We start from the raw sequence: 46,385 nt of genomic DNA, 5'->3' as shown, positions 1-46,385 counted from the left end.
GCCCCTACTACAACAATGCTTTCAGGACGAAGCAACTGGGTTGTTATCATATCATACTCTTGTTTTCGTTTAACTTAGGTACAAATATATTCTTTCTTATGAGAAAAAAGAAAGAAAAAGAGGAGAAATCTATGAAGAAATATAGGATAAATGAGGAAAAGACTAAGAAGTCATGTGAATTATGCTGACTTATTGATTAATTAAAGAATTACCCTGATGCAAATTGATAATTAATCAACTTTAATCAGAATCATACAATCTCTTTGGCAAGTTGGGTAGTTGCCACGTTAGCCGTGTATATCACCCGGGGATGAAATAATTTCTTTTTGTTTTTGTCTTCCAGAACCGACTGGAAGGGTTTGTACAATACTGGCATAATTGTAATAGTTTTTTGTGTTGATAAATTAGTTTAGTTTTGTCCTCAAGCTTAATAACACTGCAAATATATGGACTTTATCCAAACCGACCCAATCATTTTTTCAAAGTGCGTTCATAAATTAATTAATCATTCCAGAAGGTATTGTAGCCCATTATTCGATAGTTACAGGTCGCAAGTTCTTCCTGCATCAAAGCTTTCCTTTTTCAAAATTCTCTCCTCCTTCATCCCCTCCTTGAGGAGGGTTAGGGAGGTGGTTTATTTTGTTTTTGTTTGTTTTACTTTGTTTTGTGTACTCAATGTTACAATTTTGAGCTATATTGTTACAGAATCGGCATTTCATGCAACAGCATACGCAGTTTTGTTAACAGTATTTCGTTTTTTGACTACCGAATCCAAAGTGCATCAACTTCCGTGTTCTTGTTATGAAAAATATGGAAACATCGCCGGCAAGTTGGATGTATAGATGTTGGAAACAGCCTATATAGTTGCTGAAGATTGGATATATAGATGCTGGGAATAGCCCATATAGTTGCTGGAAATAAGGCATATAGTTGCTGGAAGTAGGACATATAGATGCTGGAAACAGCCTATATAACTGCTACAAATCGGGCAATAACTTCTCATGGCTATCCAGCAAGTTTTTCTCGCATCCGGCTAGCATTTGAGAACGCACAGTAATGTAAACTTTCACTACAAAAAAGCATTAATTCACATTGATTTCTTTTTACCTGTTTTTTATTTCGAACGCTTCTATTTCATTCCGCGACCATTTCGTAATGAAATAATCTGTGTTAATCCGTGTAATCTGTGGTGAAAAATCAATATCTTTGCACATTGCAAAACTGAGAGCAACAAAATTTGCAAAGCTGAAAACAATAAAATCACACTATACAATGGAAAAGAAATTCAAAAGAACCACCGTCACATCGGCACTGCCGTATGCGAACGGGCCTGTCCACATCGGTCACCTGGCCGGTGTATATGTACCGGCAGATATCTATGTGCGTTATCTGCGCCTGAAGAAAGAAGATGTATTATTCATCGGCGGTTCCGACGAACACGGAGTGCCCATTACTATCCGTGCGAAAAAAGAGGGAATCACTCCGCAGGATGTAGTAGACCGCTACCATACGCTGATAAAGGAATCATTCAAGGAGTTCGGCATCTCATTCGACGTATATAGCCGCACCACTTCACCGACACATCACCAACTGGCTTCGGATTTCTTCAAGACATTATATGACAAGGGAGAATTTATCGAAAAGACTTCCGAGCAATATTACGACGAAGAAGCAAAAACATTCCTTGCCGACCGTTATATCACCGGCGAATGTCCGCACTGCCACTCTGAAGGTGCCTATGGCGACCAATGCGAGAAATGCGGAACTTCGCTCTCGCCGACAGACCTTATCAACCCGAAAAGCGCCATCAGCGGCAGCAAACCGGTGATGAAAGAAACCAAGCACTGGTATCTCCCTCTCGACAAACACGAAGGCTGGCTGCGCAAATGGATTCTCGAAGACCACAAGGAATGGCGCCCGAACGTGTACGGCCAATGCAAGAGCTGGCTCGACATGGGACTGCAACCGCGTGCCGTAAGCCGTGACCTCGACTGGGGTATCCCCGTTCCCGTAGAAGGAGCGGAAGGAAAGGTGCTTTACGTATGGTTCGACGCCCCCATCGGATACATCTCCAACACCAAAGAACTTCTTCCCGATAGCTGGGAAACATGGTGGAAAGATCCCGAAACCCGCTTGATACACTTTATCGGAAAAGACAATATCGTGTTCCATTGCATCGTGTTCCCCGCTATGCTGAAAGCGGAAGGCAGCTATATCCTGCCGGACAATGTACCGAGCAACGAATTCCTGAACCTGGAAGGAGACAAAATCTCCACCTCACGCAACTGGGCAGTATGGCTGCACGAATACCTGGTCGATTTCCCGGGCAAGCAAGACGTACTCCGCTACGTACTGACCGCCAACGCACCGGAAACAAAAGACAACGACTTCACCTGGAAAGACTTCCAGGCTCGCAACAATAACGAACTGGTGGCCGTATACGGTAACTTCGTGAACCGCGCAATGGTATTGACCCAAAAATACTTCGACGGAAAAGTTCCCGCACAGGGCGAGTTGACCGACTATGACAAAGAAACACTGAAAGAATTTGCCGACGTAAAAGCGGAAGTGGAAAAGCTGCTTGACGTATTCAAATTCCGTGACGCACAGAAAGAAGCAATGAACCTGGCACGCATCGGTAATAAATACCTTGCCGACACCGAACCGTGGAAGCTGGCAAAAACAGACATGGAACGTGTAGGGACTATCCTGAACATCTCCTTGCAACTGGTTGCCAATCTTGCCATTGCCTTCGACCCGTTCCTGCCGTTCAGTTCGGAGAGACTCCGCAAGATGCTGAACATGGATACCTTCGATTGGTCCGAACTGGGAAGAGACAACCTGCTTCCGGTAGGCCACCAGTTGAACAAGCCGGAACTGCTGTTCGAGAAAATCGAAGACGCCACCATCGAAGCGCAGGTACAAAAGCTGCTCGATACGAAGAAAGCGAACGAAGAAGCCAACTACAAAGCCAACCCGATTCGCCCGAACATCGAATTCGATGATTTCACGAAACTGGATATCCGCGTAGGTACTATCCTCGAATGTCAGAAAGTGCCGAAGGCAGACAAACTGCTGCAATTCAAGATTGATGACGGACTGGAAACACGTACCATCGTATCGGGCATTGCCAAGCATTACCAACCGGAAGAACTGGTAGGCAAACAGGTCTGCTTCATCGCCAACCTTGCTCCGCGCAAGCTGAAAGGCATCGTCAGCGAAGGCATGATTCTGAGTGCCGAGAATAACGACGGCAGCCTGGCAGTCATCATGCCGGGACGTGAAGTGAAGCCGGGCAGTGAAGTAAAATAACAGAGTGAAGTAAAATAATAGAATAATGTGTTCTGCAGAATTTGCAGAACCTTATTCTTTTTCCGATGACCGAACAAGTAACCGAACAAGCGGCTGAACAAGTGAACTAGTAACCGAACAAGTAACATCTTTAATAAAGTTAGTGTTTGGCAAAGAATATCATTTTAACAGTTAAAGGAAAGACTATGATATGAGTGAAAATCAGTCACTAAAAGAGAAAACAGCCAAAGGATTATTCTGGGGCGGATTCAGCAACGGTATACAGCAGTTGCTGAATCTGCTTTTCGGAATATTCCTCGCACGGTTACTCACCCCGGCAGATTATGGAATGGTGGGAATGCTGGCAATCTTCTCCCTCATAGCCAGTTCGATACAGGAAAGCGGTTTCACGGCAGCTCTTGTCAACAAAAAAGAGGTGACACACAATGACTATAATGCCGTATTCTGGTTTAATGCCGCAATCAGTTTGTCACTGTATCTGCTGTTATTTTTATGCGCACCGTTCATTGCCGATTTTTACAACACTCCCGAATTGACGCCACTGGCACGTTATTCTTTTATAGGATTTTTCATTGCCAGCCTGGGCATATCCCATAGCGCCTATCTCCTGCGCAACCTGATGGTCAAGCAGCGGGCTTTATCGTCGGTCATCGGACTTATCGTCTCAGGAATCACCGGGATCACGCTGGCTTACTTTGGCTTTTCTTACTGGGGCATTGCCACGCAAAGCATAGTTTACGTATCTGTCAATACCGCCTGTTACTGGCATTTCACCCGTTGGCGGCCGACGCTCCAGATCAATTTCGCGCCCATCAAAGAGATGTTCGGATTCAGTGGGAAGCTATTGATAACCAACGTATTCAATCACATCAACAACAACTTGTTTTCGGTGATATTGGGGAAGTTCTACACAGAACAGGAAGTGGGATACTATAACCAAGCCAATAAATGGTGCGGCATGGGACAACTCTTTATATCGGGCATGATAAACGGAGTGGCACAACCGGTACTCACTAAAGTTTCGGACGACCCTGAACGGCAAAAGCGGATATTCCGCAAAATGCTGCGTTTCACCGCCTTTGTAGCATTCCCTGCCATGCTGGGACTGGGGATTATCTCAGAAGAACTGATTATCATTACCATCACCGACAAATGGTATTCCAGTGTATCTATCATGCAAATTCTGTGTATCAGCGGAGCCTTTGCCCCCATCGCATACCTCTATCAGCAGCTTATTATCAGCAAAGGAAAATCCCGTGTCTACATGTGGAACACCATATCCCTCGGCATTCTTTTACTCTCAAGCGTTCTTCTGGTTCATTCCCATGGGATATATGCCATGCTTGCCGTTTACGTCTCCATCAATATCCTGTGGATACTGACATGGCACTACTTCGTACAGCAGACTATCGGACTGAAACTGCGCCACGCCTTGGCAGATATACTTCCTTATGCCATCATAGCAGCCGCCGTCATGGCAATCACCTACAATCTCACCTATTCCATCGAGAACATTTATATCCGCCTGGCAAGTAAGATAATACTGGCAGCAACGCTCTATGTAGCAGCCATGTGGGCGAGCCGTTCCGTCACCTTCAAGGAGAGTATAGCCTATTTCATCAAAAAGAAAAGCCATGAACACGAATGATCTTGCTACCCAATACCGTCTGCTGAACAGTTCTTTCAAGAAGACAATGATTTATCATATAGGCATAGATGCCGGATTCTTTACCGAATATACCTATATGATTCATGCCATGCTCTACTGCCTGCAACACAAAATTCAGTTCAAACTCTATTCCGACGACGCCAACTTCGGGTGGGAAAAAGGCTGGGAAGATTGTTTCGTCCCTTTCTGCGAACAGGTGCACGAATCGTTTCACCATACATACAACACCCATCGTCTTCCTTCGTGGAAAGCACTGATGAAAGACAAGAAACTGCCCAGGACAAAACTTCTGAAATGGAAACTAAAGGTTACTTTAAAGAACCTTATCGGAAAAATTCTTGCTTTTCTTGTATATAGCAAACCGGTATTGCTCAATTTCCAACTGAAATTCAATCCTGCCCAGCATTTCCATATCCCCGAACTGGGAATAGACGGTGACTACCTCCACGCATTCCAGAAGCTGACGGAAATCACCTGGAAGTTCAACACGGCAACCGCACAGGAATGTCGCCAATTGGCGGACAGCCTGCAACTCCCGCAAGCATACGCAGGATGCCAGATACGCGGCGGAGACAAAATAACCGAAACCAACCTGTTGCCGCCGGAACATTACATACAGCTTATCAAAGAAAAGACAACGGCACGCGATGTATTTGTGCTGACCGATGATTACCGGCTTTTTCAGCAAGTGCAGACTCTTGTTCCGGAAATACACTGGTACACCCTGTGCAGCCCCGACGAGCAAGGATACGTCAACAGTTCCTTCACACAGACCGCCAAAGAGCTGAAACAAAAGCAGATGACACGTTTCCTTTCTTCCATACAGATATTGATGAACGCTTCCGTCTTCATAGGAAGCATCACCGCCGGCCCGAGTCTGTTCCTGTTAAAGAAATTCTATCCGAGCATCAGTCCGGCAGACTGCTCGCTCAAGGATTTCCCATATGCATCCACCCTCCCCATTCCGGGACGCGGACAGGTGGCAACGGAGTATATCCGCCGGCATTAAACAAAATTTCAACAGAGTCTTACCTCTTAAAGCCAATTAATTACTACTTTTGCATCATATCATAATAGTAGCCCATACAAAAAAATGAAAAGGAACATAGCTATCATACTAGCAGGCGGAGTAGGCAGCCGATTGGGTCTGTCGACACCTAAACAATTCTTCAAGGTGGCGGGGAAAATGGTAGTGGAACATACTATCGACGCATTCGAGAGCAATCCGCATATAGACGAAATAGCCATTGTCTCCAACCCTTTCTACATCTCCGACATCGAATCCATCATCATCAAGAACGGGTGGAAGAAAGTAAAGAAAATACTGAAGGGGGGAGAAGAAAGATACCACTCCAGCCTGTCGGCAATCAATGCTTACGAGGGAGAAGACGTCAACCTGATCTTCCACGATGCCGTACGCCCTTTGGTCAGCCAACGGATTATCAACGACGTGATTGAAGCATTGAAAACTTACAAAGCCATCGACGTGGCAATGCCTGCCACGGATACCATCATCGAGACAGAAGGAGACTTCATCCGGAGCATCCCCGACCGCAGCAAGCTGAAACGCGGCCAGACCCCACAAGCGTTTGATATAGAAAGCATCCGCCGCGCATACGAGATTGCCCTGAAAGACCCGCATTTCAGAGTGACCGACGACTGCGGAGTGGTAGTGAAATATATGCCCGAAGAACCCGTCTATGTCGTCATGGGAGAAGAAAGCAACATGAAGCTTACCTACAAGGAAGACACCTACCTGTTGGACAAGTTTTTCCAGCTACGCAAAAGCGAACTGAGCAATCTTCCCCGCGAAGAATCGCAGCTCAATAATAAAGTGGCGGTTATCTTTGGCGGAAGCTATGGCATCGGAGCTGATATTGCCCGTATCTTACAGGAAAAAGGGGCACAGGTATTCTGTTTCTCCCGCAATCTGAACGGAACGGATGTAGGATGCAAAGAGCAGGTAGCCGATGCGCTCAAAAGCGTATACCGGCAAGCGCAACGGATAGACTACATTATCAACACCGCCGGCATACTGAATAAAGAGCCGTTGGTCAGCAGTGACTATCAGACTATCAGCAATGCGGTGAACACCAATTATATGGGGACAATCAACGTAGCGCTCGAAGCCTATCCTTATCTGAAAGAAAGCAAGGGGAAACTGATATTCTTCACTTCCAGCTCTTATACACGGGGCAGGGCTTTCTACAGCATCTATTCGTCCACAAAAGCTGCGATTGTAAACTTCGTGCAAGCCATCGCGCAGGAGTGGGAATCGTTCGGTATCAGCGTCAACTGCATCAACCCCGAACGAACCAAAACCCCGATGCGCGTCCACAACTTCGGCATCGAACCGGAAGACAGCCTGCTCTCTTCCGAGACAGTGGCAATGGCTACCGTACAGTCGCTGCTCACAGAATTTACCGGTCAGGTGATTGATATTAAAAGAAACGAGTTATGAGCAATCCATATTTATCCGCCTACGTAGCGCAGAACCTGCGCACCTGCCAGTTGAAGCAGCTCTCTATCCTCGAAGAGGTGGACCGCATCTGCCGGAAGCACGGCATAGACTATTGGTTGGACGGCGGCACACTCCTCGGAGCTGTACGCCACGGCGGATTTATCCCCTGGGACGATGACATTGACCTGGGAATGCGCCTGCCCGACCTGCAGAGGTTCATCAAGGTAGCTCCCGCCGAGCTGTCCGAGTCTTTATTCCTGCAAACCCCGGAAAGCGACCCGCTGAACAAAGAGCCTATCATCAAGATACGCGACCTGAACTCGCTCTATATAGAAGCCGGAGATACATTCGACGTCAGTTACGAGAAAGGGCTTTTCCTCGATATTTTTCCGTTTATCCCTTATCCGAGCGTGCCCCGGCCCTGGGTGAAAAAACTGTGCAAAGGCATATCCACCAGTTATTCCATCCTGCATGCACGGCATTATTACAGCTTGCGCTCCTTTGCCGAATTTTTCTACTTTGGCGCCAAGAACATAATATACAGAAGCATCTGGGGCATCTTATGCTTATTCTACAAGAAAGATACCTACCTGTCCAACGTGCTGATAAACAATGGTTACGGCATTATGCACCGCAATGATTCCGTATTCCCCCTTTCGGAAATCACTTTCGAAGGGAAAACATTCATGGCTCCGGCCGATCCGGATGCCTATCTGAAAGATTTATATAAAAACTATATGGACATCCCGCCCAAGGAAAAGCAGATGGTCCATGCCATTTATATTCACCCGGAACTAATAAAGAAGTCATGAAACCCGCTCTCGTAGATGTCTCAGTACTGATTCTGTTCTTCAACCGCCCGCAACAGTTGTCGCAAGTGTTCGAGCAAGTAAAGAAAGCACGTCCGTCCCGGCTGTTTCTCTATCAGGACGGAGCGAGGAACGAACGCGACCTGCCGGGAATAGAGGCTTGCCGTGAAATCGTGTCGCAGATAGACTGGGAGTGCGAGGTGGAACGCCTTTATCAGGAAAAGAATTTCGGCTGTGACCCTTCGGAATACATCTCACAGAAATGGGCTTTCTCGAAAGTCGAGAAGTGTATTGTGCTTGAAGACGACGATGTGCCGTCCGTCTCCTTCTTCCGGTTCTGCAAGGAGATGCTGGACAAATACGAACACGACACCCGCATCAGCATGATTGCCGGATTCAACCCCGAAGAAATCACCAAGGATATGCCTTATGATTATTTCTTCGCCACTACTTTCTCTATCTGGGGATGGGCGAGTTGGAGACGCGTAGTCGACCAATGGGACGAGTTCTACAGTTTCCTGGACGACTCTTTCAACATGAGGCAGCTTGAGCAGCTTATCAAGGAACGTAAATTCCGAAGCGACTTCATCTATATGTGCCAGCGTCATCGTGAGCATCAAAAGGCTTATTATGAAACAATCTTCCATGCTTCCATTCTATTCGGTTCGGGACTGAGCATCGTGCCCGCCCGCAATATGATTAACAATCTGGGAGCAACGGCAGATTCCACCCACTTTGCGGGTTCGGTCCATACATTGCCTAAAGGCTACCGGCGTATCTTCACGATGAAACGTTACGAAGTGGATTTTCCACTGAAGTATCCCCGTTATGTCATTGAGAATGTAGCATACAAGGAAAGCGTCTACCGCATCATGGGGTGGGATCACCCGTGGATTAAGATAGGACGTTCGTTCGAGGAACTGTTCCTCAACCTGAGATACGGTAATTTTTCTATCATCACGAAAGCTGTAAAAAACCGAATAAACAAATGGCTGAAAAGAAACAAGCATCACTAAATAATCCGCTTACCATCTATTTTTACCATACCCGCCTCACACGCGAAAGCTACGAGGAATGGAAAGAATATAAGTTCCCCGGACACATCTTATACGGACTCCCTCTGTTGGAAAAGTACGGGATACGTTCCGTGATGCACAGATACAAATTCTTCCCAAGCCGTCTGAAGCTCATGCTTTACACTGCCGGAGAGATTCTGTTCTGTAAAGAAAAATACGATGTACTTTACGCCACTTCTTTCCGGGGGATAGAGCCCGTCATCTTTCTTCGTGCCCTGGGACTTTATCGCAAGCCTATCGTTATCTGGCATCATACGGCTGTTGTAGCCAATCCCAAACCTTGGCGCGAACAGATTTCGCGTCTCTTTTACAAAGGTATAGACAAGATGTTCCTGTTCAGTCGGAAGCTGATTCAGGATTCACTGAAAACCCGGAAAGCTCCGCCCCACAAGCTAAAGCTCATACATTGGGGACCGGATTTGCCTTTCTACGACCACCTGCTTGCAGAAATGCACGGCCGGCAGCGCGAAGGGTTTATCTCTACCGGCAAAGAGAACCGGGATGTGGACACGCTTCTACAAGCATTCTCTTCGACAAAAGAGGAACTGGATTTATACATTGCCGTCTCATGCGGAACTATCAATTACCAAAATATCATCAATCGGTATTCATTGCCCGATTCCATTCATGTCCATTATACGGACGGAGTAATTCCCTACGAACTGGGGAAACTCGTGGCACGCAAAAGCTGTATTGTGATTTGCTGTCTGGACTTTCCCTACACGGTAGGATTGACCACGCTTGTGGAAGCATTCGCCCTCGGTATTCCCGTGATTTGTTCGCGCAATCCCAACTTTGAGATAGACATCGATAAAGAAGGAATAGGAATCACCGTAGAATACAACGACGTACAAGGCTGGACAGATGCCATCCGCTATATTGCCGACCATCCCGAAGAAGCACGCCGCATGGGAGAGAAGGCCCGCAAACTGGCGGAAGAACGCTTTAACCTCGAAATCTTTTCACGCGAAATAGCAGAAAGCTTACAGGAAATATCAAACATTTCCTCTAAAAGACGTACATTTGCATAAACTTTTATGCTCATGAGAGTCCTGATTATAAATACATCCGAACGAATCGGCGGTGCAGCCATCGCGGCAAGCCGGCTGATGGAATCACTGAAAAACAACGGTATCAAGGCCAAAATGCTGGTTCGCGACAAGCAGACCGACCAGATCAGCGTTGTCAGCCTGAAACGTAACTGGTTGCAAGTGTGGAAATTCATGTGGGAGCGCATCGTTATCTGGAGTGCCAACCGCTTCCGGCGTTACCATTTGTTTGACGTGGATATTGCCAATACGGGAACGGACATCACATCGCTTCCTGAATTTCGGCAGGCCGACGTTATACACCTGCACTGGATCAATCAAGGAATGCTCTCACTGAACGACATACGGAAGATACTGGCATCCGGCAAACCTGTAGTCTGGACGATGCATGATATGTGGCCATGTACGGGTATCTGCCATTATGCACGGGAATGTACGAATTATCAGCAGGAATGCCACAACTGTCCCTATATCTATAAAGGCGGTGGGCGGAAAGACCTGTCCTATCGCACGTTCCGCAAGAAACAAAAGCTATACAGTCAGGCTCCCATCCACTTCGTCACTTGCAGCCGCTGGCTGAAAGAGCAGGCGAAGACCAGTGCCTTATTTGAAGGGAAAAGCGTCACGAATATTCCGAACGCCATCAATACCAACCTGTTCAAGCCGCAGGACAAACAGAAAGCACGGGCTAAGTTCATGCTACCGGAAGACAAGCAACTGATTCTGTTCGGCTCGCTGAAGATTACCGACAAACGCAAAGGGGTGGATTATCTTATCGAAGCCTGCAAACTGCTGGCAGAGAAGCACCCCGAATGGAAAGATTCGCTGGGAGTCGTCGTATTCGGCAACCAGTCGCAGCAGTTACAGGAGATGCTGCCTTTCCGTGTCTATCCGCTTCCTTATATCAAGAACGAGCACGAGGTGGTAGATATCTACAATGCCGTAGACCTCTTTGCCATCCCGTCTCTGGAAGAGAATCTCCCCAATATGATTATGGAAGCAATGGCTTGCGGAGTGCCCTGTGTAGGATTCAACGTAGGCGGTATTCCCGAAATGATAGACCATCTGCACAACGGTTACGTAGCACAATATAAATCTTCGGAAGATTTTGCCAACGGCATACACTGGATATTGACAGAACCGGAATATAAGGAACTCTCCGCACAAGCCTGCCGCAAGGTACTGGGAAATTACTCGGAAAGTATCATCGCCAAGAAATATACAGATGTCTACAACAAAATAACGGGAAAATATGCATAGCATCCACCCTACTCCCAAGTTCTCGATTATCACGGTGACATACAACGCTGAGAAGGTATTGGAAGACACCATCCAAAGTGTCATCTCGCAGACGTATCATCACGTGGAATATATCATCGTGGACGGAGCTTCCAAGGATGGAACTTTAGCTATCATCGACCGCTACCGCCCGCGGATACACACCGTAGTGAGCGAACCGGACAAAGGACTGTATGATGCCATGAACAAAGGAATCGCTCTTGCCAGCGGCGATTATCTCTGTTTCCTGAATGCAGGCGACTGTTTTCACGAAGATGACACCTTACAGCAAATGGCACATAGCATCAACGGTTACGAACTGCCCGACGTTCTTTACGGAGAAACAGCCATCGTAGACAAAGACAGGCACTTCCTGCGTATGCGCAGGCTTTCCGCCCCTGAAACGCTAACCTGGAAAAGTTTCAAAGAAGGAATGTTGGTCTGCCATCAGGCGTTCTTCGCCCGCCACACCCTGGTAGAGCCGTATGACCTGAAATACCGCTTTTCCGCCGATTTCGACTGGTGTATCCGTATCATGAAAAAAGCACGCACACTCCATAATACACATTTAACGATTATCGACTATCTGGACGAAGGAATGACCACCCGAAACCGGAAGGCATCCCTCAAAGAAAGATTTCGTATCATGGCGAGACACTACGGGCTGATTGGCACCATAGCGCGCCATGCATGGTTTGTCCTGCGGTTAGTGACGCGACACTGATTATGACCTATTAAGAAACTAGTGAATCTGAAAATCTTCCGGCATATAGAGCATCACCTGATCCAATACCACTCCTTCATCCAACGCCCTAATCACCAGACGGTGGGGATTCTTTCCGGAGACCGGAAACACCATTTTACGGATAGCCTGATTACGCAATACATTCTCCTTCCATTCCTCACTGCGTCCTTTCGTTTCGTAAGAAACCACTCTAGGTTCTGCACCGTCCAAAGATACCGAGAAGCGCAATTGCTCTCCGTGCACAGGGTGATTGGGTAACAAACGGACGTCTACTACTACCGAATCCGCTGCCCATTTGCCGAAATAAAAAGTCAGTGCATCACCCATGTTGATACCTGCCGCTCTGCCTTCATAACCCAAACCTTCATAAGTTACAGGGGTTGTTACCATCTTCCCGTTCTGTTTATTCTTGCCGTCCAGCCCGTTCCACTTATAGACAGCGGTACGCTCTTTCATCATCGGCAAAGTAGCAGTTTTCCTCTCCACCCGGTTAAATACAGGCAGCTTGCGGGGTTTGAAATCCATCATACGGTTCCATTTACCATCTTCCAAAGCATTATACTGTTGTGTCAATGCAGCAATGCTGTCATAAGCAAGGTCACTCTGCCCCCAATCCGCCTTTCCATGACGTGCCAACTGAGCGTACAATAGCTTCCGGTTCATCTGCACAGCAGCCTGTACCGGATATTTCACCAACTCGAAATAGGCGCTTTGCCTGTCGGCCGGAACCTTTGAAGCTGCCCGCTCCACCGTTTCCGACAAATCACCATAAGCCCGCAAACGCGCATTTATCTCTTTCTCACTCCAAGGCAAATCTTTAACAACACGATAGGCGGGATCTTTTTCCTCTTCTCTCGTATTTCCCATAAATTCCGGTTTGCGGATATGAGCCAAACGATAATGTTCCTGCATTACAGGCAATACAGCCTTTGCACATGAAGCTCCGAACTCCCGTTCCAGCCAATGTTTCAGATGAGAGGTCACTCCTTCTGAGGCTACCGCATCCAGATTCCAGGCCATATCCATAAACAGCTCTATCTGATATTCGGCAGGCTTGATATCCCCGACGTTCAATATCCACATCTTCTGTATGCCCTGATCATAGGCGAGTTTCATCTGCTGATAAATCAATGAAGGACTCATTGTACTCAACCAAAGATGGTCATGCGGACGTCCCCAATAGGATACATGATAGTAAACGCCATTCCCCCCTTTGCGCACACGTTCCTCGGCAGTAGGAAAATGGCGGATATAGCCGTAATTATCATCACACCACATCAATGTTACGTCATCGGGAACCTGCAATCCGGCATGATAAATATCGAGTACTTCTTTATAAGGGATAAAGACCTGTGGAACCTTAGTCATATCCTTATTGACGTATTTCCCAATCAATCCACGTTGGTCTACAAACACACGGTCTATCACCGCTTTCTGTTCTTCCACCGTCTTGGCTCCCTGCATCTTGCCATCATGTACTCCGCGCATTCCCAGCGTATAGAGTATCTCCTGATCTGCAACCTCCTTCACACGGTCTTCCCAGAATTTATAAACTGCGGCACTGTTGTTTACATAATCATATGCTCCCTCGCCTCTCCGCTTCCACTCACCGGCAGCATTACAGGCCATCGGTTCGCAATGCGAAGCACCTATGAATATTCCATATTTCTTTGCCGCTTCCCGATTACCTTTGGTCAAAAAGAACGGAAGTGTACATTCGTGCATAGCCGGCCAATAAGTATTGGCACGCAGGCGCAGCAGCAGTTCGAAAATACGCTCATTCGTCCGCGGCCCGATTTCGCCTTTCACATCTGAAGGTTCATAAGTCCGGTTGCTCCATGGCATCAAGCCCCAGTCTTCGTCATTGATAAAAATTCCGCGATACTCTACCGAAGGCGACTGGACACTTCGGAACTTCCGTGAAAGTTTGAAAAAGTCCTTCTTTTCCGGAGTTACGTCCGCCCACCATTCCCAAGGGGAGACACCTAGCAAACGGGAAATTTCGAGTATTCCGTAGGCTGTGCCATGTTTATCGCTACCGGCTACCACCAGTTTTCCTTCCGGAGACACAGTCAACAGAAAAGCCTGTTGTTTTCCTTTCAAGACAGAAACATCCACCCCTGTTTGTTGAAGAAGCTCGCTCCGCCCGATCGTCCCTACGACAATCATTCCGGTACTTTCGCTCGCTTGGGTAGTGGACGACAATACAGTCCGAATATCACAGGTCAGCATATCCAAGGCAGTATGGACTACTTGTTCTTCGGAATTACTACAAGCGACCGTAACCGTCTGCCTAGCGTTTAATACAAAGTCTTTTTGCTTGCTATGAGCAGATAAAGTGACAATCAGAAAACTAAATAAAGAAAACAGGAGTTTATGTCTCATAAGTCATATTTTTATAAAGTACAAAAATAGAGCTTTGGAAAGCAATCCCCTATAGAAAAGAGTACAATCTCATAGATTTTTGTGCAAGATACTTTTAAAAGGCTACCGGCAATGCAAGGAATTGGTACATTAATGTACGTGCCATACGTTCCTGTCCTTTCGTGTTAGGGTGCAGACGGTCATACCCCGCATCATAAAAGTAAATCAACTGTTCTTCCACCATCGGGTTCAATCCTGTCACCGCATTAAAGTCTATCACAGGCACTCCCCATACATTTCCAGCTTCCTTAACCGCTTGTACATAAGCATCCACATATTCACCACAACTATTCTGATAGTTTTCATCCGGCTGCACATTCGTTTCTCCAAAATCCGCCAACGAGCGATGCAACGGAGTCAACAGCACAATCTGCTTATCCGGGAAAAGCTGTTTCAACCGTTTCATTCCGATATTGATGCGTCCCTTATACGTATTTCCATCCATTACAGGGGTGCGTTTCTTGCGTGTTTCCATCTTCTTAGTCTCACCACGAGCCGCCATCACCTGTTCTTCCGTTTCCGTAAACCATTCTCCGATAGGGACACCCGCATTAAAATCATTCGTCCCCATGAAAACAATGATTGCATCCACTTCCCCACCATGTTCTTTCTTCAACTGTTCTGCCTGACGGGGCACGTCATTCCATTGCCTGCCGCTTATGCCATATACATAAGGAGTAATCCCCAACCATTCCTGCAGGAAATCCCAGTATTTCTTAATCTTGTTACCATAGCAATTCGGGTCTGTAATAGAATCCCCTATATACCCTACTCTTTTACCCTGCCACGGATGCTGGATACTTCTGTTATTATTTTCATTGGAGTTTACGACTTTAGAAGATTGATTCTGTCCGTACAGAAAACAAGAACAGAACAATAGGACTGTACATGTAAGTAATAATTTGCTTTTCATTGGTATTCTATATTAAATGAGACATTTGTATTCAATGTTCGGCAAATGTAGCTCAAAAAAAATATAGTTTCAAACAATTTTATTACATATCCTGCTCAAAGACGAGCAAATATCCATTTCATCATAGCTCGTACTAGAATAGAAAAACAAAATCATTTCTCATATTCTCATAGAGAGCTGCATTTACCTGATAACTAATGGAATAAACAATGAGAATAAAATTATTTACATGTATTTCTCATGGTTTTATCAAGAAAACGTGCTTAAAACAATGTATTTCTCATACTATTATCGACATTTCTCATACATTAAAAAATAGTATTCTCGTTGTCTAATCATCAACACTTAATGAATTGTAGCAAAACTACCGTTCATTTTCACCATAACTAACCGATAACCAAAGATTATACTACTGTAATCAATAGATTTTCAATAAGACATCCCTATCGTTGCACTCCAGTGAACAGATTCGTGCACTAAAGTGCACAAGTCTATCCACTCTAGTGCGCAGGTCTGTTCACTGGAGTGGAATAATACAGATGAAGGCAGGAAAACACAATAATGTCTGTTGTGAAAGATATGTTATCTACCGACTCAACATACAAACTACGGTCATATTGAGCTATACATATTAGTATCCTGAAACAAGGACAAGCATAATATACACCATGAGAAATGCGAAACAAAGTATGAGAAATACCTTCTTTAAAGGCATTTTAGAGCTATAAACTATGAGAAATGCATGTAAACATTTTAATTCTCATAGTCTATACCTCTAATTATCAACCAAATAGCGTTCTCCATGAGAATATGAGAAATGATTTTGTTTTTTTCGCATAGAGGACGGTGACTGTCATGTCATTATGATTTTTTATTTTATGATATTTACGTCGCGCCAACAGCATCTTTAAAAGCCTCCTCCTTGCCAAATCATAAAATATAAATAGTGTTTTTCACAGTATCTTCATTATTACAATTGTTTTGCCTGCATCATCAGACGGATATATCCTTTCTCCGCCTGCTCCTTCAGCGCAATCCCGATGCGGGTATAAGCCGGAGAATTCACTTCGATAGTTTCAGAAGTAAATGCGACTTTGCCGGACGCTTCGATATTGACAATCATCTGTTCGGTGCCGCTAGTGAGCAAAAGACGTGTATCGTCCAGAACTTTCCAGTCGGCTTGTGTCGTTATGGCTGTTTCGAACCGGATAGGCGCATTGGCTGTAAATTCATCACTGACGGTAAAACTGCCTTCACCTTGGCGGTCATAGACGAAAGTACGGATCAACTTATCCAGATTGGGGGTAGAATAAGCCGATGTATAGTCAATACTAAAAGAGTCTTTTTCCTTTGTATATTCTTTCCTGAGTATAATAGCTTTCGCTTTGGCACCGGCAGACTGTGTTTTCCCATCTACCACGGGAACCGGGTGTCCGAAAGACCCTTTAATTTTATATTTCGCAGGAGCTTCCGCACTGAAATAATCACCGGGATAAGAGAAAGGACCTCCCTGGTCGCCCGCCATCGTACTCCCTCTCAAAGCGACAGCATAAGAACCGATATCATTATGGTTATGATTTTCAGCATTATCACCACCCTTGACCGAGACAGCCATCGGACACGAACTACCCTCGGCAGGACGCGCCACCAAGATTCCTGCCTTCTCGTAATAAGCACGCAAAGAATCAGAACCTTCCTGCAACGCCTGACGGATGCCGTCCGTCATTTCCATTTTCCACACCTGATGGGGGAATAGTTCAATAAGATAAAGAGAGAAATTACTGCCTGAAGGAAGAATGTATTTCTCTTCCGGCGAGGTAATGCCAAGCGCACGGTCGCAATAATCAAGGATGAACTTATCAGGAGAAAGGCCAATACGGCAATCGGAATAAGCAGGACATACACCCTCGTTCATCTGTATTTTCCTGCCATACTGGGCAATACGCACAAATTTAGGCTCACGGAAGAAGTCTATCTTACCTTGTGTGGCACGGCATACTTCCTCACGCAACAAGATGTAAGCACGGAAACCATAATTATAGTAACCGACACCTTCACTGCAATAGCCGTCGTCGGCATATCCTTTCATACCATACACATTATATTTTTCGGCTGCGGCAACAAAATAAGCACGTTCTTCCTTATCTGCCAACAAAGTAAGGGCGGCACCCGTGACACCAGCCAGACAAACCGAGTTCCAGTTATTTGTAACCGTGAACCACCAGAAAGGTTTTGTCTCTTCCAGGCAACGATATACGGGACGAAAAACTTTTTCGCGGAAAGCGCACTGCACACGGGCCTTTACTTCCGGCGACAGACGGTCGTCGAGCATAGCGACACACTGCGCTATTCCGTTGCCGGCCGTAGCGACCACCAAATCGACATAATAATCTGTCCCATGATAATTATTCAGATTGCGGTCGTGAGCCGGAATCGACCAGGAGTTCTGGTTGCAGAGAGCAACCAGTGCCTTTTCGATAGCGGGAATGTAACGTCTTTTATTTTCAAGACATTCAGCCAATGTCAGCCGGAACAGATAATGATAGCGGGCATTCATCATATTTTCGCCCGGCAGGCGGACATTGGTTTTGTTCAGATGCAGATATAATGAGTCAACAAAAGGGGGCATACCCTTTTTCAATAATGCGGGGGCTTCCTCTGTCAACAGCTTTTCCGCTTTGCCACTCTCTTTTACTTTATTCCAGAAAGTACGGTCTTTATAAGAAACGCCCATTCCTTTCGGTTTATCGGGCAGCATAGCAGCAATTTCACGGATACGGCTTTGAGAGATATTCGTATTCCGTTTCGGGGCATCCTGTGCCATACGGTAGATTTCTGTCCCTGCCAGCAGGAAAGCTCCCGGCCCATAGACTTCTGTCATATCGGGAGTCACCTTCTTGGGGTCGGCACCGATAGGCTGCACATAACCCAGTTTCCCGTCTTCTCCCACAGCCGACACCAATGCTTGCCAGCCTTTCTCCACCACAGGCAGAAATTCTTCTTTTGGCAGGAGCCCTTCGTTTATTCCATAAGCCAGCGCATACACGAAGAAGCCGCTGCAACTCGTCTCGGGCGACGGATAAGAAGCCGGATCGAGCAGGCTTGCATGCCAAAAACCGTCCTTACCCTGCAAAGGAGCAATGCGACGGCATAACTTCAGGAACAAGTCCTGATAAAACGGACGATATTTGCTCTTGGCAGGAAGTTCGCGCAACATCTCTACAAGTCCTCCGAGTACCCAGCCATTGCCACGCCCCCAGAATACTTTCGCGCCATTGGCTTCCTTCATCGTAAAGTAGCGGTGGTCACGGTAGAAAAGATTATCTTCCTTATCGAACAGATAATTGTAAGTAGCCTTATATTCCTTATCCATGAAACGGATGAACTTCTTGTCGCCCGTGATATTGTAAAGTTTCATGTAAACGGGAGGTGCCATGAACAGTGCGTCACACCAAGTCCAGTGTTCCAGCGTGGTTGCATCGCCGTAGTTCAGTTCGAACGAACCGGAAGGAGGATTGGCAATCACCCATTCGGCACGTGCCTGCGTCGGGATGAGCATACTTTTCTTCTTATACTTTTCGTACATATACAGATACATCTGCGAGATACAGATATCGTCCGCATGATACATCCGTTGGTCTACCTGCCAGTAGTTACGGTTTCCCAGCCGCAACAACCATTTATAATACGAATCATCTTTGTCTGTTTGTTCGGCTATCGCAGCCCAGTGGACAAGTCCCAGGTGAAAAGTGGCATTCACCCAGTTGAGGTCACCGTAAATAGCCTTGTTGTAATGAGCAATCTGCCAGTCGGCCACCCGCCGCATCGACTGCTTCACTTCTGTTTTAACAAATGTCTGCGCAACTGTAGTACACAAATAGCCCATGCATAGGGCAAGGGTTAAAAGTAATTTCTTCATAATACTATAATTTTATTTAAGACAAAGATACCGGGCTTTATGGACTTAATAGAGTCATATTTTCCGTTTAAGCTGCTCTTATCTTCCATAAAGAAAGAAAAAAGCAGCTTTCTGAACAACTATACTAACTAACCCAATTACTGAACATTCGATTTATGAGTATTCAGTTTCTTATCCACCAACAAGCCGTCAATGACCTTCAAGTCGAATTTCACTTTACGTTTTGCCTTAAACTTCAAAAGGCATAAGTCAACGGTTCCTTCAAGAGTCTTCTTGTTTCCTACATTGACAAAGGTAGGATACAGGGCTTTTGAGCCATTGGTATGAAGACGGTCGTAAGTCAGATTCTCCATTGCATTCATGTTCTGCAATTCCACCCCGACAAACTCATAATCCTGTTGATTGTAAGGCAAAGCAAAGCTGAATGCATTGACTGCACGCAAGCCGGTACCTTTCACTTGAATTTCAATAATCTCATCTTTGTCATATACCTGTTTCGGGGTGCTGATTTCAAGTGCACCGTCCACTTTTTCCATTCCGCGGTTATCAACACCGCCTTCAAGCTGCGTGGCAACCACCGAAATATCATATGCGTCAATCAGTCCGTTCTTATTGATATCACCATTGCTGATGTATCCTTCGAAATCAGAGTCACCTTTTCTCAGTCCCGTATAGTTGATGTATGATGTCAAGTCATTGCCGTCAATCTTGCCGTCGAGATTGATGTCTCCTTGAAGATAACTTTCCGTTCCGGGCACTTTGAACACGTAGATTTCTTTGCCGGAGCCGTAGTTGCCGACTGCTTCCGTAACAGACAGTCTGATATAACGGGCGGTAGGATGACCGGTGAAATTGAATATCTTCACATCATCGTTGCGCTGCCATTCAAATGCATCGGCTTCCGTCCACTGCTCTTTATTCATGCTATAAGAAACAGTTCCTTTCAGTAACGTTCCGTTACCGGCGTTTGTACGTGGCAGGTAGTGGAATTTATCCAGTTGGTTAACAGAAACCAGGTCAATCACCAAGTCGAAAGGAACGGCTTTTTCCCCGTATTTAGTATGCCAGATGTCTCCAGACTCTACAAAATCGAACAGACGTTTCACACCTACTCTTCCTTGCGAAGCGGCAGTACATTCACCCTTGATACCACGGATAGCAAATTCCAGCGGATCGGATTTGGTTGTAGCACCGAACTCAGTCCAGTCGGAAACTCCGTCTTTATTGACAGCACGTATCTTAAACGAGTAGGACGTTTCGGGAGTCAGGTCTCTAAACAACAATTCCGTATCCTTTATCGTAGTATACAGCATATTCATAAAGTCAATCTCATAGAAATCGGCATTAGCCACTTTATCCCATGTCGGTTTCAGCGTATAGGCTTCCGTGTTGCCGGCAGTAATCCGGGCAATAGGGGCAGCCAAAGTTCCGGCAGTTATCCGGTGACGGTCTTCGGGAGCGAAGCGGAATCCTTCAATGCGCAATGTCGTCGCGTTTGCCGTAATATCGGTGGCAGCCAGCTTCACCAGAAGTTGCGGGCTCTTGGTGACAACTACCTTTTCAAACTCGCTTCCTTCAGTAGCAAACCGGTTCAGGTTGGGAGCCTCATCGTAGAAGAATACGTTTTCAGCTCTCTCAAATTCATCTTTCGAGGTGACCTTTGCCAGTTGCACTTTCTTCTTTCCCAGTTGTGCCGTTACTTTCTTCGGCAGGGCAGTGACATTGATTCTGAATTCAGTCGCCTTTTCTTTCACGAAACCAGTAAAATCACCCTTTGCCGGACAGATGGTAACAGTGACATTATTCTTACTGTCAACTACGGATTTGATATCTGTTGTTACTCCTTTACCTCGTTTATATTCTTCGGATACGCCGTCGTCATCATATTCGGTAAAAAGAGTCTCACCATATGGGTAAAGTTCATAGATACGGATTCCTTTATTGATTTCACTTACATTATTATTAGGATTTGTCAGTGGAATAATCGCTCCGTTCTTCACGAATACGGGAAGTTTCCAGAGAGGAGCTGCAAAGTTGTTGAGTATACAGTTTCCGGCATATTTCTCGCCTGTGAAATAATCAATCCATACGCCTTCGGGCAAGTATATGCCGTCACGGATATCATTTCCTTGCTCATCTGCTTTAGTCGCCTGATAGATAGGAGCAACCAGAAAATAGGGTCCGTAGAGATATTGATATTGTGTAGCCGTTCCTTGAGTATAAGCATTCGGATATTCCAAGAACATCGCCCTTATCATTGGCATGCCGTCTACAGCTTCTTTAGCGATACTGTAAGCATAAGGCATCAGTTCTGATTTCAACTTCAGATACCAGCGGTTAATGGATGTGGCCGGTTCTCCCAAGGCATGCGGATATTTTTCATTGGAACCCCAACCGTCCATGTTCAGTTCCATGGGAGTAAAGGTTTTCCACTGGAAATCACGGGTGTTCACTATCAGATTCTTGCCACCGAAAATACCGTCCATATCAGAAGTGATATTCGGTTGCCCGGACAGTCCCGAACCGATGTAGGTCGGAATGTGGAAACGGATATATTCCCATACGCCGCCAGTCTGGTCGCCCGACCAGATGCCGGCATAACGTTGCGTTCCCGCCCAACCGTCGAGAGAGATAATAAACGGCCGGGCATCATTACCATAATAAGGCATTATATGTCCCACGTCAGCCACTCCGTTCAGTCCGAAAGAATAGCCGGCACCTACCCAGGCTACGTCAGTTTTCAGCACACGCACTCCGGCATCCCTTACTTCTTTCACAATATCCCTTTGTAGCAAAGCGCTCACTCCTTCTTTCGGGTGCAGATCCGACTGTGTCCATAATCCTATCTCCACCCCGTTCTGACGAGCATAATCCCCCAGACTTTTCAGGTTTTGTATATTACCGTCCAAGGTTTCCGTCTGTCCGTATCCGGCTCCATAGCCGTCGTTCGGGAGCAGCCAGCCCAACGGCATGTCATGTTTCTTATAACGGTCGATTACCGCACGTGCGGAGAACTGGTAATTGTTCTTTTCTCCGTTCAGCGATTCTTTGATTCCGCCGTTGTCTTTCTGGCTTTCTTTATATCGCTTGCCGTCCTCAAACAGGATGCCTTTCTCGTTTTCTACCCAATAGTCACGATTGTAAGCGTTCAAATGTCCCTGATAGAAGCCGAATTTAGGCAATAAAACAGGGTTTCCCGTCAGTTGGTAGAAGTCATTCAACAAGGCTACCGCTCCGTCATTAATCATATAGAACACGTCTAAATAATCTGACTCGTGATATAACTTAACCTTTCCCTGTTCAGAGGCTCCGAAGTCATATTTTCCTTTTTTAAAGGTGTACCACATCACGCCATACCCATTCGTAGACCAGTAATAAGGAGTGGGTGATGCCACTCCCCCGTCTGTCCAGCTATTTTGGTTTTCGATGGAAATCACTCTGCCCTTGTGGGAGAAACGTCCGTTCTGGACACCTCCACCGTAGAAGTATTCTTGCGGATTCTCCTTCAAGGTCAAGGTTACTTTTCCCTTCTCAAAAAGAGGTGCTTCCAGCTCTTCCACTACAACGGTGTTAGTCAACAGATTAATTACCTTGAGTAAAGAGGTCTTCTTATCCAATTGGACTTTTATCTTTTCAGTAGTCAGAAAGACAAAATCGTTATTCTCTTCCAACTCCAGTTTAGAAAGCGCTTTTCGAGGATTGTCTACCAATATCTGCGCTTCCGGTTTTGCCTGCGGATCTCTGATTATTCTTCCTGAGTTGTCCTGAAATACACGGAAGATGTTTTCACCGTAGAAGTCGAAGGACATTCGCTGGTTATTGGGTAATAGAATTTCGACGGTGGTGGGATTTATTTTTCTTGCACTAGTAATGAACTGTCTGGAAGAAACCGCACATTCAAACGTACTCGCTTTCTCTTGCACCGGGAAAGCATACATCGGAGACAGATGAGATATTGCAAGCATCATACATCCAAGCACGCATCGCCGACTCATTTTTATCTGTTTTCTCATGGTTTATAAATTACACTAAGATTGAATATTAAAAATTTCAGGTAAAAATAGGAAGTGTTTCTATACGGAATAAAACCAAATATCCCTTTAAAAAGACATATACGATATCGTGGAAAATATAGGCATATATTATGGACAATTTGCACATACTATCAACACAAAAGACATATTTCCGCCCCAGAAACTTCCCTAACAAATATCCTGGCGGATATATTTGTCCATCCTGAAGTATATACCCGCACAAACGGAGTAAAAAGCAGAAATACATATACACATATCGTCCAAAAATCCTACATTTATTTTCCACAAAAACTCAAACTCCATTTTTACAACACAAAAAGTCACCTCACATTAATTTATTAGCCATAAGTTTGTGCCACTTCATTATATCAACTATTAATTAAAACTGAAAAAGATGAAAGGCACAAAAAGAATTATTACATTATTCGCACTAGTTACTGCCATCTCCTTTTTATCCTCCGCTCAGGAAATAAAAAAAGAGATACCTTTAAAATATGGAGCTACAAATGAAGGTAAACGACAAGATCAGGCCATGCAAAAATTCCGCGACAACCGTTTGGGAGCTTTTATTCATTGGGGATTATATGCTATTCCTGGTGGGGAATGGAACGGGAAAGTATATGGCGGAGCAGCTGAATGGTTGAAAAGCTGGGCAAAAGTACCTTCTGACGAATGGATGAAATTGATGGATCAATGGAACCCAACCAAGTTTGACGCAAAGAAGTGGGCGAAAATGGCTAAAGAAATGGGAGTCAAATATATAAAGATAACAACGAAACACCACGAAGGATTTTGTCTGTGGCCGAGCAAATATTCCAAATATACGGTAGCAAATACTCCCTATAAAAAAGATGTGTTGGGCGAAATGGTGAAAGCTTACAATGATGAAGGTATTGATGTGCACTTCTATTTTTCAGTAATGGACTGGAGTCATCCCGATTATCGTTACAGCATCAAATCAGTAGAAGATAGTATCGCATTCAGTCGCTTTTTGGAGTTTACAGATAATCAGTTGAAAGAACTGGCTACACGCTATCCAACGGTGAAAGATTTCTGGTTTGACGGTACATGGGATGCCAGTATCAAGAAGAATGGTTGGTGGACAGCTCATGCCGAACAAATGTTGAAAGAAATGCTCCCAGGGGTTACTATCAACAGTCGTTTGCGTGCTGACGATAAAGGCAAACGCCATTTCGATAGTAACGGTCGGCTAATGGGTGACTATGAATCCGGTTACGAACGCCGTCTGCCCGATCCAGTAAAAGACCTTAAAGTGACGCAATGGGATTGGGAGGCTTGTATGACTATTCCTGAAAATCAATGGGGGTACCACAAAGATTGGTCATTGAGTTATGTAAAGACTCCGATAGAGGTAATTGATCGTATTGTGCATGCAGTTTCTATGGGCGGAAATATGGTTGTGAATTTTGGTCCGCAGGCAGATGGGGACTTCCGTCCGGAAGAAAAAGAGTTGGCTAAGGCTATCGGTAAGTGGATGAGTCGTTACGGTGAAGCTGTCTATGCCTGTGACTATGCCGGATTTGACAAACAAGGTTGGGGATATTACACACGCGGTAAAAATGGCGAAGTGTATATGGTAGTATTTAACCAACCATATAGCGGACATCTGACAGTGAAGACTCCAAAAGACATCTCAGTAGAAAAAGCTTCTTTATTAGGTACTGGCGAAGAGATTCAAGTTGTTGAAACAGCTCGTAATGAATATAATGTATCTGTTCCTAAGAAGAACCCAGGTGAACCATATGTTATTCAACTTAAAGTTCGTGCAGCTAAGGGAACAAAAGGTATATACCGAGATGCTTTAACATAAATCAAAAGAGGATTATAATATGAAGTTCAAATTTACATTCATTTTATTTATGCTGATCGGGCAGTTCTTCTCTCTGACTGCCCGTGAAGTGACCTCCTTCAATGAAGGGTGGTTGTTCAAGCGTGGTCCTTTTTCAGAAAATCCGATGAAAGTATCCGCTCAATGGAATGGAAAATGGGATGCTGTAAACCTGCCTCATACATGGAATGCTAAGGATATGCAGGTTAAAGCAGCTTCTTTTTACGAAGGGGTAGGCTATTATAAGAAAAAACAGTTCTTTGGAGAGGAATTGAAAGGGAAACGTATATTTCTCCGGTTTGAAGGTGTGGGCGCAAACACCGAGGTGTATGTGAACGGTAAGCTTGTCGGAACCCATAAAGGAGGATACAGTGCTTTTGCCTTTGAAATCGGCACCGCTTTGAACTTTGGCGCTGAGAACGAAATTATGGTAAAGGCCGATAATACCTCACGACCGGACGTTATTCCGGTGAATCATAACCTTTTCGGAGTGTATGGTGGTATTTATCGTCCGGTATGGCTTATTGTTACCGGACAGAATAACATTACAGTTACTGACTGTGCTTCTCCAGGGGTTTATATTACTCAGAAGAATGTATCAAAACGCTCGGCTGATATTACTGTAAAAGTAAAATTGGATAATGGCGGTCTTACACCTGCTGACTTAGTACTTGAAAATTCTCTTTATACACAAGAAGGAAAGAAAGTTCTTTCGCACCGTCTTCCTTTGGAATTAACTCCTCAAGGAACACAGACTTATGCTTCCACTTTTAAATTGAGTAAACCTCACCTTTGGCAAGGACGTAAAGATCCTTATTTGTATAAAGTAGTTTCACGTCTGATATCAGATGGGAAAGTTATTGATGAAGTAATCCAACCATTAGGTGTCCGCAAATATGAGATTGTAGCCGGTAAAGGATTCTATCTGAACGGTGAGAAATATCCGATGTATGGTGTAACCCGTCATCAGGATTGGTGGGGATTGGGAAGTGCTCTTACTAATAAAGAACATGACTTTGATCTAGCTCAGATTATGGATGTGGGGGCAACAACTGTCCGCTTTGCCCATTATCAGCAGTCAGACTATTTATATTCCCGTTGTGATTCACTGGGATTGGTTATTTGGGCAGAAATTCCTTTTGTAAATCGTGTGACGGGATATGAAGCGGAAAATGCACAGTCTCAACTCCGTGAGTTGATTCGTCAGAGTTTTAATCACCCTTCTATTTATGTATGGGGATTACATAATGAGGTATATCAGCCTCATGAATATACGGCCGGGCTGACGCAGACACTTCATAATCTTGCCAAGACGGAGGATCCGGATCGCTATACAGTAGCTGTCAACGGATTCGGGCATACTGAGCACGCAGTGAACCAAAATGCGGATATTCAAGGGATGAACCGGTATTTCGGGTGGTATGAGAAGAAACTGCAAGATATTGAACCATGGGTGAAAGGGTTGGAAGAGAAATATCCGTGGCAGAAGCTAATGTTGACTGAATATGGAGCGGACGCTAATCTAGAACATCAAACTGAATATCTTGGTGATGCGTTGAACTGGGGAAAACCTTTTTATCCGGAAACGTTTCAAACTAAGACTCATGAATATCAATGGAGTATTATTTCGAAACATCCTTATATCATTGCCTCTTATCTTTGGAATATGTTTGACTTTGGTGTACCAATGTGGGAGCGTGGTGGTGTGCCTGCCCGTAATTTGAAAGGACTGATAACTTTTGACCGGAAAACCAAGAAGGACTCTTACTACTGGTATAAAGCCAACTGGAGCGAAGAGCCTGTATTATACCTGACTCAACGCCGGAATACGGATCGTGAACGGAAGCAAACTTCTGTGACTGTATATTCTAATATCGGAACTCCGGAAGTATACCTCAATGGACAGAGACTAACCAATATCCGCAATGGATATACCAACGTACATTATATTTTTGACAACGTCACATTACGACAAGGAGAAAACATAATCAAAGCCGTCACGACACACAATGGAAAAGAATATACCGATGAAATTAGATGGAACTACACTGGTGAAAAGAAACGAAACGCAGATTCACGCGAAAACAAGCATGAACATGCCGGATGGTAACCATGAAAGAAAAATAAATAACATATAATATTAACTCATAAAAATCAATGCCTATGAAGTAGAAACACACTAATTGAAATCTTTTATTTTTAACACTTAAAATTTAATACATCTAAATAATTTATGAAATTCAAAAAAATATTTTTATTCGCGTTTTTTACCCTCTTTGCCTTAGGAATAGCAGCGCAAAGCGGCACAGAAAAGATTAGTATTTCTTTTCAGAATATCGCATTAAAAGATGCAATGGAGCAAATTGAAAAAGCCTCCAAATACACCTTCTCATATGACGTGACAGAAACGGATATCAAACAACAAGTCAGCTTGGTTGCACAAAATGAAGAAATCCGTTTAGCATTACGCAAAATGTTTGAGCCAACCAATATTTCATTCCGCTTTCAGAAACAGCAGATTATTCTGTCACCCAAAGAAGTGGAAATCGTGAAAAAAGGAAAAAATAAGAATATCACCGGTATTGTCAAAGATGAAACGGGAGAACCGATAATCGGAGCCACCGTATTGGTAAAAGGAACGATTAATGGTGCACTGACTGACATGGACGGTAAATATTCTATTCAAGCAAAAGAAGGCGAAACACTTGAGTTCCGGTATATCGGTTACAAGAGCATAGACCAGAAAGTAAAAAAAGAAAATGTCATAAATGTTACACTGGCAGAGTCTAACATCAATCTGGACGATGTTGTAGTTGTCGGTTACGGACAACAGAAAAAAGAAAGTGTGGTAGCATCAGTCAATTCACTGAAACCCGCAGATATTGCCATACCAACCCGAAGTCTGGTAAATTCTATTTCAGGACAGATAGCAGGTGTTATTGCCATCCAACGCAGTGGAGAACCCGGCAATGATGACGCAGCATTCTGGATTCGCGGTCAAAGCTCATATGCCGGAGGAACAAACCCGTTAGTATTGGTCGACGGAGTGCCACGTGATATGAACGACATCGACGTAGATGAAATCGAATCTTTTTCTGTTCTGAAAGACGCTGCCGCTACTGCTGTATATGGGGCGGAAGGTGCCAACGGTGTTGTATTGATTACCTCCAAACGTGGTGTTGCCCAAAAAACCAAGGTAAGTTTCAACGCTCAATACAGTGTTGTTACTCCAACCCGTATGCCGGAGCTACTGGATGCATATAATTATCTATCCCTCTACAACGAAGGAGAATGGAACGAAGCAGGAAATCCCGGTCTTCTTAACGAATATAACGGTAGTTATTCGCAAGATATTCTTGAGAAATACCGCACTGGAGCAGACCGCGACCTGTATCCCAATGTAGACTGGACAGACTTATTGGCAAAACATACGCACAACCAACGGTATACTATCAATTTTAGAGGTGGTTCGGAAAAAACCAGATTCTTTGTTTCGGGAGCATACTATTCAGAAGATGGTATATTCAAATCAAATACAGTCGAAGAATATGATGCAAATATCGGACTGCAAAGATACAACCTACGCTCTAACGTAGATATGGACATCACCCCTACAACCAAGTTGTCTGTAGATATGAGCGGACAGTATAAAAAGAAAAACAACCCGAACTATAGTTCCGACGGTATCTTCAGCGCTATCACACTATTCCCGACACACCTGGTTCCGATGCACTATTCCGACGGCTCGCTTGCCGACCCGCAAGGAGCTGCCGCCAACCGTTACAATCCGTACAATCTGTTGAACCACACTGGATACTCCAAAAGATGGGATGCATCTTTCCAAAGCAAAGTAACCTTGGAGCAGAAACTCGATTTCATTACCAACGGGTTGTCTATAAAAGGAAGTGTCAGTTTTGATGCTGATTTTTATTCTGTATCATTACGTTCAAAAACAGCCCGTACAGTCTTTGCAACCGGACGTAACGAAGACAACTCGCTGAAATTTGTAACTGTCAATGAAGGTAGTAAACTTGGTGATATGTCAGTAACCGGAACTGGCGGAAAGAAAAAAATCTATATTGAGGGGTCATTAAACTATAAACGTACATTTGCTCAAAAACACGACCTTACCGGTATGATTCTTTATAACCAAAAAGAAACTCAATATATGGGTACCGCGTTGCCTTACAGGAAACAGAACGTGGTAGGTCGTGCATCTTATGGCTACGACAGTCGTTATATGCTGGAAGCCAGTTTCGGTGCATCCGGTAGTGAAAACTTCTCAGCAGGACATCGTTGGGGTATTTTCCCCGCCATCGGTGGTGCTTGGTATATCAGCCATGAGAAATTTATGCAGAAGAACAATATCGAGAACATCATCAGTAAGCTAAAACTGAGAGCTTCATACGGTGTCACGGGTAATGATGCAATTAGTGGTGACCGTTTCGCTTATCGCGAACAACTGAGCACAGGCGATTTAGGCTATGACTACGGCATGACGTTAGGAACAAGTGGAGGTAAAGACGGTCCTTCCAAGAACGGTATCGTTGAAGATTTATTTGCCGCTCCTTCATTGACTTGGGAAAAAGAGTACAAGTCGAACTATGGTATCGACTTAGGACTTTTCCGTGGTCGTGTAGATATCTCCGTGGACTATTTCTCCAACACCCGCGAACAAATCCTGTTACAACGCAAGACTATCCCTACCGTATTGGGTTATCGTGAGAATCCTTACCAAAATTACGGTAAGACGTCCAACAAAGGATTTGACGGTAGCGTCATTCTGAAACAAAGTATCGGTAAACTGAATCTGTCCGCCAGAGGTAACTTCACATACGCCAAAAACAAAATCACAGAGTATGATGAAATCGAACAGGTAGAAGACTATATGTACTATACAGGCAATCCAATCGGTCAACCGAAAGTATACGTCGCTGAAAGATTGTATACGCCCAATGATTTCTATATCACTTCAAACGGACAAGGCGGATATACCTACACACTGAAGGAAGGACTTCCCAAACCTGCCGCCAACGTGGCTCCCGGTGATATCAAATACAAGGATATGAACAATGACGGTTCAATCGATGCCAACGATATGAGTTACAGAAACGGGTTATACCCTAACAACCCTCAGATTGTTTACGGTTTCGGTCTGAATATCGACTACAAAGGTTTCTTTGCCGGCATCTTCTTCCAGGGAGTGGCAAAAGCGTCTACCAACCTGCTGGCAAAGACATCCAACTTCATTCCGTTCTATAATGGAGTCGACAGTTCTTCTGCACGTGCGGAGGCCATGAACCGATGGACAGCAGCCGATCCCTTCAACCAAAATGTCATGTATCCACGTACACACGCCAACCGTTTTACTCACAACAACGAAGCAAGCACATGGTGGTATCGCGACGCCAGCTTCTTGCGTCTGAAGAACGTGGAGGTAGGGTATCAATTTGACAAGAAACTGATTCAAAAACTTAGAATGTCAAACCTAAGAATTTACATACAGGGAACCAATCTGGCAGTATGGGATCATGTCAAGATGTGGGACCCGGAATTAGGAAACAGTTCATCAGGCTCCAAATATCCGATTTGTGGAACTTGGACTATGGGACTTGAAGTTGCATTTTAATTAAAATCAAAGATAGAATTATGAAAATTAAAAATATACTATATTCACTAATTGGCTGCGGTTTAATAAGCTGTTTTTCTTCATGTTCGGACTATTTGGATGTATCAAAAGAACTAGCAGACGTAATCGATAAAGAAGCTGTATTCAATAATAAAGGTTATATGGAAAGATGGCATAAGAACACCTTCAACGTCATCTCCGATTATTCTGAAATGGGATTGGGAGTCAACTCCAGTACTGGTGCTTTCACGGGTGGTTGGAACTTACTAGCCGGTGAAATCACTGCACGTCAGGGCTCTGCATATACAGCATTACCCAATGGGTTTACGTCCAACTCGGCACCATTCCATCGCTGGTGGAGATGCTACATTTACATTCGCCAAGCTATGATATTCTTGGAAAACGCCAAACCATTGGGTGACCCGAATGTAAGTAGCGGCGTTGATTATCTCTCAGAAGAAGATGTGAACAGAATGAAAGCGGAAGCCAAATTTCTGATTGCATACAGTTATTTCTCTTTGTTCGAATTGTACGGTCCAGTGCCTATCATTACGGAAATTGCCGATCCGGAAGACCAGAACCAGATAGACTATGCACGTGCTCCGATAGACAAACTGGTGAACCATATCGATCAACTACTGGAAGAAGTAATTAATTCCGGCTATCTGCCCGAAACAACATTCAACGCGACTCCGACAGACCACACAGACCACAACAACGACAAATACAATCTAGCAGAAATGGTACGGCCAACAAAAGCCACCGCACTGGCACTGAGAGCAAAATTGTGGGTGTATGCAGCTTCTCCTTTGTTTAACGGAAAATATACGGAAGCACTGAACTTGACAAACCATGATGGTGAACGTTTATTCCCCGACTATGACCCGGAAAAATGGAAAATTGCCAAGAGAAGACTGGAAGATTTCCTGAACTTCGCTGAAGAAAAAGGATATGCATTGTACGAATCGAAAACAGGTGATGCCAACTTGTCCGTTTATGAACTTTACCAGTATTATACGGATGAAATCATTTGGGCAGGACCATACAATCATTATTACAGTGTCACTACAAACATGGAACCACGTACCAATCCTCGAGATTTGTATTCAAGCAACTCATTCGGCAACGTGGGAGTATTCCAGGAAAGTGTAGATGCCTTCTTTATGGACAACGGGCTTGAAATAGACGACCAAGGCAGTGGATACAAGGAAGATGGATTCGGCGACTGGAAAAACGTATGTAATGAAGACCAACGCACCGACAAAGACATCTACAACATGTATCACAACAGAGAACCTCGTTTCTATGCAGCAGTCACTTATGAAGGCAAAAGTTGGCATGTTCAGCCGCAAAACAAAGCCAGCTATACAGTAGGATTTGCCAAAGGAGAAGGCAACGACCGTTCGAAAGCGGAAAATCCATATACTGGATACATGCTCTACAAATTCAAATACCGCAGTTTGCAGTATTACACCCGTGCGGCTGATTCGGGTAAAAACAGACCTGCTGTAGTAAAGCAATGGTCTCGCCCGTCTATTTTACTCCGTCTTGCCGATTTCTATCTGTATTATGCCGAAGTTTGCAACGAAATCGATCCAAGCGATACGAAAATTATCACTTACCTCGACAAGGTTCGCAAAAGAGCTGGTATCCCCGGCTATCAAGAACTTGCAAATGAAGGTAAAAAGAACATTATCGGCGACCAGGAAAAACAACGCTGGGCAATACAAAGAGAACGCCAGGTAGAGTTATTCTGCGAAGGACAACGTTACTTCGACATACGCCGTTGGATGACAGCAGACGATGCCAACAACAAACGCGACCAGCAATTGTTCCGTACAGGCATGGACATGCAATCGCCTAAGGCAAACCGCATAGGTGCCGGTTCGTTCTACAATCGGGTGAATATCGAAACCAGAGCATGGAACCGTGCTATGTTGTTATATCCGGTACCATACAATGAAGTACAGAAGAGTAAATTCTTCGTACAAAATCCATTATGGTAAAATTGATTGTTTTGAGAAATTGAAAGCAAGGGGGCATTTCCCCTTTGCTTTTACTTGCAACGAGCAATTAAATCAAATGAATTACTATGAAATATATAAAAAGACATAAGAAACACTGCTTTGCCTCTGCCGTCCTGTTCCTGCTATCTGTCTTGTATTCTTTCTCTCTCGCCGGATGCAGTAGCAACGAAAAGGATGACGAGATTTTTTTGCCCGCCAACTGGATTAATATCTCGACAGAAGCAGTCAACTTCACCTACGAAGGTGGCACAGAAAAACGCAGCTTCACACTTGACAAAGAGATAGACCTCTCACTAGTGTCTTGTTCTTTCAGCAACGACGGAAACGAATGGCTCACCGCCACCTTCGAAAACTCCAGGCTTATCCTACTGGCAGAATATTCATACCGGGAACAAAAGCGCTCTACAACGCTGACACTCGCCTATGGCACACAGAAATGTACAATTAATGTGACGCAGGATGCTGCTCCTGCCTCTGCCGACAAACCAATCAAAGTAGTGAGGGGAGAAGCCACATCGGAAGAGGCAACATCTAAGGACAGCGACGGAAATCCGTTGACACTGAACATGACATGGGATGGAAACAAGAAAACTTATTTCAACTCCAAATTCGGAGCTGTATCCTACCCTTTCTACATCACATACGAACTGGAAGAAGGCAGCACGCTGAACAGTATTGTATATACTCCTCGCACAGACTCGGGTAACAAATGGGGCTCATTCGACAAATTCTCGGTAGAAGTATCAACTTCAGACCGTCCGGATGAGTTTACCGAAGTAGGTAACTACGAAAGGGGCAACGGAGTACATACTCCCTTTACCATGAGACTACCCAACGGTATAGCCAATGTAAAGAAAGTACGCTTTGTCATCAACAAGGCCTACGAAGACAGGGTAAGTTGTGCGGAAATGGAATTCTTCGAAGCCAGTACGCATAAGTTTGATCCATATTCAATATTTGCAGACGCAATGTGTACGCAACTAAAATCAGGCGTAACGGAAAAACAAATCAAGCAGATTCCCAACCAATACCTGAAAGAACTGGGACTTGCGTTGCTGAACGGAGACTACAATTCATCCTACCGCTTGGCAAACTACCGCCCCTATCAGCACCCGTCGATAATGGCAGCAGCAAACAAGACCGGGAAATACAGTCTCCGCGACAATCCCACTGGCATCTATGCCAAAAGCGGAGAGAAGCTAGCTATCATGGTCGGAAAAATCTACAAAGGAGGAAAGATTTCCCTCATTATCCAAGATTTGAATGGAGGATACAATAACTTCAAAACGTACGACTTAGAAGAGGGATACAATGAAATCACTGCCGAAGTAGGAGGTCTGATCTACGTGCTAAACCATGTAAACGATGCTATTCCCCTCACGCTCGACGAAGCCGACGAGACTGTCCGCAAACTGGTGGAAGAAAAAACTGTACAGATACATTTTGCCATGGCTAGGGTGAACGGTTATTTCGACATCGCCAAACACAAGGAAAGTGATTGGGCAACGATTCGCGATAACGCCACATATCAAGACATTGACGTATTGGGCAAATACTCGCACATCACCTGGAGAGTATCCGATTTCAAGAAATACAATACAGAAATCACCCGAACTATCGAAAACTGCGATCGGCTGGTTTATTTGGAAGAGGAATTCATGGGGCTTGTCAAATACAACCGGATGTTTAACAACCGTATGCATTTCTGCATTGACTACAAAACAAAAAGTCCGAATGCTACCGACTATCGCACTGTGTACAACGCCAGCGACTACTATGCAGAACCATTCTGCAACCCCGACCGCTTTGCCGACCGTTGTTGGGGACCTGCACATGAAGTGGGACACTGCAACCAAACACGTCCTGGCATCAAATGGTCGGGAACCACCGAAGTGACTAACAACATCCACTCGCTCTATGTACAGACCTCCTTCGGCAAACCATGCAAACTACTTGTAGACTCTTGCACCCCCAAAGATGAAAACGGACAAGCCATCAGTGGTTCATTCGAAAATATCTATGAAGCAGCCATCGCATTCATTGTCGACGGCAAACGTGCACACAGCCTGCCGGGAGTAGCGGACATAGTCAGAGAAACACAACTTGTACCCTTTTGGCAACTTAAGCTCTATATGCATAACGTGCGTTACGAATCCGACTTCTATTATGACCTCTACGAATACTTCCGCACACACGAAAGTCCGAGTGACAAAGGTGAAAACCAGGGGCTTAACCAACTTGACTTCGTCCGGCAGGCATGTGCCATTTCCAAAATAAACCTGCTAGATTTTTTCGAGAAATGGGGATTCCTGACTCCCGTAGATACCGAGCTGAATGACTACGGAAACAAAAAGTTCACTATCACCCAAAAGCAAATTGATGCATTGAAAGCGGAAATTAATGGGAAAGGATACGAACCGGCTCCCGCGAACTTGCACCTGATTACAGAAAACAACTTAAACAACTATTAAGCGAAATACGTATACAATTTAAATAGAACTGTTATGAAACATATAAGAAACTTTATACAAAACAATGTATTTTTTCTCATGTGCATCTTGTGTACATTCCTATCTTCCTGCAGTAATGATGACGATACGACAATTGTGCCGGACAATTGGATTAATATTCCCAACGAAGGCTTCACCATCGGCTATGAAGGCGGTTTATTGACTCGTGACTTTACTGTTTCGGCAGAAATTAATCCCGAGCGTGTCTACATCATCAGCGAATCCAACTGGATTCGTGCTTCCATTGAGAACACCACCGTTAATCTGAGAATCACAGAATCAACCGTCACTCAAGAAAGAAACAGCATTGTTACGCTGATTTATGACGGAGCACACCGTTTGGAACTCCCCGTCACACAAGCAGCCGCTCCTGCCGCTAAGGTAAGCGAAATCAGACTACCGGCTTCTTTGCATAACCAAACTATCGGACTAGGGCAAGTATTCAACCTCACATCATTGATTGAAGTAATGCCTGCAAACGCAGGAAACAAAACACTGAACTATACAGTAGAAGGTGACAAAGACATTGTTTCCATAGAAAACGGTATATTGAAAATAGAAAAGGAAGGAACAGCTACTATCAAAGTAGCAGCTACGGACGGTAGCGGAGTAACGGCAGACCTGAAAATCATCGGTAGCGGAACAGAACCTTTCATACGCGACGGATGGAGCGTGGAAACATCTATTAAATACAGCAACGGAAACGGATATGTAGTGGATGGCTCAACAGGCAAACCTGAAGATATGTTCGATGGAGATGCTAGCACTTTCTTGTCATTGGTAAAACCCGGCAAATCATACAGTGGTTCCACTACACCTGCAGACCATCAGTTATATTTTGTGGTTGACATGGGAATAGAGCAAAGCTTCAATTATTTCACTTGGGCACACAGAGCCGGCAACAGTTACGATTATCTGAGAGTATGGGGCATTTCTATCGAAGGAAGCAACAATGGTAAGGACTTTACGGAAATACAGTCGAATATTGATATTCCTCATGCCAACAATACAGATGAAATAAAAATAGAAATCCCGGAATCCACATACAGGTATATCAAAGTAAAACTGGTGAAATGGAGTGACATCGCAGGCGGTTCGACATCTGGCAGTTCCATGCAAATAGGAGAATTCAACGTAGGTAAGAAATAAAACTATGATTCTTCTGACCTAAAAAGAAAAGGGACATCTTTTAAATCTTTTTTGTATACTTAGGCACGGATTACACGTGACACACGGTTTTATCAATCAGAACCGTAAAAACATGTAATTCGTGCCTAATTTTATTCAGTACTGATATACATACTTATTGCACCATGTCTAAAATGATTCATCGCTTCTGTCTCATCATTCTGTTCTGCTTCGGCAATCCATATGCAACATTGCTTTCACAAACGAACTATTTTGTATCCGTTAATGGAAAAGATTCTGGAGATGGCAGTATACGTTCACCCTTCAAAAGCATCACGAAAGCACTGGAAAAAGCGCGCTGTAACAAGAAAGGGACAGTGACCGTCTATTTGCGAGAAGGCAAATATATTCTGACTCACCCTTTGGTTTTCACTCCAGCAGATGGCGGAGTCCGAAAACAACTCATCCTTCGCGCTTACCCCGACGAAAAAGTAATCCTCAGTAGCGGCATCCAGCAAAAACTAGACTGGCAGCCTCATACAAACGGTATTATGAAAGCTACTCTACCCCACCCCTTCATCATGGACATGCTGCTGGTGAACGGTAATATCCGCCCTATGGCACGCTTTCCGAATTTCGAATCTACAGCCATACGTTTCAACGGCACTTCAGCAGATGCTACCTCTCCGCAGCGAACCAAAAAATGGAAAAATCCTGCTGGAGGGTATTTACATGCAATGCATTCGCATGACTGGGGTGATTTTCATTTCCGAATCACCGGAATAGAGCAACCAACCGGCAAACTAAAGTTGGAAGGAGGATGGCAGAACAATCGCCAATCCGGACTACATCCACAAAACCAAATGGTGGAAAACATTTTTGAGGAACTGGATGCTCCAAGAGAATGGTACTATTCGCCACAAGAATCCATGCTCTATTACTATCCAGTCTGCGGTGAAGATATCAACAAAGCCATATTCGAGACACCACAATTAAAACATCTGATTGAATTTCGAGGCAATTCATCATCACCTGTCCGCAACATCATTATTCAAGATATAGAGCTCACCCAAACAGTGCGCACTTTTATGGAGCAGTACGAACCTCTCCTTCGCTCAGACTGGCGAATATATCGCGGGGCTGCCCTTCTGTTAGAAGGCACCGAGAATTGCATAATCAAGAACTGCCATATCCATCATGTAGGAGGGAATGCACTCATGTTCTCCAACTACAACCAAAATTCGTCCGTATCGGGTTGCCATTTCTCAGAGATTGGCGCCAGTGCCATTTGCTTTGTTGGCAATCCGTCAGCAGTTCGTTCGCCAAGTTTCGAGTATAGCAAAGCGGTTCCAATCTCCGAACTAGACTCCATCCCCGGTGCTCTGAACAACGACTTCCCTACCAACTGCATGGCGTATGACAACTTGATTCACCACATCGGACTTTTCGAGAAGCAAACCGCCGGAATCGAACTTTCAATGTGCCACTGCATTACCGTCAGTCACAACAGTATTTACCACACTCCGCGCGCCGGTATAAATATCAGTGAGGGGACATGGGGCGGACACATTATAGAATACAATGACGTGTTCGACACTGTGATGGAGACGGGCGACCACGGAGCATTCAATTCGTGGGGACGTGACCGTTTCTGGCGATCATCCTACCGCGAAATGAGTCAACTGGTAACAAACAATCCTGAACTGGTTCTCGCCGACGCCGCCTCTGCCACCATCATCCGCAACAACCGTTTCAGATGTGACCGTGGTTGGGACATCGACCTCGATGACGGTTCAAGTAACTACCATATTTACAATAATCTATGTTTAAACGGTGGTATAAAGTTACGGGAGGGATTTCACCGCACAGTTGAGAATAATATTATGATAAACTGCACCTTTCATCCCCACGTTTGGTTCAAGAACAGCGGTGACGTTTTCGTACGCAACATTGTCATGGAGCCATACCGTCCAATTGGTATCTCCCATTGGGGAACGGAAATCGACTATAATCTGTTCACCGACAGCATAGCTTACACAACCGCCCGAAAGAACGGCACGGACAAGCATTCTATAGTCTGCCCCATCACGTTTCATAATCCCGCCAAAGGAAATTTCAAAATCGACCAAATAGCTCAAATTAGTTCATTGTGCGGGTTCCGAAATTTCGAAATGGACAGATTCGGAGTTATTTCACCCCAACTACAAGCACTGACACAACGTCCGTCATTTCCTTATCCTTCTGTCCTGCAAGGAAAGACAGAAGCATCGGCCATATTTGAATGGTCAGGACTATCCCTCAAAAACCTAGAGACACTAGGAGAACGTTCCGCCACAGGAATGGATTCTGAACGAGGAGTATACGTCATTTCCGTCCGCGTAATGGGCAATCCTTTAAGAGATTACGTTTATGCAAACGACGTTATCCTCGGATTCAACCGGCAAGAAATCAACAACCTTGCCCAACTGAAAGTCGCCATCCGGCAAGCAGGCACTGACAAGCCTATTCAAATCCTTCTTTTCAGAAATCAAAAGAAGATACAACTCACTATTCCTGAAAATGTAATCAAACCGATAACAGACTAACACTATACATATAGGAATCAGATTATCACAGCTTCCATCTGTTCTCAACTATAGATACAGAAATATCCCTATATAAAAGCAACCGTATCTCTCTATGGACACCAACATGTCCATAGAGGGAAATGTGCGTGTCCGTATAAGGAAACAATCCACACACATAAAGCACACAGATAATCTATTCGCCCCTCTTGTTCCGCACTGCTTGTGGAGCAACTCCGAAAAATGCTTTGAAAGATTTGCTAAAATAACGAGGTGAAGAAAAGCCTAACCGGACAGAAATCTCTGAAATATTAAGCTCCGAATGGTTATTTAACAAGAACATAGCTTCATCCAACTTTACTTTTAAAATAAACTCATTCGGAGTTAATCCAGTTATCTGTTTGAACTGCATATACAGTTTACTGCGCCCCATACAAAGTTCAGAAGCAAGCGCCGTAACATCAAATTCCTGATTTTCAAAATTCTCTTTTATAATACTGACACATTTTGCCAGCAATTCCTTATCACGTTCATTAATAGCCTCCGGCACAGGAGACTCTGTTACAGTTTTACCTGTATAATGAGCAATCAGGCGCTTCTTGTTCTTTATGAGATTATTACAACGGGCTAATAATACCTTTACATTAAATGGCTTCGTCACATAATCATCTGCACCAAACATCAATCCCTCCACAACATACTCGACAGAAGTCTGAGCCGTTAATAAAATCACAGAAATATGAGAAAGTTCCACATTGGTTTTAATCTTATAGCATAATTCTTTTCCTGACATTTCCGGCATCATCACATCGCTTATTATCAAATCCGGTTGTATTTGCCTCGCCATTTCCAACCCTTCACGTCCATTACGTGCAATATAGACCTTATATATTGGTAAAAACAAGTCTTCCAACATAGACAACAGCTCTTCACTGTCATCCACCAAAAGAATGACTGGTTTATCTTCATCCTTCGCATCCTCTTGCGCAACCGTTCTCTCTTCCTTCCCTTCTACATCCACTATTTGCTCGAAAGGAAGCACAGGAACTGTTTCTGAGATAACTACAGATTCCCGCCCTTCCGTAGCAGCCATCTCTTCATCACTAAAATGGCGATTGCCTAAAGGAAGAAATAATGTAAACTTAGTACCTTTCCCTACAGTACTTTCTACATCAATCTTTCCATGATGCATATTCATTATTCCCTTTGCTAACGCCAATCCTATCCCCGTTCCCAATGTGAAAGAAGAAGATAAATTATCTGTCTGATAGAACCTTTCAAAAATCTTCGAGATATGCTCTGCCGGAATACCGGCTCCTGTGTCACACACCGATACCACTGCTTGAGAAGCAATCTTTCTGACCTCAACTGTTATACTACCTTTATTAGGTGTATACTTAAAAGCATTTGACAATAAATTAAATATTACTTTCTGTAGTTGTTTTGAATCAAACCAAACCGAAATAGTCTCTTCAACACTATCAAAACGATAAGTGATTTCTTTTTTCTGTGCGTACTCATAAAAGCACATATAAATCTGTCGGGTAAAAGTAACCAGATTCTGCTCTTCAACTTTAAGTTTCAGATAGCCTTGCTCCTGTTTACGGAAGTCAAGTAACTCCGATATCAAATTTCGCATATGCCAAGCATTCTTATATATGCGAAGAATACGGTTATAAATAGTCGTACCTAAATCCATCTGCATCAGCACTTCAATCTGACCGAGAATAAGTGTCAATGGAGTACGGAATTCGTGAGATATATTGGTAAAGAAACGTAATTTTATCTGATTCAGTTCTTCTATCCGTTCTTTTTCCTTTCTTTCAAACTCTAAAGAGGATTTCAAGGCGGCCTGACGGGTTTTAAAACGAATAAACGCAATCATCAATCCAAGTAAACATAAGAAATAGAAAAGATATGCCCAAAAAGTCGCATAAAAAGGAGCAGAAACATGTATATTCAAACAAACCTCCTCATTCGGGCCTTCTCTACCAGCCAACGGACGGGCTTTAAGCGTATAGTCACCGGGAGATAAGTTCGTATAAGTTATTGTTGTGCCGGAAGTTTGAGTCCAGACTTTATCAAAGCCCACCAAACAATACTCAAATACACGGTTACGATCATTATTGTAATTAAAAGAGGCAAACTCAACTGTTATATTGTTCTGTTTATAGTTCAAATAAATATCCGATGTCTTTGCCAATATATCAGTCAGAATACCAGACTGATCATTAGGACAAATCTCGTCATTGAAAATAAACAACTTATCAAAATTCAAAAGATTCTTAGAAGGTAGAGCATACAAAGATTGTCTTTGAAACAAAGCCAAACCATTCGTGCCACTAATAAAAAGAGTTCCATCTTTATCCAAATATAAAGCTGAACCTTGACTATATGTCTGATTAAACAAATGATAAGTATTTTCTACTTCTCCTTTTTCACTATTAAAAATAGAAAGTCCCTTTCCATGAAGGATAAACAAACGATGTTCTTCAACAGATTCGCAAATATAATAACAATAATCACTTGGCAGACATTGATTAAAGGTACTATAAGACTTAAACGAGCGCTCCTTTTCCTGATATTCGAATACGCCCGATCCTATCGTACAAAAGTAGATGACACCTTTACTGTCTTCAAAGATATGAACTACTTTAAATCTCCCTATCGCAGAAGGATTATCGGTATCCATCGCATACTCAGTTACTTTAGATGAAGGCAAATCCACACAAATAACTCCTCCGGTAGCCGAAGCCAACCACATACGTTGCCGACTATCAATCAGGAATGTTTCAAAAGCAAATTTTTTACTCACCAGTTTCCGAATGTTCATATCATCAGAGAGTGGTGAGAACTTCTCAGTCACCGGATCCATAAAGACAGGACCGCCTTGTGTTAACAACGCAAGACCACCCTTATACTCTTGAATATCATTCACAATCTCATGCGGCAAAGACGTAGAATCCCCTTTTATATGATGGAGAGTATGCCCTTTATTTGATTTTGTATCAAATATAAACAGCCCTCCGAAGTGAGTACCGACATACAAGCACCCGTTCTCCTTCCGATAAAAAATTGACTTTAAATTATTACTACCTACGCTGGTTATATCCCCCTTACGATGTTGATATCGAGCAAAAATTCCACTATCCGGATGATAACAATTCAAGCCCCCACCTTCTGTACATATCCACAATTTTCCTCTATCGTCCTCCGTCATCTTTCCAACAACAGGAAAACTCAGACAGTCTTCCTGTAATGGCTCAGCATAGTAAAAATGATTACTGGCTTTATTAGGATTAAAAACATTCACGCCTCCATAATATGTCCCGACCCAAATGTTACCTTGCATGTCTTTATGGAGAGACAAGACAGAATGATGACTCAACGTATTCGGAGAATCACCATAACGAGTATAATGTTCCCACTTATCAGTTACGGGATCATAACAATCAAGCCCACGAAAAGTCCCTACCCACGTACGTTTAAAATCATCTTCCAGTACACATCGAATCTGATTGTCAGACAATTCGTCTTTATCTGACGTATTCGTATAATGAGTCAATTCTCCACTACCAGCGGAAATTCTATATAATCCATTCCAAGTTCCTAACCAAATATTACCGGCACTATCTCCTGAAATACATTGGCTTCCTCTATCCAAGGAAGCTAATATTTTTTGCTGGCTCGGATTTTTGCGTGAAATAGCAACTACACGATCGGTAGCAACCCATATCAAACTGTCATCGACATATATCATTCCTCCCGAACCTACACCTTCTTGCAACTGAGTGACAAAAGTTAAATCCGAATTTTCAGTTGTATAATAATAGATACCGGAGTTGCAACTTACCCATAAGGTATCTTCTTTACAGAAAAGGTCTCTCACATCATTCCGGCGCAAACAAGTAAACCGTTCTTTATAAAGTTCAAACTTTATAAGATCATTTCCCGAACGTATATATATCCTTCCGTTTCTGTCTCCACAAAGTTTATTGATTTCATTATTCGTCAAGCCATCATTCCCCTGTGATGGACGGAATATTCTTACATCCTTACCATTATATCTGTTTAACCCCTCCGAGGTGCCTAACCATACTGCTCCTAGTTCATCCTGATAGATGGAAAAAATACATACCTGAGATAATCCATCAGAAACTCCCAGATGTTTAAAGTAATGGTTTTTAGCATCCACCATTATAATACCTAAAATACCCAAGAGAAAGATAACGTTTCTTTTCATGTATTATATAATTAGATTATCGACTACAAAAATACAAATAATACTTAATTATTATTTCAATACATAGTCTTTTTATGGCATTTATTCCACTAATCCTTTAAATACACATTTGACGATTCTTGCTAAAATGCACATATTCAACATTATTCTTCAAATAACTCATTGGATTTTATCACTAAAAACATATCTTTGCCACGAACTAAAAAAGAAAAATTGGATGTTTAACTCATTTTCATATCGTAAGGATTCCGTTCTGTAAATAATCTGTAAGCCTTCCTCTCATTACAGATTATCCCTTATGTTTTCTGGCATATTCATGCCGGAGTTATCTTTTATATCTGAATTTTAAAACAATTTGTATGGCCAAATACTCGTAAGCATCATTGCATGCCTTCATCTGCCATACACCTAAAACATTAAAAACAATGAGTAACGAATTAAAGTCAATCCACGATTTCGATTTCACAATGATATGTAATTACTTCAAGTTGTTAGAACGTCAAGGTCCCGGAAGCCCGGAAGTCACACAAAAAGCCGTAAGTTTCATTCACGAACTGTCAGACGAGGCCAGAATAGCCGATATCGGTTGTGGTACAGGCGGGCAGACAATGGCTTTGGCCAACTATACAAAAGGACAGATTACAGGTATCGACCTTTTTCCCGATTTTATTGAGATATTCAACAGAAACGCAGTTGAATTACATTGCGAAGACAGAGTAAAAGGCGTTGTCGGTTCAATGGATAATCTGCCGTTTCAAGATGAAGAACTTGATTTAATCTGGTCAGAAGGCGCTATCTATAATATAGGATTCGAACGTGGCATGAATGAATGGAGCAGATTTCTGAAAAAAGACGGATTCATTGCTGTAACGGAAGCATCCTGGTTTACTCCGGAACGTCCCGCTGAGATAGAAAACTTCTGGATGGCTAATTATCCGGAAATCGATACGATTCCGAATAAAATAGTACAAATGGAGAAAGCCGGATATACGCTGACAGCTCATTTCATTTTACCGGAAAACTGTTGGATAGAACACTTCTATGCTCCCCAGTTCACGGCTCAGGAAGCTTTTCTGAAAGAATATTCGGGCAACGCCGCAGCCGCAGACCTCATTGCAGGACAACAGTACGAACAGAGTCTATATTATAAGTATAAAGAATACTATGGCTATGTATTCTATATAGGACAAAAAAGATAATTACTATTCTGCCGGAGAAGTTAGCAAGATAGGACAACTCTCCGGCACTTATTATCCTTTACTTTGCAAAAAGATATGGAAACGAAAGAACTAAATAGGCAAGAATACAAGTTACGGATTAATAAAGTCACAGACTATATCCACAATAATATAGACCAACCGTTATCATTGCAGAAAATGGCTGGCATTGCATGCTTTTCGCCTTTCCACTTCCATCGTGTCTTTACATTTCTGACAGGAGAAACACCTACGGATTATATCAAACGCACCCGGATTGAAAAAGCAGCACTATTATTAAAACGAAACAAGGAACTTTCTGCCACCGAAGTTGCCCGCCTTTGCGGTTTTAGCAGCCTTTCACTATTAAGCCGCAACTTCAGACAATATTTCAATGTGACCATTCGTGAGTTCCGCTCACATACATAAAACTTTAAAAGCACATGGAAAATAAGATTTTAATTTTTCGGACTTCTATCACCAAAAAAGGTGATGTCAAGCGCATCGGGAAGCTTCTGGCACAATATCCTCAAATCAACAAATGGAATGTGGATTTTGAGGACTGGGAGAAAATATTAAGAATCGAGTGCAGTGGCGTCACTGCACTCGAAATTTCGGAAACACTCCGGAATAATCATATTTTTGCCACTGAGTTGGAATAAAAACAGGAAAAGGCTCAGACACCCAACAACTGTTTCAACTCAGCCACTCCTTCAGAAGCTCCTTTCTGAATCACATGTATCGGACGGGAAGTATGTGTATCCACCGGTTTCGGGTCAATCAGATACACCTCTGCTTCTCCTGGTACATAATGAAGCAATCCCGCAGCAGGATACACGTTGAGCGAAGTTCCGATAATGACGAAAATATCCGCTGCCTCCACATATTGAATGGCTGTCTCAATTTCGGGTACCGCTTCACCAAACCATACAATAAAAGGCCGCAACTGCGTCCCGTCTCCTGCCTTGTCTCCAAGTTTCACCTCATATTCTTCAGGCTTCAATTCCTTTATATAATGATGATTATAAGGGTCACGGCTGGAACATACTTTTGTCAATTCTCCATGCAGATGAATAATATGACTGCTCCCGGCTCTTTCATGCAAGTTATCAATATTCTGTGTTACCACCGTCACTTTAAAGTTCTTCTCCAGCTCTGCCAACAGTTCATGCCCGCGATTCGGCACGACATCCAATAACTGTTTCCGACGTTCATTATAAAAGTTTATCACCAATGCGGGATCCCGTTGATATCCTTCCGGAGTAGCGACCTGCTCCACCGGATACCGGTCCCACAGACCACCTGCATCCCTGAACGTACTGATTCCACTCTCGGCACTCATGCCTGCCCCCGTCAAAATTACCAGATTCTTCATATATGTTCCTCCTTCTGTTCGTTTTAAGATATACAAATGTAAGCAGAATCACCGGAACAAAAGAATAAATTCTCCAAAGAAAAGGAGGGAACTTTCACGGATATAAGAATTTTTAAATACCAAATGCTAAATCATTCAAATAAAACACGTACTTTTGCGATTCATAAATTTGCAA

General features: G+C 43.8%; 25 protein-coding genes and 1 pseudogene. 19 read left to right on the top strand and 7 right to left on the bottom strand.

Annotation, left to right across the window (positions count from 1 at the left end; translation table 11 throughout):
* Positions 1-256: 256 nt before the first annotated feature.
* Positions 257-376 (bottom strand): annotated as a pseudogene (locus tag RDN93_RS12950) (DNA-binding protein); the annotation flags it as partial.
* Positions 377-1,212: 836 nt separating this feature from the next.
* Between RDN93_RS12950 and metG the strand changes: the two are divergent.
* The 9 genes from metG (at position 1,213) to RDN93_RS12905 (ending at position 12,378) form a co-directional block, all read left to right on the top strand.
* Complete coding sequence (gene metG / locus RDN93_RS12945; protein ID WP_374047413.1) at positions 1,213-3,312, top strand: methionine--tRNA ligase; 2,100 nt, start codon at positions 1,213-1,215, stop codon at positions 3,310-3,312.
* Between the two features lie 190 nt (positions 3,313-3,502).
* The gene (locus RDN93_RS12940) at positions 3,503-4,960 is read left to right on the top strand and encodes a lipopolysaccharide biosynthesis protein (RefSeq protein WP_308745924.1); all 1,458 of its coding nucleotides are present in this window, start codon (positions 3,503-3,505) and stop codon (positions 4,958-4,960) included.
* Complete coding sequence (locus tag RDN93_RS12935) at positions 4,947-5,990, top strand: hypothetical protein (protein WP_308745923.1); 1,044 nt, start codon at positions 4,947-4,949, stop codon at positions 5,988-5,990. Before RDN93_RS12940 ends, RDN93_RS12935 begins: the two co-directional genes overlap by 14 nt.
* 84 nt (positions 5,991-6,074) lie before the next feature.
* Positions 6,075-7,442: a bifunctional cytidylyltransferase/SDR family oxidoreductase gene (locus tag RDN93_RS12930; protein WP_308745922.1), complete on the top strand. Its 1,368-nt coding sequence runs from the start codon at positions 6,075-6,077 to the stop codon at positions 7,440-7,442.
* Positions 7,439-8,254, top strand: coding sequence for a LicD family protein (locus RDN93_RS12925; RefSeq protein WP_308745921.1), 816 nt, complete (start codon positions 7,439-7,441; stop codon positions 8,252-8,254). Before RDN93_RS12930 ends, RDN93_RS12925 begins: the two co-directional genes overlap by 4 nt.
* A complete protein-coding gene (locus tag RDN93_RS12920) occupies positions 8,251-9,267 on the top strand; it encodes a hemolysin activation protein (protein WP_308745920.1) in 1,017 nt (338 codons plus the stop codon). The genes RDN93_RS12925 and RDN93_RS12920 overlap by 4 nt, the downstream gene beginning before the upstream one ends.
* Complete coding sequence (locus RDN93_RS12915; protein WP_308745919.1) at positions 9,240-10,358, top strand: glycosyltransferase family 4 protein; 1,119 nt, start codon at positions 9,240-9,242, stop codon at positions 10,356-10,358. Before RDN93_RS12920 ends, RDN93_RS12915 begins: the two co-directional genes overlap by 28 nt.
* Before the next feature lie 12 nt (positions 10,359-10,370).
* Positions 10,371-11,636 carry a glycosyltransferase family 4 protein gene (locus tag RDN93_RS12910; RefSeq protein WP_308745918.1) on the top strand — a complete coding sequence of 422 codons (1,266 nt, stop codon included), beginning with the start codon at positions 10,371-10,373 and terminating at the stop codon, positions 11,634-11,636.
* Positions 11,629-12,378, top strand: a complete 750-nt coding sequence (locus tag RDN93_RS12905) for a glycosyltransferase family 2 protein (RefSeq protein WP_308745917.1) — start codon at positions 11,629-11,631, stop codon at positions 12,376-12,378. The genes RDN93_RS12910 and RDN93_RS12905 overlap by 8 nt, the downstream gene beginning before the upstream one ends.
* An 18-nt stretch (positions 12,379-12,396) precedes the next feature.
* Here RDN93_RS12905 and RDN93_RS12900 read toward each other — a convergent pair whose 3' ends face one another.
* The 4 genes from RDN93_RS12900 to RDN93_RS12885 all read right to left on the bottom strand — a co-directional run bounded on the left by RDN93_RS12900 (position 12,397) and on the right by RDN93_RS12885 (position 23,668).
* Positions 12,397-14,784, bottom strand: a complete 2,388-nt coding sequence (locus RDN93_RS12900; protein ID WP_308745916.1) for a glycosyl hydrolase 115 family protein — start codon at positions 14,782-14,784, stop codon at positions 12,397-12,399.
* A 94-nt stretch (positions 14,785-14,878) separates the two neighbouring features.
* Positions 14,879-15,736 carry an SGNH/GDSL hydrolase family protein gene (locus tag RDN93_RS12895; protein WP_308745915.1) on the bottom strand — a complete coding sequence of 286 codons (858 nt, stop codon included), beginning with the start codon at positions 15,734-15,736 and terminating at the stop codon, positions 14,879-14,881.
* A gap of 970 nt (positions 15,737-16,706) precedes the next feature.
* Positions 16,707-19,655: a glycoside hydrolase family 88 protein gene (locus tag RDN93_RS12890; protein ID WP_308745914.1), complete on the bottom strand. Its 2,949-nt coding sequence runs from the start codon at positions 19,653-19,655 to the stop codon at positions 16,707-16,709.
* A 137-nt stretch (positions 19,656-19,792) separates the two neighbouring features.
* Positions 19,793-23,668 (bottom strand): TIM-barrel domain-containing protein, encoded by a 3,876-nt coding sequence (locus RDN93_RS12885; RefSeq protein ID WP_308745913.1) that lies wholly within the window; start codon positions 23,666-23,668, stop codon positions 19,793-19,795.
* Between the two features lie 415 nt (positions 23,669-24,083).
* On the opposite strand from RDN93_RS12885, the gene RDN93_RS12880 reads away from it, so the two are divergent.
* The 7 genes from RDN93_RS12880 (at position 24,084) to RDN93_RS12850 (ending at position 39,417) form a co-directional block, all read left to right on the top strand.
* Complete coding sequence (locus tag RDN93_RS12880) at positions 24,084-25,520, top strand: alpha-L-fucosidase (protein ID WP_308745912.1); 1,437 nt, start codon at positions 24,084-24,086, stop codon at positions 25,518-25,520.
* Positions 25,521-25,539: 19 nt separating this feature from the next.
* A complete protein-coding gene (locus tag RDN93_RS12875) occupies positions 25,540-27,648 on the top strand; it encodes a glycoside hydrolase family 2 TIM barrel-domain containing protein (protein ID WP_308745911.1) in 2,109 nt (702 codons plus the stop codon).
* Between the two features lie 123 nt (positions 27,649-27,771).
* A complete protein-coding gene (locus RDN93_RS12870) occupies positions 27,772-31,167 on the top strand; it encodes a TonB-dependent receptor (protein WP_308745910.1) in 3,396 nt (1,131 codons plus the stop codon).
* A gap of 161 nt (positions 31,168-31,328) precedes the next feature.
* The gene (locus RDN93_RS12865; protein ID WP_374047412.1) at positions 31,329-33,173 is read left to right on the top strand and encodes a RagB/SusD family nutrient uptake outer membrane protein; all 1,845 of its coding nucleotides are present in this window, start codon (positions 31,329-31,331) and stop codon (positions 33,171-33,173) included.
* An 86-nt stretch (positions 33,174-33,259) separates the two neighbouring features.
* The gene (locus tag RDN93_RS12860) at positions 33,260-35,665 is read left to right on the top strand and encodes a M60 family metallopeptidase (protein ID WP_308745908.1); all 2,406 of its coding nucleotides are present in this window, start codon (positions 33,260-33,262) and stop codon (positions 35,663-35,665) included.
* A 33-nt stretch (positions 35,666-35,698) separates the two neighbouring features.
* Positions 35,699-36,853 (top strand): discoidin domain-containing protein, encoded by a 1,155-nt coding sequence (locus tag RDN93_RS12855; RefSeq protein ID WP_308745907.1) that lies wholly within the window; start codon positions 35,699-35,701, stop codon positions 36,851-36,853.
* A 164-nt stretch (positions 36,854-37,017) separates the two neighbouring features.
* Entirely contained in the window at positions 37,018-39,417 is a 2,400-nt protein-coding gene (locus RDN93_RS12850) for a right-handed parallel beta-helix repeat-containing protein (RefSeq protein ID WP_308745906.1), read from the top strand.
* A 175-nt stretch (positions 39,418-39,592) separates the two neighbouring features.
* On the opposite strand, the gene RDN93_RS12845 is transcribed toward RDN93_RS12850, so the two are convergent.
* Positions 39,593-43,639: a two-component regulator propeller domain-containing protein gene (locus tag RDN93_RS12845; RefSeq protein WP_308745905.1), complete on the bottom strand. Its 4,047-nt coding sequence runs from the start codon at positions 43,637-43,639 to the stop codon at positions 39,593-39,595.
* A gap of 425 nt (positions 43,640-44,064) precedes the next feature.
* On the opposite strand from RDN93_RS12845, the gene RDN93_RS12840 reads away from it, so the two are divergent.
* The 3 genes from RDN93_RS12840 to RDN93_RS12830 all read left to right on the top strand — a co-directional run bounded on the left by RDN93_RS12840 (position 44,065) and on the right by RDN93_RS12830 (position 45,497).
* Positions 44,065-44,838 (top strand): class I SAM-dependent methyltransferase, encoded by a 774-nt coding sequence (locus RDN93_RS12840; RefSeq protein ID WP_308745904.1) that lies wholly within the window; start codon positions 44,065-44,067, stop codon positions 44,836-44,838.
* Positions 44,839-44,913: 75 nt separating this feature from the next.
* Positions 44,914-45,264 carry an AraC family transcriptional regulator gene (locus RDN93_RS12835; RefSeq protein WP_308745903.1) on the top strand — a complete coding sequence of 117 codons (351 nt, stop codon included), beginning with the start codon at positions 44,914-44,916 and terminating at the stop codon, positions 45,262-45,264.
* Between the two features lie 14 nt (positions 45,265-45,278).
* Positions 45,279-45,497: a hypothetical protein gene (locus RDN93_RS12830; RefSeq protein ID WP_308745902.1), complete on the top strand. Its 219-nt coding sequence runs from the start codon at positions 45,279-45,281 to the stop codon at positions 45,495-45,497.
* A gap of 14 nt (positions 45,498-45,511) precedes the next feature.
* Here RDN93_RS12830 and RDN93_RS12825 read toward each other — a convergent pair whose 3' ends face one another.
* Positions 45,512-46,210, bottom strand: a complete 699-nt coding sequence (locus tag RDN93_RS12825) for an NAD-dependent deacylase (RefSeq protein ID WP_308745901.1) — start codon at positions 46,208-46,210, stop codon at positions 45,512-45,514.
* Between the last annotated feature and the right edge of the window lie 175 nt (positions 46,211-46,385).

Source organism: uncultured Bacteroides sp., from assembly GCF_902491285.1.
Lineage (GTDB): Bacteria > Bacteroidota > Bacteroidia > Bacteroidales > Bacteroidaceae > Bacteroides.
This window is presented reverse-complemented; position numbering and strand designations above follow the sequence as displayed.

Bases quoted from the DNA above. Each gene is read 5' to 3' on its own strand.
- RDN93_RS12940 (WP_308745924.1), top strand. From the start codon at position 3,503: ATGAGTGAAAATCAGTCACTAAAAGAGAAAACAGCCAAAGGATTATTC.
- RDN93_RS12935 (WP_308745923.1), top strand. From the start codon at position 4,947: ATGAACACGAATGATCTTGCTACCCAATACCGTCTGCTGAACAGTTCT.
- RDN93_RS12930 (WP_308745922.1), top strand. From the start codon at position 6,075: ATGAAAAGGAACATAGCTATCATACTAGCAGGCGGAGTAGGCAGCCGA.
- RDN93_RS12925 (WP_308745921.1), top strand. From the start codon at position 7,439: ATGAGCAATCCATATTTATCCGCCTACGTAGCGCAGAACCTGCGCACC.
- RDN93_RS12920 (WP_308745920.1), top strand. From the start codon at position 8,251: ATGAAACCCGCTCTCGTAGATGTCTCAGTACTGATTCTGTTCTTCAAC.
- RDN93_RS12915 (WP_308745919.1), top strand. From the start codon at position 9,240: ATGGCTGAAAAGAAACAAGCATCACTAAATAATCCGCTTACCATCTAT.
- RDN93_RS12910 (WP_308745918.1), top strand. From the start codon at position 10,371: ATGAGAGTCCTGATTATAAATACATCCGAACGAATCGGCGGTGCAGCC.
- RDN93_RS12905 (WP_308745917.1), top strand. From the start codon at position 11,629: ATGCATAGCATCCACCCTACTCCCAAGTTCTCGATTATCACGGTGACA.
- RDN93_RS12900 (WP_308745916.1), bottom strand. From the start codon at position 14,784: ATGAGACATAAACTCCTGTTTTCTTTATTTAGTTTTCTGATTGTCACT.
- RDN93_RS12895 (WP_308745915.1), bottom strand. From the start codon at position 15,736: ATGAAAAGCAAATTATTACTTACATGTACAGTCCTATTGTTCTGTTCT.
- RDN93_RS12890 (WP_308745914.1), bottom strand. From the start codon at position 19,655: ATGAAGAAATTACTTTTAACCCTTGCCCTATGCATGGGCTATTTGTGT.
- RDN93_RS12885 (WP_308745913.1), bottom strand. From the start codon at position 23,668: ATGAGAAAACAGATAAAAATGAGTCGGCGATGCGTGCTTGGATGTATG.
- RDN93_RS12880 (WP_308745912.1), top strand. From the start codon at position 24,084: ATGAAAGGCACAAAAAGAATTATTACATTATTCGCACTAGTTACTGCC.
- RDN93_RS12875 (WP_308745911.1), top strand. From the start codon at position 25,540: ATGAAGTTCAAATTTACATTCATTTTATTTATGCTGATCGGGCAGTTC.
- RDN93_RS12870 (WP_308745910.1), top strand. From the start codon at position 27,772: ATGAAATTCAAAAAAATATTTTTATTCGCGTTTTTTACCCTCTTTGCC.
- RDN93_RS12865 (WP_374047412.1), top strand. From the start codon at position 31,329: ATGGAAAGATGGCATAAGAACACCTTCAACGTCATCTCCGATTATTCT.
- RDN93_RS12860 (WP_308745908.1), top strand. From the start codon at position 33,260: ATGAAATATATAAAAAGACATAAGAAACACTGCTTTGCCTCTGCCGTC.
- RDN93_RS12855 (WP_308745907.1), top strand. From the start codon at position 35,699: ATGAAACATATAAGAAACTTTATACAAAACAATGTATTTTTTCTCATG.
- RDN93_RS12850 (WP_308745906.1), top strand. From the start codon at position 37,018: ATGTCTAAAATGATTCATCGCTTCTGTCTCATCATTCTGTTCTGCTTC.
- RDN93_RS12845 (WP_308745905.1), bottom strand. From the start codon at position 43,639: ATGAAAAGAAACGTTATCTTTCTCTTGGGTATTTTAGGTATTATAATG.
- RDN93_RS12840 (WP_308745904.1), top strand. From the start codon at position 44,065: ATGAGTAACGAATTAAAGTCAATCCACGATTTCGATTTCACAATGATA.
- RDN93_RS12835 (WP_308745903.1), top strand. From the start codon at position 44,914: ATGGAAACGAAAGAACTAAATAGGCAAGAATACAAGTTACGGATTAAT.
- RDN93_RS12830 (WP_308745902.1), top strand. From the start codon at position 45,279: ATGGAAAATAAGATTTTAATTTTTCGGACTTCTATCACCAAAAAAGGT.
- RDN93_RS12825 (WP_308745901.1), bottom strand. From the start codon at position 46,210: ATGAAGAATCTGGTAATTTTGACGGGGGCAGGCATGAGTGCCGAGAGT.